Origin of the sequence: Enterococcus mundtii, assembly GCF_002813755.1 — a bacterium.
GTDB classification, from domain to species: Bacteria; Bacillota; Bacilli; order Lactobacillales; family Enterococcaceae; genus Enterococcus_B; species Enterococcus_B mundtii.
The window spans coordinates 781,486-838,630 of record NZ_CP018061.1 but is presented as its reverse complement, the minus strand read 5'-3'; the positions used below and the strand labels follow the sequence as shown (position 1 = coordinate 838,630).

The window sequence follows — 57,145 nt, the reverse complement described above, 5'->3', positions numbered from 1 at the left end:
TTTATTGATCACCTGTTGACTTAAGAAAGTTGACTTATTGTCACGCCACCATCTATCAGCAATCATTTTTCCTTTCTTCAAAGCTTCTTTTCGATCCATACGTTCTCCTTTCCTTCGAATCTAATAGGTTTATCAAAACCATTAAACTTGCGAAAATACTTCCTCCCACTACGCTGTAGTGTGCTACTAGTACGAGTAAACCTAAGATGACTCCGATAAAAAGTGTGTCTGTCTTTTTCATAGTCTTATCTCCATTTCATATTTATAAGGCGATTAAGCCTATTTTGATACTGCAGTTCTTGATATTGTTTCAACTCACGTTTAGCAGTATCAAGCTGCCTAGCGCTTAACACGCTTTTTTTATCATGGACAAGGTACTGCAAGTCTTGAATAGATTTTGCAATTGACTTCTTAATCAATTCCTCCTGCTTAAACGTGTAGTGACCAGCAGTCGCTATCATTTTCTTTTGACACATTTTCCTAGGCATGTTCACGTCTCACCTCAACCTACTTTCAAAAGTATTTGCCTATTCCAGTAATTCTTCTGCAAATTCTAGCTTTTCAATTAATTTCTTGCCTTCTTCCAACTGATCAATGGTTAATTGGATTTTTTCACTAGCTAGGCAAAAAACAGCATCATCCTCGGTTATGACAGTTGAACCCAAATCTCTTGCAGCATTTAGATACATCTCTGCGCCTTCCATCGTTGTTTCCCACTATTGCCATTTTTGCTCTAACTTTTTATTAATTTTCATTTAACTTCCTCCTACATTTCCAATTCTGTTTGAATCTGATTGATACGTTCTTTTGTCACAGAAGACGGCTCCCAGCTATTGATAAAGTTCAATACTTTTCGAAAATCCTTATCTTTAATTCGTCCACGATTCGGAACATTAAATAATTGTTTGATACTTGACCCCAGATCCTGAAAAAGCATGCTCTTGGCATCTTGCCCAAAATGTTGATCCTTACAGATTTGATAAACTTTTTTTTGAACCGCTCGATCGATTGTCCCTTTATCTTCCGTGTTGATCAGTTTATTTACTTCAATGTCTACTAAACGTTCCTCAATTTCATCAACACGTTGATTTGTTGCTTCGTTTCCTGCTAAAGCTAATTGAATTAATTCACGAGGGGTTGTTGGGATTTTGATTTGTTGCTTTGGATTGAAATAGTTTTCTTCCAATTCATCAAACATATCCCACGCTCGATCCGTGCCTAACATTTTCGAATGACGACTCGCACCTCGTTTTGTGTAGAGAATAAGTTGATTTACTCGACTTCCGACGATACCGATATTTTCGGTGTCGTTCTTAAACGCTCTTAAATCATCACCTTCTAACCTGAAATAATGTTTACCTTCAATAAATTTATTTCGATTGTTTTGGAAATTATCACGAATGTTTTTCGGTGTCGCTTCATAGAATTCCGCTAATTGCTCCGTAGTTAATAAGCGTTGATTGTAAAATTCAATAATTTGCATTTGATTCATGCTGTTGCCTCCTAAACTTGTCTTTTTCGCTTAAACTTATTCTTGTCTCGCCAAACTAGAAAATTATCGAACGTTTTAATGTTTATAATTGGCAAACCATACGTAACTAACCGATAGCCCTCCTTGAAATCATCATGTTCCTTAAACTCTTTCAAGAGCTTTTGAAATAAAGGTTTGTGGAATTGATAGCCAAAGTAGATAATCGCTTCATCTTTGGCCATCCATGCCTGAGGAACTTCAATAGTCTTTGCAACTGTAATTTGGATATTACTCACCTGCTTCCCCTCCAACTATCTAATTTTATAAATATCAATAATAGCTAAAAGAATCTCATGTGCTTTTTTGCTTTGATTCTTTCCATTAAGATAATCAATTAAATCTTGTCTTGGAACATTAAACAATGTAGCCAAGCTCGCTAGTGAAATACCTTTTTCTTTAAAATGATCACGGATCTTTTGACGACTTACTGTTGTATCTGGCACTATGACTCTCTCCTTCCCTGAAATTTTTGTAAGCTAGTTCAAAAGATTTTGGCAAAGTTATTGACACCATGCACAAAGTTTCGTACTATATAAACATAAAGAAATAAGCACATAAATATCCTTTTATCTGCGGTCGGTCGCCAAACTTACGCTTGATAAGAAGTGTCTTTAATTTGCTTTTTTTCTATCAAACTAACTTACAAGATGAAGTATATTACAAAACTTTGTGCATGTAAAGTGTTTTGTGCATAGTTTTGTTTATATAACATCCTTGTGATCAAGGAGTGTTTATAATGACTTTATTTGAAAGGATTTCTGAACTTGCTAAAAAACGGGGAAAAAGTTTAAAAGAAGTTGCAGAAGATCTAGGATTAAGTAGAAACGCAATTTATCAATGGAGAACTAGTAGTCCTAAGGCAGACACCTTACAAAAAGTAGCAAAATATTTTAATGTTACTACAGATTACCTTTTAGATGGTACCGATACCCCTCTTGGCTTATCAGAGGAGTCTAAAGGCCTAACTGTAGAAGAAGCGCTAGCTTCTGTAATGAGTAGCGATGGAAAACCACTCACTGATAATGATAGGCGAATTTTAACCGGAATTATCGAAGCATATATTGAAAATAAGAATGATGCTAAGTAGGTGTGATAAATGGATGCGAAGATAAATGATATTATTTCACAGTTAAATGTTTCTGTAGTTTATGTGGAAAAAGCAGAGCAAATGGATGCTGATGGTCATTACCTTGCGGCCATCAACACCATAGTCCTTGATTCATCGTTGTCGGAAAGAAAAGAAAAAGTTACTCTCTTGCATGAACTAGGACACGCAGCTAAACATATGAAGAATTACGAATTATATAATTTAACCTTTTCTTTAAGATCAAAAATGGAGCAAGAGGCGGAAGAATTTATGATAAAGCAAATGATCGAAACCCGTTTGCATGATCCCGATTTTTCACCGGAAGCATTCAATACCATTAATTTTTTAGAAAGCTACGATTTGGATATCAGATACGAAACGATTGTAAAAAAATTTATGACTCAGCATATAAATGAAGAACAATTGAGTTATTCAATTGTTCTTCATTAAAGAACATAAGCTTGTATTTATAATACGTATAATTTTAAGCGCTTTAATTCTTATATTTCATATAACATACAAATAAATACATGTTTTATTTAAAAATAATATTTGTGTGTTTGAGGAGGTGGTTTAATTGAACTAAGAGATTGACCTTAAATAAAATATATTTTAGGAGGATGTTAATACATGAATGGTTATAGAAAATACAAAAAAATTTTCAGTGGGCTATCTATAGTAGTTTTTGTCATATATCTTTATTTTGGTTTTTATTTTGGAGATTGGATAGATTTAGGGTCACTTTTTATACTAACTTTATCATTAGGCTCCTTATTTTTAGGAACTAGAAGTAACAACTTTTACGATAAATGGGAGCAGTTACATGGAGAAGCTAAGAAAGATTTGGATGAATTGAACAAGCAAGCAACATCAAACAAACAAAACAAAAACATTATCAAGTGCCCCACTTGCCAATCACGAGAGATAGAGTTTATGCAGAACAATAAAAAAGGTTTTTCTGTAGGAAAAGCAATTGGTGGGGCCGCGCTTACAGGTGGGGTAGGTACATTGGCAGGATTTGCTGGAAAAAAAGGTAAAAATGAGTGGTTCTGTACTAATTGTCATACAACGTTTGAAACAAAATAAAAAAACACGCCCTACCGACCAAAGCGAGAGCGTGCTCAAACAAAATAAACAATAGGCTTTTTCATTATGCCTATTTTATCATGAAATAGGAGTGAAAGTCATGTGGATGGAAGAATTACCGAATGGAAAGTACAAGTATTTTGAAAGGTATAAAGATCCGTACACGGAAAAACTTAAACGTGTATCTATCACTCTAACATCAAAATCCAATCAAGCAAAAAAACAAGCTATGATTGAATTACAAGAAAAAATTAATGTTAAGATCAGCAAACCAAATGAACAGAAAGTAACCCTAGCAAATCTATATGATGAATGGATTCAAATTTATAGACAAAAAGTAAAAGAACAAACTTACCTAACAAATGTTAGCTTATACAAAGCAGTTGAACTAAGAATGGATACATCTGTTTTAGTTAACAACCTTACTTCAAGCTATCTACAAAATTTTTTAAATGATTTCTATTATAAGGAAAACTATTCTTATTCATATACTGATGCTATTAGATCACTATTTAGCAATATGTATGAATATGCTAAACAAGTAGGTTTTGTAAAATATAATATAGTTAAAGATGTAAAGATAGAACGTAAAAAAGCCACTATTGAAGAACATGAAAGAGTAACTCAAAAATATTTAGAACCTGATGAACTCGAATTAGTAATAGATGAATTAAGAAATTTAAAATATAGTTCATGCGCTTCGCAATATGCTGAAATCGCTGAGGTTTTGTCTAAAACAGGTATGCGATACGGTGAGCTTGCTGCTCTCAAGATTGAAGATTATGACGGTAATGCACTTGATGTTAACAAAACACTCTTCTACAACTACGCACGAGCGCAAGATGGATTGACAACGAGTCCTAAGAATGTCTTCTCAAACAGAAAAATTCCAATAAGCAATGAAACAAAAGTAATTATTGAAAAATGGATTAACCAAAACAAATTAAACAAAACAATTAATTCAAAATATAATGACATGGGCTTTATTTTGGCAGCTCCAAATGGAGATGCAGTGCCACCTTTTAGCATGAATAGAGTCTTACGAAGACTGTCTGCAAGGCTAAAAGAACAAGGTAAATTAAACAAAAGACTATCAACACATATTTTTCGTCACACTCATATTTCCTTACTAGCAGAAATGGGAATAAATCAAAAAGCAATTATGTCACGAGTAGGTCAAGTTAATCCCTTAACTACTTTAAAGATATACACACATGTTACCAAAAAGGTAGAACAAGATTTAATAGATAAACTTAATGCAAAAGAAAAAGAGCAAGGTTAATCCTTGCCCCTTCAATGCCCCTTATAAAAAAACAAAACGATTTGTTTTCAAAAAACCTTTATAAATCAACTTTATCGTTCAACATCAACATTATGGAAGACATGTTGGACATCTTCTAGATCTTCTAATACATCGATCATTTTTTCGAATTGTTCCAAGTCTTCGCCAGTCAACGTCACTTCATTTTGAGGGATCATTTGGATCTCCGCAATTGAAAAGTCAGTGATGCCTTTTTCTTTTAGTGCTTCTTGGATACTGTGGAAATCTGGCACTTCTCCGTAAACGATGATTTGGCCATCTTCTTCCATGACATCACGCACATCAATGTCCTTTTCCATCAAGTATTCTAAGATCTCATCTGCATCTTCACCGGCAAAACCAAAAATCGCGGTATTGTCGAACATATAAGATACTGCCCCAGAAACGCCCATATTTCCGCCGTTTTTACCGAACGCTGCACGCACATCAGCGGCTGTTCGGTTGACGTTGTTGGTCAATGTGTCTACGATCACCATTGAGCCATTTGGTCCAAATCCTTCATAGCGCAATTCAGAGTATGTTTCATCCCCTGAACCTTTTGCTTTTTCGATTGCTCGGTCGATGATATGTTTTGGTACATTGTAAGTTTTAGCGCGTTCAATGACGAAACGTAGTTTTTGGTTAGCGTGTGGGTCAGGGTCACCTGATTTTGCTGCTGCATAGATTTCAATTCCGAACTTCGCATAAACTCGGCTGTTATTTGCATCTTTAGCTGTTTTTTTAGCTACGATATTGGCCCATTTACGTCCCATAGTTTCACTTCGCTTTCTGATTTGATATAAGATAGATTCTTTTTGATTCGTGCGGGAACACACAAAACGTCCTGTTTCATTATACTTGTGAATCAGGTTTATGTGAAGCTTTTTTTCTCTTCGATCGTTTCGATAAAGACTGGTTTTCGCCCAAATACTTGTTCCGCTACCTCGCCACCTAAGCGATAGATTTGATCACTGCGAACGAGTAGTTTTGCCACTTGCGCTTCTTTTTTGCCGATTTTCGCAAAAAGGGCTAAGGTTTTTTTATTTTTGAGACATGCTCTACCTGCTGTTGTAAAGCCCAACACATGGATGTATTCTTGCATCTGTTGCTCTCTCATCTCTTCTTTTTGGATATTTAATAACACGTAGCATGACAAGCGCTGGATCCTCGTCCACGTATAGCGTTTTGTTTTGACTTGTTCGACAAACTCGTAAAATGTATTAGCTGTCTTTGCCGCTTCTAACATCCTGATCTCTAAACCTTCCGTCATCTGGTAGATTTTTTGCAACGAGTCAACGGTGGAAGAAAGAAGACGGTATTTTAGCAAGGGCCAATAGGATGTCCAAGTTTGCAAACTTGCTATTTTTAAAAACGTCTCTGTCTCTGATGGAACTGTTGCAGAAATCGATCGACTTTCAGTTAGTGCTTTACGAATCGCTGTGGCACTGGCTATTGTTTCTTCTGATAAGTCTTCATCATGATAGCCAGCCCCTTTACGGTTGATCGGAACTAATTCCATTGGATGTTCATACGTAGCATTTTCTTTTGCATAGCTCAACCCTAGAATATGATTGGGTGAAGAAAAGTCAAGTGAGATTTCTGGGTAGACATGTTTGAATACCTGTGTCATCTTTTGCGGATAACTCATTGTCTGATCAGGTAATTCTTGAAAAGCTTTGGTGATTTGATCCTGATGGTGCAAAACAAATTGACCGAATGCTTGATAATCGAAGGTCGCTTCATCTTCTGTTCCAAAACATAAATAGTCACAGTTTAATTTTTGCAACAGTTGAACTGCTCCTTTGGCAAAATAATCAGCAGATTGTACTGCCCACTCGATTGGTAATTCAACTACGAGATCCACTCCGTTTTGCAAGGCTACTTCTGCACGTTGCCACTTATCTAAAATCGCCGGTTCACCTCGCTGCAAAAAATTGCCACTCATCACCGCAATCACTACATCGGCACCGGTTCGTTCCCGTGCTTGTTGGACATGGTAAAGATGACCATTGTGAAAGGGATTATATTCAACAATGATGCCACATACTTTCATTCGCTTTTCTCCTTTCGCCTAGTAAAAAAGAAGAGACTAAGCTTTTTGATCCAGCCGTCTCTCCTTTTTATTGTTTGCTACAGTTCGTCAATTTCGCCTTCTTCTTTCTGGGCGACAAAAAACCAACGTCTGGATTCTTCGTTAGGTGTTTCGTCTGTAAAATCAGCGAATACTTCTACTTTAGCAAATCCGCTATTCTCTAACATCCGCAAGTAGTTTTCTAGTGGATACGTACGTTCTTGATGTAATTCATCCTCACGTGTGAACGTACCGTCTTTTTCTTGTGATTCGACAAAGAATGTCAAATAATGTTCAATGCTATGTTTTTCTTTCCCCGTATAACTGTCCCAAAGAAAGGCAAAATCGTCTCCTTGGTAATGATAACTATACTCCGGAAATACTTGATCGATTTGATAAACGGAATGGACATCAAACAAGAAACGGCCGTTTTCTTCCAATGCCTGATAGACTTCATCGAATACTTGTTGTACTTCTTGATCGTTTTGCATATAGCACAAAGAATCTGAGAAACAAGTGATGGCTTGGTATTGCCCACTCTCTGATAGATCTAACATATTCCCTTCAACAAATTGTACCGTTGCTTCTTCTTCATAGGCACGTTGACTGGCGATCATCAGCATTTCTTCTGATAGATCCAAACCAGTTACATTGTAGCCGTCTTTGGCAAAAGCCACAGCTAATGCTCCTGTACCACAAGCTAGTTCAAGGATGTTTTTAGTTGTTTCAGGCAAATGGCGTTTAGAAAATGCGAGCCATTGTTCATAAAGCCCGTCATCCATGACTTCATCGTAAATAAAGGCAAATGTTTCGTAGGCCATGCTAATCCAACCATTCAGTCAAATCGACAAGTGGCGCATCCGACCATAACTTCTCTAAATTATAAAAACCACGTTCTGGGGCATGGAATACATGGATGATCAAATCACCTAGATCGATCAGAATCCATTTGCCGCCTTCTTTTCCTTCTACGCGTTTTACTTCGTATTTGCTTTCTTCTTCTTTTTCAATGATTTCTTCCACGATGGCATTGATCTGACGTTCACTGTTTGCTGAACAGATCATAAAGTAGTCAGCTAATAGCGACACTTTACGGACGTCTAAAGCTAAAATATCTTCTGCACGTTTTGAATCTGCTGCTTGGACAGCGATTTTTAATTGTTCTTTACTATCGATGATGATTTCCTCCTAATGGGTCAGCTATTTTGCCACCCAATGATTATATGTTTCAATTGTTTTTGGATAAATTTTGCTTTCTTGCGCAATCAAATGTGCTAATGTATGTTTGGTTTCGAATGCAACTGCTTCATCTAAATCGATCATGGCAATCTCACGGGCTTCTTTGACACCTGGAAAAGAACGTCCTGGTTCGATATAGTCAGCCACATAGATGACTTTATCGAGTAAGGACATCTCAGCAGCTCCTGTCGTATGGAGACGGATTGCTTGTAAGATCTCCTCATCAGTGATGCCTAATTCTCGTTCAACAAATGATGCACCGACTAATCCGTGCCAAATTGCATTTCCATAAGCTAATAATTCTGGGTCAAGTTGCTCACGTTCGATGAATAAGATAAACTCATCGTCTGGTCGTTCTTTCGCATAATCATGTGTCAATGCGGCGATACTCGCTTTTTCTGGCGAGCAACCATACCTTTCAGCAAGTGCAACAGCTGTTTGTTCTACACCCAAGACATGTTTGAAGCGTTGTTCACTCATTCTCATTTGGACTTTTTGCATCAAAATTTCTCGAGTATAGGCCGTATAATCTGTACTATAATTCATGTTGATACAATCCTTCTTTCTGAATATAATCCAAGACTTTATCTGGGATCAAATAACGGACGGAACAACCTTGTTGAATTTTTTGACGAATCTTTGTCGAACTTAGATCAATCTCAGGGACATCGACCCAGATCACAGGATACGGGGTTTCCACTTGATACCCACGTCGATGGATACCGACAAAGTGGACCATTGTCAATAACTCGTCGATTTTGTACCACTTTGGTAAATATTCGACCATATCACCGCCGATGATAAAATAGTAGTCCGTATCAGGATTATTTTGAGTCAAAGCCTTCATCGTGTCATACGTATAGCTTTTGCCGCCTCGTTCGATTTCAATCGTTTCAATCGTTAGAAAAGGATTGTCTTCGATCGCAAGTTCCAGCATGTTTAAGCGATGTTCTGCCGGTATAGTTGGCTTTTCATCCACATGAGGTGGTTGATAGGAAGGCATTAAACAGACATGGTCTAGTCCTAAATTCTGTCCTGCTTGTTCTGCCATCACTAGATGGGCTAGATGCACAGGATTGAAAGTTCCGCCCAAGATCCCCACCTGTTTTCTTTTCTCATAAAGATGGGGCATTTCTTTTGGAAATACTTGAGGTCGAACAAAGGATTTCGCTTGCGATTTCATCTTCGTCACTCCTTAGATTGCATGTACTTCTTTAGATATCCGTTGGTATTTCTCTTTAGATGATGCTTTGTATAAAACAAGCACGCGTCCGATGATCTGAACCACTTCACATGCGATGGCTTGTTCTAATACTTGTGCCACATCTTCCGCGATTTCATCTGTATTTTGCAACAATGATACTTTGATCAATTCTCTTTTTTCAAGTGCTTCTTCGATTTGGACGATCATCGCTTCATTGATCCCACCTTTACCGATTTGGAAAATCGGTTGTAGATGGTGTGCCTGACTACGTAAAAATCGTTTTTGCTTTCCTCTTAAACTCATGTTTTTCCTTCTTTCTTAAATCAGTGCTTTTCTTCTTAACACATGTACCCCTTTTGGCGCCCAGCCTGCGATGACTGCTGGTTCCGTTACCGTGATCCAGCCTAGTCCTGCAAAGACGATATCTGTCTTTTCTTTTACAGAAAACTCAAAGCGAACAAGTTCAGGGAATTCACTGACTTCATTCGGACGTGGTGGTTGCAATAAGCCGCCTACATGTTTTTCATAAAAAGCATCGGCTTTTTCTAATTTTGTCCGATGTAAATTGACATCATTTGATACATAAGCAATAAATGAACCTCGTTTGCCACTGATAAAGTCGAATCGAGCTAATCCTCCAAGGAAAAGCGTTTGACCTTCATTCAGCTGATACACCTTAGGCTTGATTTCCTTTGTCGGTGCGATGATACGTAAGTCTTTTTTGCCTAAATAGTGGGCCATTTGATGACGATGGATAATTCCTGGTGTATCGATCAAAAATTGGCCATCATCCAATGGGATCTCGATTTTGTCTAACGTTGTTCCTGGGAACTGCGAAGTCGTGATCACTTCTTGGACACCTGCCGTATTTTTGATGATCTGATTGATCAATGTCGATTTTCCGACATTCGTCACACCAACGATATATACATCTCGACCCTCACGATATTTTTCGATTTTCTCTAGAAGTGTTGTCATTTCAGGTGCTTTTTTTGCGCTTGTCAACAACACCTCAACAGGTCTTAGCCCTGCTTCATGGGCACGCTCATTCATCCATTGGATCATTTTTGATTTTTTCAATGATTTAGGTAAAATATCGACTTTATTTCCTACCAAAAGAACAGGATTATTGCCGACAAAACGATGTAAACCAGGAATCAGTGAGCCGTTGAAATCAAAGATATCAACCACATTGACGATCAATGCGTCTTTTTGTCCTAATTCATTTAGTAATCGCAAGAAATCATCATCTGTCAATGATACATCTTGGATCTCATTATAATGTCTCAAACGGAAACAACGTTGACAATAAACATCCCCTGTTGCTAACCCTTTTTCGAGTGCTGCTTTTGGTGTATAGCCTAATTCATCAGGATATTCTGTTTGGATCATCACGCCACAACCGATACATTGCAATTCTTCGTTCATTCAATGCCACCTCGCCAATCCATATCTGGATGTTTCTTTACTAAATAACTCATGATCTTACGTTCCCAGAACCGATTGAATTTCGTCTTCCAACTATCAGTTTCAATGATTGGTTTAACTAAGACACTACGGATACCGGCACTATTCGCGCCACGAATATCGGTCATGATCTGATCACCGATCATGATGATCTCTTCATCTGCCAGATCCAACATTTTTTTTGCTTTATTGATTCCCACTGGCAAAGGCTTCAACGCTCTTGCAACATAAAGTAGCTCAAATTTTTTAACTGCACGAGCTACGCGTTCTGAGTTGTTGTTAGAAACAACGACTACTGGTATGCCCGCATTTCTCATTTCTAAAATCCAAGTGAACAATTCTTCCGTTCCATCTGGATTATTCCAAGCAATCAGTGTATTATCAAGGTCCGTCAAGACGGCTTTGATCCCTAGTTTTTTCAGTTGTGCAGGGGTAATTTTATAGACGGCTTCTACCATCCATGTAGGTTTATAATTTGAAAACATGTTGTCTCCTCATCTGCAAAAAATGAAGGAGCACGATATGTACTCCTCAACCCCATATTATACTGTAAAATCTAAAAAAAAACTACCTCTATACATTAAACCTTTTAATGGAGGGAATAACAGAAGAAACCAACTCCAAAAAATAAGCAACCAGCTCATAAAATAGATTCTTCTATTTCTGGAGTTGGTTGCTTATTACTGAAAGAGTTACTTTTGGAACATCATTCATACAATTTTAGAAAAACCTAAAGAACTGAAATCACTATCCATAGGTAATGTTGGAAAAAGAGCGCCATTCCTTATATCTTAATTTTTACTACAGTACTTTGGCCAAAAAATCGATGGTCCGAGGCTGGCTCGTCCGCTCCAGCACTTCACTAGGTGTCCCCTCTTCCACGATCTGTCCTTGATCCATAAAGATGATTCGATCACCCACTTCTTTCGCAAAGCCGATTTCATGAGTGACAATGACCATCGTCATCCCTTCTTGTGCCAATTGCAACATAACCGAGAGTACTTCACCCACCATTTCTGGATCAAGTGCCGAAGTGGGCTCATCGAACAACATGACGTCTGGTTGCATTGCCAACGCTCGGGCAATCGCTATCCGTTGCTGCTGTCCACCTGATAAAGAGTAAGGATAGGCGGTGGCTTTATCTGACAAGCCAACTTTTGCCAATAATTCCAAAGCGATCGCCTCGGCTTCTTTCTTAGGCATTTTTTTCACTTTGATTGGTGATAAGGTGATATTTTCTAATACTGTCATATTGGGAAATAGATTGAACTGTTGAAAAACCATGCCCATTTTTTCTCTTGTTTTAAAAATATCGTGTTGCTTGTGTGTGATATCCGTTCCCTCAAACTCCACCGTACCAGCTGTAGGGGATTCGAGTAGATTCAAACAACGGAGAAACGTACTTTTTCCTGAACCTGAAGGACCGATGATCACCACGACCTCCCCGGCGGAAATGGTCGTAGTAATTCCTTTCAATACTTCTGTTTCTGCAAATGATTTACTTAGCTGTTTGATCGATACTATTGATTTTTCCATACGACATTCTCTCCTAACGTTGATACCCTTTTCCGAGTTTTTTCTCCCAACTACTCAACAACCGCGATGTTACAAAGGTCATAACGAAGTATAACCCTGCGGCAATAAAATAAGGTTCCAATGGGATATAGGAGTTTGAGATAACGATTTGAGCAGATCCCATCAATTCATTGATACCGATCACTGTCAGTAAAGAAGAATCTTTGATCAACGTGACAAACTCATTTCCTAATGGTGGCAAAATATTTCTCAACGCTTGTGGGAAAATGACATAACGCATCGCCTGTACAGGACGTAAGCCTAGTGAATACGAAGCTTCTGTTTGTCCCATATCAACAGCCGCAATTCCTCCACGGATGATTTCAGCAACATACGCCCCAGAGTTCAGTGATAATACGATGATTCCTGGTATCAAACGCCCTAAGTCGATCGTTAAAATCCCCACGGACCAATCCACCGCTGGAAAGAAACGTTGCAATAAGATGAATCCGATCATGATCTGCAATAACATCGGTGTGCCTCTTAGTAATTCGATATAACTATTAGCTAACCAATTCAAAGGCTTGATCTTTGAGCGCTTCATCAGTGCCATGGCTAGGCCAATCATTGTACCAAAGATGACTGTCAAGATCGAAATGACGATCGTAACGACCGCGCCGGATAAAAAATACGGTAAGTACTTATCTAAAAACGAAAAATTCACACTGCGTCCCTCTATTCTGTCGCTGTTTGTTCAGCTAGTTCATGATTTTTTTTGATGAATTCATCGATTTTTCCCTCATCACTTAGTTTTTTGATAATTTTATTCAACTCTTCTTGTAATTCTGTACTTCCTTTTGGCAAGGCAATAGCAAAAGCTTCATCATCTGATTGTTCCAAAGGAATATCTGCAATCATCAAGTTGGGATTTTGAGCGATATATGCTTCGGCAATCGTTTGTTCAACGACCATGCCATCCAGCGAACCTTGATTGATCTCGATCACCATATTTGGTACTTTATCGATCGTGACTACTTTAGCTTCTTTGATTTGTTCGTTGATCACCGCTTCTTGGATCGAGCCTTTTTGCGCCCCTAAGCTTTTACCTGCCAAGCGATCAATGCTTGTTAACGTGTCTTCATCTTTTTTATTGATCACGAGAACTTGTGGCGGATTATAGTAATTATCGGTGAAATCAAATTGTTCTTTCCGTTCTGCGGTCGCTGAAATTGCTGAAATCGCTACATCGACTTTTCCTTCTTTTAAAGAGGCTAGCACTGTATTGAAACTCATATCTGAAAGCTCCAGTTTCACACCAAGTTCATCTGCAATGGCATTTGCTAAATCAATGTCTGATCCGACGATTTGATCTTTCCCATCGACGATCGTATGAAATTCAAACGGCGCATAATCAGCAGATGTTGCTACTTTCAATACACCACTTTCCTTGATTTCTGCCAATTGATCGTTTGATTCTGCTGCATCCCCATTACCACACGCTCCTAATGCGAATGTTGTAACTAAAAATAAAATAATTCCTGAAATCTTTTTCATTGTCTCGCCCCTTATTCATTTTGTTCTGTCATTATAGCATGAAAATTTCAAAAATAAACCATTTTTTGTATATTTATTTATTTTATTTCACTTTTATGCTTTAATAATGAATAATAACCACGAATTAAGAATATTTATTTTAATATTTCAAGGGAAGAAATGAAAAAAAGCTGAGAACCAAGTCTCAGCTTTTTTTATTTGATTTTCAGTCTATTTTACTTTGTTTTTCAAGGCCAAAAACCTCTGTACCAAGCTCATTAGTTCCGCTGATTTACGCTAAATCACACAATTAATATCGTATGTCATCTTGATTTGTTCAATTCTTGTAAACTATTGTTTTCTTTCTTGATTTTCAATTTTGATTACATTTTGCATTAGATAAGCAACTCCGTTAACTGTATCTGCAAATGAAATAGAATTCGCAAAAGAATTAACTGAGCGATATTTGTCCCATAGTTTTTCCAAATAATCGCTCCCTTTTATTTTTTCGATTTCCCTTTCATAATAAAAAGATAACGGTTTGTTGTCTCCACGTTTTGTAAATGTATTTCGGACACTTTTATATAGCTCTTTCATATCAATATTTTCTAGTTTTGGGATGGCAAATAGGTCGTAGTAATCTTTCAATCTCGAATTGTCTGTCCCAAAGCTAAATGTAGCACTCAGCTTTTCTGCAATAATCTGTTCTGTTGGATAAGCTGGAATCTCTACTTTTTTATCTTCAAACATCAATTGATGATGATGTATATCTACTTCAGGATAAATAGAATCTCCTGTTGTTACATCCAATTTAAATGGGACACGTATTTTTTCTAAATGAGCAATCAATTTAATTTGAAACCCAGGATAAAAATCAATTTCCCTTGTCTCTTTAATCTCTTGAACAGAGAAAACAATTCCCTCTTTCGTAGGTTTACTAGTTAATTCTTTAAAGATGTTCTCCAATTTTTCTTTAGTTAATTTACTATTTCTAAATGTCGTATCAATATCAATTGTTGTTCTTCTATCAATTCCATATTTTGAACCTAATAGAAAACCACCTTTCAAAATAAAGTCATTTTTATACTTCGATTCAGAGATTTGTTCAACTAAGCGATCCATCATAAAATGCCTTTGAACTAACTGTGCATTTAATCCTATACTTTTTGCAAGATTTCTTGTTTTTGCTGTAAATTGTGTAGGGGTCATATTTTCTCTCCATCAATACAAACTCTGCATATGATATTTCATTTCTTTTTCTACATGTAGTTTTGTCATATAATCTCTTAATTTACTTGGGTCTCTCATAGGATCTCTCATGTACTCTTTTAAAGCTTCTAATTTCATTTCGTATTCAATTTCATATCTCGGATTCCAAATATCACAAAGAGTTCGTTCCTTATCGTATATAATAATAGGATTTCCTTGAAAGGAAGTGCCCTCCACTTTCCCTAACTCGTATACTTCCTTCTTCACAAAATGAAATTGTAACTGTTGCTCTTTCGTAATTGAACGATTCACATTATAACCATGTGGAAAAGTCAAATGAATGAAGTTCGGCATGTTTGTAGAAAGTTGATATATATCTAATGTCGTTTCATGAGAAAATATTCCTCTGGAAAATCGTTGCTGAAGACAAAATAAATCATCGATTCCATGACCAGTCTCTACATAATAACCACGATCAACTTTCATTAAAATTCCTTGATTCACCAATCTTTGTACAGTAGTTGCTGAAATTCCTAATTTTCTAGCTTCCTTCATAGATAAATTTCCATCGCGAATACGCAACAACTCTTTCAGCTTATCTTTCATTTAATCCCCTCACTTACGTTACAAATACACTACATTAAACTTATCATAATAGTGTAATTGTAACAAGGCATTCTTTATGTGGGAAACAAATGGTCGATTACTGTGTAATGGATGTTTCGCGAATATCTGGATAATATAACTTCCTGAAAGCTATACCAAGACGATAAGATACGTTAGCAAGTTTATGCACACACCAAGAACGCCTTACACTATAACTATTCAGATGGCCTACTTAAATAGTTAAGTATCAATATCCAGCACTAAAAAGAGATACCTATGGTTTCAACAACTTTTAAAATTTCAAATCAAAAATCCTGATTCGGTACAGAAAAATATTTTTAATCAATTAAAAGAACAGGGAAAAGATGGTGCCCCCCTTCTTTCTGTTCAAATTATTCTGAAATTCCTCTACTTCAATAATCATTATGCAAGAAGCATCGTTTTTTAAGGCTATTCCTTTACTCAACTATTCCTCATTCCCTGACACAAAACTATATTCAATCTTATGTGAGTCAGATAAACGATTTCCACTTTCACCTACCCAAGAAAATTCTTTTCGATAATCCTTTCCGACTAATGTTGTCGTTTTCTTCTTCTGATTTACTTCGACTGTTACATGTTTGATTTCTTTAACAAACGTTTGAAAAAGTTCAGTCGTTTTTAATTCTTGTTCTTCGGTTGTAAAATCAGGTGTCAGCAAACTTTTGATTTCTTGTTCTTCACTGCTTGAGAGTTTCAGATTAGACGGGACTTGATCTAGGTTTTGTGCCAGTTGGATTTCTTTCATGATTTCTAAATTGCCCTCTTTAAGAGTATAACTACCTCTGTTTTGTATCGTCCCAGCATTCGTTAGTTGAACGATCTCGGCGTTTTCTAATTGATGATCATCCGATTTAGAACAGCCAGGCAAAAATAGCGTTACCGAAAGTAACACTCCATAAAAAAAGAACATTCGACAATTTGTCCAACACTACATCAACTCCTTTTAAACAAAGATATCATATACATTAAAAATAACAAAATTATGTTTTATAATACTGTTTTTACATGAATTCTGTATCGACAATAATCAATACTTTTCATTATTTATTGACACACAAGCAACCATCATTCTACTAGAGATTAAGCTATTTGTTCATACACAAAAAAACTATAGAGGAATCCCTCTACAGTTTTTCATTTACATAAGCGAAGCGTGCATATGACGCGTTACCTTTAATATTTACGAAAACGTTGGTAGCGTTGTTCGATCAATTCTTCAGTTGGTTTCTGACAGAGTTCAGTCAGTTTTTCGATCAATGCTTTTTGCATCATACGCGCAACTTTTTCTTTGCCTAAATGCTCTCCATTGAATGTTTCGGGAATCACTCGATCGATGACGTCTAACTCTAATAATTCACCAGCAGCGACTTTCATCAATTCAGCGGCTTCGGCTGCTCGGCTGCCGTCTTTCCAAAGAATCGAAGCAAAGCCTTCTGGTGATAAAACAGCATAGATCGTTTGTTCTAACATCCAGACTTCATCGGCTAAGGCTAAGGCTAAAGCCCCGCCACTACCGCCTTCACCAATAATGATACTGATGATCGGTACCTTCAAATCCGACATTTCTAATAGATTGCGGGCAATCGCTTCCCCTTCGCCACGTTCTTCTGCACCGATTCCACAATAGGCACCAGCAGTGTTGATCAACGTAATGACCGGACGGTTGAATTTTTCTGCTTGCTTCATTAAACGCAGTGCTTTACGATAACCTTCCGGATGAGGAGAACCAAAATTCCGGCGAATATTTTCTTGTAAGTCACGACCTTTTTGGATGCCAATGACGGTCACAGGTTTTCCGGCTAGTTTTGCCACACCTCCGACAATCGCTTCATCATCACCAAATAAGCGATCACCATGAAACTCTTGGAAGCCTTCAAAAATCGTTTCAAAAAAATCAAGACTTGTCCAACGATCTTTTGCTCGCGCCAGTTGGACGATATCATGAGCAGTTTTATTCATGGTTGATCCATCCTTTCTGCGTATGCAATTCTAGTAATTGATGGATCGTATCCTTGAGTTCTTTTCGTGGAACGATTTGATCCACAAAGCCATGTTCCAGTAAAAATTCTGCTTTTTGGAAATCTTCTGGTAGTTCTTGTTTGATCGTTTGTTCAATCACTCGGCGGCCAGCAAAGCCGATCAAACTTTGTGGTTCAGCTAAGATGATATCCCCTTCCATCGCAAAGCTGGCGGTAACACCACCTGTCGTCGGATCTGTTAAGACAGTCAAATAAAATAGCTGTTTATTGCCATGACGTTTGACCGCTGCGGAGATTTTGGCCATTTGCATGAGAGAGAAAATCCCTTCTTGCATCCGGGCGCCCCCTGAAGCAGTGAACAATACGACGGGTAATTTTTTACTCGCCGCACGTTCAAACAAGCGTGTGATCTTTTCCCCAACGATCGTGCCCATACTTCCCATGATAAAATTAGGGTCCATGACACCGATAGCAAAAGGAATACCTTTAATAGTCGCTTGACCAGTTAGAACTGCTTCATGTAAGCCAGTCTTTTCTTGCATCTTGCCAATCTTTTCTTGATAATCAGGAAAATCAAGGGGATCTTTCGTGACGAGATCCGTATCCCATTCCTCTAAACTTTTCTCATCAATGATCAACGCTAATCGCTGCCATGCGCCGATCCTAAAGTTATAACTACAGTGTGGACATACTTTTTCTTCCCCAATATCTTTCGTGTAGATGATATGTTTACAATTCGGGCATTTCGCCCACATATTGTCAGGGACCGATGGTGCATTCGTTGGCTTGATTTCTCGATTAGGATTGATTCGAATGTATTTTTTCTTTTTGAATAAAGCCATCTTATTCGTCTCCTATCTCCGTCTCGGGAATCCAGTTTGGTAAAAACTCTTCTTGTAAGAATGCGGTACTGTAATCACCAGCAATCACTGCAGGGTGACTGATCAGATCCATTTGGAATTCAGCATTCGTGATCACGCCATCTGTTACGATCTCGCTCAATGCCCGTTGCATTTTCATCAACGCATCGAAACGTGTATCGCCATGTACGATGACCTTAGCAATCATTGAATCATAATAAGGCGGAATCGTGTAACCAGAATAAACCGCGCTGTCGACCCTTAATCCCATACCACCAGCTGGCAGCAACAAATTCTTGATTTTACCTGGTGAAGGCGCGAAATGAAATGCTGGATTTTCTGCATTGATCCGGCATTCGATCGCATGCCCTTGGAAAATGATATCTTCTTGTTGGATCTCTAGTGGTCGTCCGGCCGCAACCTCAATTTGTTTTTTGACAAGATCGATATTTGTGACCATTTCTGTTACTGGATGTTCAACTTGGATGCGGGTGTTCATTTCCATAAAATAAAAATCACCGGATTCATCCATTAAAAATTCGATCGTTCCTGCATTTTCATAGTTCACTGCCTTTGCTGCTCTAACAGCTGCTGCACCTAAGTGATTTCGTTTTTCTTCAGAGATCACAACAGATGGTGATTCTTCTAAGACTTTTTGATTATTTCGTTGTAAGGAACAATCACGTTCACCTAGATGCAGAACATGACCAAATTGATCACCTAATATTTGCACTTCAATATGTCTTGCGGGATAAATGATTTTTTCCAAATACATATCATCGTTACCAAAAGCAGCTGCTGCCTCTTGTTGGGCGGATGAAAAATGTTGTGGTAATTCTTCTTTTGACAAGACTTTGCGGATTCCTTTACCGCCACCACCAGCGGCGGCTTTGAGCATCACTGGATAGCCAATTTTTTCTGCCACTTCCAGTGCTTCTTCAACAGTCGATAGCACACCATCACTACCTGGGATCACAGGAACATCTGCTTGTTGCATCAACTGACGTGCGTTGATTTTATTTCCCATATCATCGATCGTTTTGCTTTTAGGTCCAATAAAGACGATATTACATTCTTCACACATCGAAGCAAATCGACTGTTCTCTGATAAGAATCCAAATCCAGGATGGATTGCTTCTGCTTTTGTAACGATGGCTGCACTTAGAACTGCTTGTACATTCAAATAGGAATCTGTTGCTCTTGCAGGACCGATGCAGACGGCTTCATCTGCTAATTGTGTGTGTAATGCCTCCGCATCCGCTTCAGAATAGACCGCAACGGTTTGGATTCCAAGCTCACGGCAGGCACGAATGATCCGTACGGCTATTTCGCCGCGATTTGCTATCAAGACTTTTGAAAACATAACTCACCTATCCAATCATAAAGGTTAATTCAGCTTCAGCAACTTTTTTGCCGTCCACTTTTGCAATTCCTTTGCCTATTCCTGCAGAAGACTTGATTTTAGTGATTTCCACTTCTAATATCAACGTATCTCCAGGAGTCACTTTTTTACGAAACTTCGCTTTATCTAATCCGCCAAAGTAAGCAGTTTTTCCTTTGAACTGTTCCAATGATAATAGAGCTACTGCTCCTGCTTGGGCCATCGCTTCTACGATCAAAACCCCAGGCATCACAGGTTCTTCTGGAAAATGTCCTTGGAAAAAAGGTTCATTGATCGTCACATTTTTTTTAGCAACGATCCGTTCGCCTTCGACGATTTCTTCCACTCGATCAATCAGCAACAGCGGATAGCGATGAGGGATGATTTCTTTGATTTCTTGTATATTCATAGGTCTGGTTCTCCTTGGCTTAATTTGGTTGGATGATAAAGAGTGGTTGTCCGTATTCTACGACTTCTTCATTGTCGATCAAGATCGCAACGATCTCACCATCGACATCACTGGTTACTTCGTTCATCAATTTCATTGCTTCGATGATACAGATCACTTCACCCTTAGAAACTTTGTCTCCTACTTTTTTGAATGCTGGCTTGTCAGGAGATGGTTGTAGATAGACGATTCCAACGATTGGTGATTTCACTTCAGTCCCATCAATTGTCGGCGCAACTGCTTCCGGTTGAACAGCATGGCTTTCTTCTTTTGGTAAAGCCGGTACAACTTGTTGAGGTTGTGGTTCAGAAGCACTCGTTGTTGGTACTGTTTGCCCCATTCCCCGACTCATTTCATTTTTATTCATATATAATTCAAATTGTCCGTCTTTCAAGTCAAATTCTGTTAAAGTTGACTGATCAAATTGACTGACTAATTCTTTGATTTCATTGATCTTCAACATTATTCCTCCCAGCGTTTCATACATAGTACAGCATTATGTCCACCAAATCCTAATGAATTACTCATGGCATAAGACAGTTCAGCTGGTTTACTTTCGTTGATCACAACGTTCAGATCGATTTCAGGATCTTGTTTTTCAACATTGATGTTTGGTGGAATAAACTGATGCTCTAACGCCATCAAAGTGGCAAGCGCCTCAATCCCACCTGCAGCACCTAATAAGTGTCCAGTCATTGATTTCGTACTGCTGACATAGGTTTCTTTGAAAGAGTCTCCTAAAGCGATTTGGATCGCTTTAGCTTCTGCTTGATCATTTGCTGGTGTACTTGTTCCGTGTGCGTTGATATAGCCCACTTCTTTTGCATCGATCCCGGCTTCTTCCATCGCCAATTTCATTGCTTTTGACGCACCAGAACCATCTGGTGTTGGAGCTGTCATATGGTAAGCATCACAATTTGAACCGTAACCCACGACTTCACCATAGATTTTTGCGCCACGAGCTTGTGCATGTTCCAGTGATTCAAGGACTAATACTCCTGCCCCTTCACCCATGACAAAACCATTACGGTCTTCATCAAATGGCATCGAACCACGTTCAGGATCTGTCGATGTTGACAAAGCAGTCAATGCCGCAAATCCGGCGATCCCCATTTCACAGATTGTTGCTTCTGTTCCACCTGCAAGGATGATATCGGAATAACCATGTTTGATGTTGCGGAATGCTTCACCAATCGCATTCGTTCCACTGGCACAAGCGGTCACGATCGACGTACAAATTCCTTTCGCCCCTACACGTAGCGCAATATTACCAGCTGCCATATTGGCGATCGACATTGGAACAAACATTGGTGATACACGATTTGCTCCTTTGTCGTGCATGCGGATGACTTGGCTTTCGATCGTTGGTAACCCACCGATCCCAGAGCCAACGATAACGCCAAAACGATCTTGGTTGATCGTTTCTTTTTCAATTCCACTCATTGTCAATGCTTCCATTGCAGCATAAATGCCGTAGATTGAAAACATATCCATACGTTTGCTATCTTTTTTTACAAAATATTTATCAAAAGGAAAGTCTTTTACTTCACCTGCTAAAGTGATTCCTGTGTCTGTTGCATCAAATTTTGTGATCGGTGCAATGCCATTTGTCCCAGCTTTTAAACTAGCTAAAAAACTATCTGCATCATTACCGATCGGTGAAGTGACTCCATAACCTGTAATTACTACTCGATTCATAAATTTTCCTCCCTATCCGTGCATGACCAATCCGCCGTCAACATTGATGACTTGACCTGTGATATACGAACTTTTCGCTAAGAACAATGCGGCTTCCGCAATATCTTCCACTTGGCCGAAACGTTGCATTGGAATTTGTTTTTCTGCTTGTTCTCTTACTTTTTCGGATAATACATCTGTCATATCTGTAGTGACAAACCCCGGAGCAATCACATTACATGTGATTCCTCGTGTGGCAACTTCTCTTGCCACAGATTTAGTGAAACCGACAACCCCTGCTTTACTTGCTGCATAATTGGCTTGACCCAAGTTACCGATCAATCCTGAAACACTTGAAAGATTGATGATCGCGCCTTCTCTTTTTTTCATCATTTTCTTTAGCACGTGCTGTGTCATATTGAAAGTTCCTGTTAGATTGATATCCAAACATTTTTTGAAATCATCTGCATCCATACGTAGGACAAGTTTATCATTCGTAACTCCCGCATTATTGACCAAAATATCGACAGAACCCAACTGCTGTTCTGCTTCTTTGATCATCTCTCCTGCTTTGTCATAATCGGAGATATCACCTGTGATCCCTACACATTCAACCCCATGCGCTTTGATCGCATTGATTTTTTCGGCTGGGATCTCTCCACGACCATTTAAAAAGATGTTTGCGCCTGCTTTGGCAAAGGCTAAAGCGATCGCTTCACCGATTCCTCGTGTACTGCCTGTAATAAATACATTTTTTCCAGTTACGTCCATAACTTGCCTCCTATGACAATCGATTGATTGTTTCTTCAAATGTTTGTTGATTCTCCACACGTGCAACGGCGATCGACTTGTCGATTTTTTTCATAAAGCCACTTAATACTTTACCGGGCCCGACTTCGACCACTTGATCGATCCCTAAATCTTTAAGTTTTTCGATACTTTCGTAAAAACGAACGGGTTTCATCACTTGTTGTTCAAGTAAACCTGAAATTCTTTCTTTCGTCATGATCTCTGTCGTGGTGTTGCTGATCACAGGTATTTCAGGTTCTGAAAAAACGATCTTGCTTAGTTCCTCCGCTAATTGTCTAGCAGCAGGTTCTAAGATTGCTGTATGGAAAGGGCCACTTACATTGAGTGGAATCATTCGTTTGATCCCTTGTTCTTGTAATAGTGCCACCGCTTGATCCACTGCTTTTTCTTCCCCTCCGATGACGATTTGCTGAGGTGTATTGTAATTTGCGGGGGAAACGATCCCCGTTTCTTCCGCCTGCTTACAACAGCTCTCGATGACATCCACCGGTGCGTTCATCACAGCTACCATTTTTCCACTACCGGTAGGTGCAGCGTCTGTCATAAACGTGCCTCTTTTTTCGACCAATGCTACCGCTTCTCTAAAGGAAAGCGCGCCACTGGCTACTAAAGCAGAATACTCACCTAAACTAAGCCCTAAAACGGCTTGAGGAGTGATCCCACGTTCTTTTAGCAAACGATAGCACGCAATGCTGACAGTTAAAATAGCTGGCTGCGTATAGATTGTTTGATCCAAACGTTCATTTGTTGAAAAACAAAGCTCCGCCATATCATAGCCCAAGATCTGACTAGCTTCATCAAAAGTCTGTTTCACAATGGGTTCATGGTAGAGGTCTTGACCCATTCCTTGGTATTGTGCACCTTGTCCGCTAAATAAAAATGCTGTTTTCATCATAGTCTCCAATTTATATTCAGGATAGATAGCTTTTTGTTTCATTTAAAAAAAGGCTAAGACATTCCTTTTTCGGAAAATGTCCCAGCCCCCAACCTAATCTTGATGATTATGCAGTTTGTTTTTCAACATAAGTGACTAAATCTTGAACTGTTTTGATGCCGTCTTCTGTTTCGATTTTCACATCAAATTCATCTTCGATTTCGTTGATGATTTGGAATAAATCCAAGCTATCTGCTTCAAGGTCTTCTTGGATGTTTGTCGTTAATTTGATTTCTTCTGCGTCTTTCCCTAATTCTTCCGCAATGATTTCTTGAATTTTTTCGAATACCATATTATAATTCCTCCGATATTGTTTCTTTATTTTATATTTTTTATTTTTATCAGTTTATAGTTCCATGAGGATACTTCCCCATGTCAATCCTCCACCATAACCTGTAAATACCACTTTTTGTTGTTGACCTAAGGTAATTTTTCCGCTTTCTATCGCTTCATCTAAAAGAATCGGGATGCTTGCTGCGGAAGTATTGCCATATTTATCCATGTTCGTTAGAAATTGCTCCTGGGGAATTTTTACTTTGCGAGCAATCTTTTCGATAATTCGTAAGTTTGCCTGATGCAAAAGCAGATAATCAACAGGTGTGTCTTGAATGAGTTCCTTGATGTTCATCGCAACGTCTCTTACAGCAAAGTCAAAAATATCCCGTCCAACCATTTTTAAATAGTAAGAACCTTCTGAATCTTTCGTGTATAAAGGCGATCGATTTGGTAGATAGCCAGAAGTAAGGGATTGCGCACGCGAACCATCTGCCGCTAGCGATTCTCTCACTAATTTTTGATTTGAGCCAGCTTCTAACAAAACCCCACCAGCACCATCACCAAACAAGACAGCGGTTGAACGATCCGTCCAATCGATCAGTTTAGATAATGTTTCGCCACCAATTACTAAACCTTTCATTGAGCCACAGCGAATCAGTTTCTCTGCAACACTCAAAGCATAAACAAACCCTGAACATGCGGCGCTGATATCAAATGCGATTGCTTTGGTTGCGCCGATCCTTCCTTGAACTAAAGTTGCTACAGAAGGCGATGTATAATCAGGCGACATCGTAGCAACGATAATAAAATCGAGTTCCTTTGGATCGAGTGTTTTTTTCTTTAGTAATTTTTCGGCAACGAGGTAACACAAATCGGAAGTCTCCTGCTCGGTCACACAATGTCTCTCTTTGATTCCTGTACGGGTTGAAATCCATTCATCCGAAGTGTCCATCATTTTTGAGAGATCATCGTTTGTGATGATTTTTTCCGGTAAGAAACTTGCCGTTGCTGTGATCGTTCCAAATTGTTCCATTAAACTTCCTCACTTGTAATCTCGCAAGAAATCATGCAAGTTTTTCAATGCAGACAGCAAAGCTTGTTGTTCGTCGGTAGCCATACCATCCATAATGTTTTTGACCATTTCACGATGGAAATGCTGATGCACGCGGTAAAGTAACTTACCTTTTTTGGTCAACCCCAGCTTCACCACTCGTCGGTCGTCTTCACTACGGATACGCTCAACGTAGCCTTTCCTAACTAACTTGTTGATAGCAGTGGTCAAGGTCCCAACAGTAATCGACAGTTCTTTGGCTACTTCTGAAGTTGTCTTTTTCTTGTACATACCGATTGCCTCGATCGTATGCATCTCTGTAATCGACAGATCTTTGAATTGTGACTTTTTTAATTCGGATTCTTCGATCGTCAAAATATCATTGAAGACACTAACGAGATAATCATTTACTGTATTAAAATCAGGTTCCATGTTCCACCATCCACTAAAATTAGTTTGATTATCAAATCTTTTGATGTTCAAACTATATCTTAACTTTTTTCAAAATGCAACCTTTTAACTAGATTTTTTTGCATTATTAATTTTTTTTAATTTTAAACTTATGACAAAATGCTTTAATATCAACCTTTTAACCTCTAAAAATTAAAATAAAAGAACAAAAAAATATTTTGATTATCAAAGTATCTCTCTAATTTATTTATAAAATATAATCCCTTTTATTGTTCATTTTTTTAAATCTGTTATAATCTTTTTAGTTCAAATTCAATTAGGGGAGCGCTTATGCACTTAAAAGAGAAAGTAAAAAACCTACCTTTATTACCTGGTGTTTACTTGATGAAAAATAGCGATGGAAAAATCATTTATGTGGGTAAAGCTAAAAATTTAAAAAATCGCGTAAGTACGTACTTTCATCAAAATAAACAACACTCGAAAAAAGTCTTGCGCTTGGTTCGTTCGATTGCAGATTTTGAGATCGTTGTCGTTGATACTGAACTAGATGCCTTATTATTAGAGTGTCAATTGATCCAACACTATCGCCCTATCTACAATCGTCGGATGAATTATTTTGACAACTATAACTATTTACATATTCAATCCGATGGTCTTTTTCTCACGAATATTCCTACCGCAAGAACTTACGGACCTTTTCGCCTTTATAAAAAAATGCCTAGTATCCTTCGAATCATCGAAGAAAACTATCAAATGCCTTGGCTTTCTGAAATCAGTCATTTGGCGTTACAAGTCCAACTTCCTGAAATGAAGGCACTGAGCTTTGAACAAAAAAAGAAAGAGATCCAAGGTCTATTGCAAGGAAGAAACAAAAAATTGTTAGGCTATTTAAAAAAACGACAATTGCATTTTATTGAACAGCTTAATTTTGAGAAGGCAGCTATTCTACAACGGGATATCGAATTGATCACGTACTTTACTGGTCGGATACAAGAACAAAAAAAATTTTTACGAACACCGAGAATCACATTGAGCATGCCGTTAGCTAGCGATGAGACCAAGATCAAGCATTTCTTGGTTTCGTACGGTCAAGTGGCTGACACAACGATCACAGCCCCTGGACAAGCACCTCATTTCTATTATGAAAAAGACAATAGGTTGTCACTCAAGCGACAACTGTCTCAAGAAGAAATCGATCCTGTTCAAATCTTGATCAGCTACCAACGTAAACTGACAAAAGACGAACAGGAAACAAAAAAAGAGTCTGGAATCCAACCGATTGGTTGAATCCCAGGCTCTTTTAGCTAGCTCGAAATCTTATTGAATCAAATCATAGATCTCCATCGCAACGATATCGATATTGTCGAATTCGTATTGTTGATGTGTGTCTGTTTCAGTTAGTTCAAATGTTTCTGTCGCTTTATCATAAGTTACGGTGCATTTTTCTACGCCCTCTTTTTCAAAGCGACGAACTTGCAGCTCATTGTCTGCTGATTCGACCATAGCCTCCAGTCGTTTAATGATTGCGACTAATTGTGAATGTGCCATCGGAGGTCCTCCTTTTCTTAGTTCTGTTATATTGTATCAAAAGCATCGTCGACTTGCATTGATTTTCTCCAAAAAAACTAGTTTTTTAGGATTTTTTTTTCGGCTGTCTACCATCTTCCCACCAAAGCTTGATCAATGCTTGCGTTCCATCGTTCTCGAAACCCTTTTCTGCTAACTGTTCATATAGCTTTCGGGCTTCTTTGGTCGCTGGTAAGTCCAACCCTACTTTTTCTGCTTCGGCTAAAGCAATCTTCAAATCTTTGATAAAATGTTTGACAAAAAATCCTGGTGTATAATTCTCTTGTAAAATACGAGGTGCATAATTACTCAATGACCAATTTGCCGCACTACCGCCTGAAAGCGTCGCAATCACTTTTTCTAAGTCTAAGTCAGCTTTCTGTGCATAAACGAGCATCTCTGTCATGCCAGTCATTGTTCCGGCAATCATGATCTGGTTTGCCATTTTTGTGTGTTGTCCTTTTCCAGCTGAACCATGTAACGTAAATGTTGTTCCAAACTCACGAAATAGTGGTAATACTTGCTCGTAGACATTCTCTTTTCCACCCACCATGATCGTTAAGGTGCCATTTTTTGCACCTAGATCGCCTCCTGAGACAGGGGCATCCAAGGCTTCTGCTCCAAGCTCTTGTGCGCTTGTTGCAATTTTTTCAGCAAGTGTTGGCGTACTTGTCGTCAAATCTATGACTGTTTTCCCCTTAACGCCTGCTTGGAAAATGCCTTTCTTACCATAATAGATTTCTTCCACATCTTGAGGATAGCCAACCATTGTAAAGATGACTTGGCTCATCTCAGCTACTTCTTGTGGACTATCTGCCCATACTGCCCCTTCTTCCATAAGTGGCGCAGCTTTTGTTTTCGTACGATTATAAACAGTCAGTTCATGGCCAGCTTTTTGTAAATGACGAACAATCGCGCTTCCCATAACTCCTGTGCCGATAAAACCAATTTTCATCTTTTGCCCTCCTAAACGATAAAATCCTTGTTTCTATGCTAGTATACGCTAGAAACAAGGATTTTTTTAGGATTATTCACTGTTTTTTTATTTTTTGAAAGAATTTAATTTAATTTTAATCCGCTCAATGGATGCTTCTTCTTCTTTTTTACGCATCTCTTCTTTGTAATACACAAGCATATCTTCATAAAATTCGATCATTGATTGACCAAAATGAGTAGCAGAGATCTCGTAAAGTTTCTTTTCAAACACTTCTGGATTTTTTTCAACTTTGCTTTCAATATAATCAATAAGTGCAGGTGCAAAGTCTTCATCTCGTTCAAATGTTCGGCCAAGGGAAGCATGATCAAATAAACGATTCAAATAATCATTTCCTTCAACTACACATGGTGTACCAGCTGCCATTGCTTCTGTATACGTCAATCCTTGTGTTTCCGATGTCGAAGCACACACAAAATAATCAGCCGCCCGATAATAGAATGCGACGTCATTGTTATCGACTTCTCCAGTAAATTGAACCACATCAGCTAAATCCAGCGACGTGATCAGTTCTTTTAGTTGCTCAACATAAGGCCCATTTCCGACTATGATTAGTCGTGCATCTGGATAGTGTTTGATGACTTCTGGAAACCCTTGGATCAACGCTTGGATATTTTTTTCATAAGAGATTCGACTTAAAGATAAAATCATCAAGCCGTTTTCTTTTACTCCTAATGAGGTACGTAATTCATTGATTTGTTCTTGTGTGATTTCTGGACGTTTAAATTTTTCGATATCGATCCCTGTTGGTATCACTCGTAATGGCGCTGTCACTCCATAGCTTCGCAATGTCTCGATCACACGCTCACTTGGGCAAACCACACCTGTCGTATGGTTCACAAATAGACGAGATAAGTATTTGACATGGGATTGTCGAATCACTTTCCCTTTTGCAATATAATGCAGGTAATCTTCATACATCGTGTGATACGTATGAATCGATGGGATTTTTAATTTTTTTGCGACCATCTTGCCAAGAACCCCCGCTCCAAACTCAGTGTGAGTATGGATAAGATCTAACTCTAATTCTTTTGCCACTAAATAGGCGTACCACATTCCTCGTACCACTACTCGACGTTCTTTGAATGATACAAAAGGAACACTTGGCATACGAATCACATCTTTTTCTAACTTGTCTGCATTGGGATCTGTTGTCGTAAATATATATACGTCATGTCCCATTTTTTCGAGTTCTTCTTTTAATGTCTTGATCGATGTAGCTACACCACTTACCTGTGGAAAATAGGTATCGGTAAAAAAGCCGATTTTCATCTTTTTTCGCCTCCAAACTACCTTTATTTTGATTCTTGCATTTGTTCATCTGAAGAATCGGATGCCTTTAGCACTTGTTGATAAACGGATTGAAGTTGTTGACCAATTCTTTTGATACTTCGTTCTTCAGCCGTTTGATAGCCAGATTCAACTAAACTAGGTACTTCATGTTGAATGATTTTTTGAATGAGTTTTGAAAACTCTTCATTGTTTCGCCCCATATAACAATTTTTTTGGTCTTCTAGCCAGCCATCATAGACTGGAATATCACGTACTAACACATTTTGTTTACTTGCTAAAGCTTCCAGTACCACAATACCTTCCGTTTCTTCATAAGAAGGGAAAAAGAACAGATCTGCTCCTGAGTAAGCTCCTTCGATGATTTCTCCTCGAATATAGCCTGGAAAAATGACATTATCGGGATGATCTTCTTTCACGATTTTTCGGATATTACTTGGGATCGAGTACATCGGCACATGACCAAACCAGATGAATGTATATTCTGGTAATTGTTTGGCTATTTCAACAAAATCAATGATTCCTTTTCTTTCAAAGAACAGTCCTACACAAATAATCACTTTTTGATCAGGTGAAAGATTGAAGTACTCCCTGAATTTTTGTTCTTTGACAGGGTCTGGTTGGTATTTTTCCAAATCGATCCCATTGGAAATCGATTGAATAGGTAAATCGATGCCATAACTTTGTAACAATTTTTTTGAATATGGAGTTGGTGTAATCAAGTAATCTGCCTTTTCATACAACCCGACTAAATATTTTTTTACAAATGGTGCTAATTGATTCGAACCGATAAAGGAATTACGAAAATCCTCCTCCGTTGAATGCGCATGATAAATAATTTTTTTACCGTTTCTACGCGCTTTGTTGACCATGTTGTGACTATTGATACCATATGTATTGATGTGCAAAATATCATAGTCTTCTTTACTATCTAAAGTATAGGAGATCCCTACATCTTTAAGCGCACGCTTTTGGTGATCAAGTGCACGACCAATGCCGGACTTAGAAAGTATCTTCTCACTTTCAAAATATAATAATACCTTCATCTACGTTCCCCCTCACTCTTATATTATAACACAGCGTGAAAGCTGTCACTCAACCTTAAGTCCGATTTTTTCCCAACAAACTTGTAAGTTGGAACGGAATTTTATTTATTATTGCAAGAAGACAAAAAAACAGGCACAGCAAAATACTGTGCCTGTTCTGAAAATCAAGCTAGATATTCATTGACAAGTTCTACGACTTCTTCCATTGTATCGCACTCATTTAGGGCACGATCCGCTAGTTCCGCCATTTTGCTTGTATCTAAACGTTTCATCAAGCTACGTGTTTTTAAGATCGATGTTGCACTCATTGAGAACTCATCTAATCCCATACCTACTAGTAAAGGAACAGCCATTTGATCGCCGGCCATTTCTCCACACATACCAGCCCATTTACCTTCAGCATGTGCTGCATCAATGACGTTTTTGATCAAACGTAGAATTGATGGGTTGTATGGTTGGTACAAGTATGAAACACGTTCGTTCATACGGTCAGCTGCCATTGTGTATTGGATCAAGTCGTTTGTTCCTACTGAGAAGAAGTCTACTTCTTTAGCAAATTTATCCGCAATAACGGCTGCAGCTGGAATCTCGATCATGATCCCTACTTGGATCGAATCAGAGACTTCAATGCCTTCATTTACTAATTTTTGTTTTTCTTCTTCAAAGATTGCTTTTGCACCACGGAATTCTTTTAGTGTAGCAACCATTGGGAACATGATACGCAAGTTTCCATGTACAGAGGCACGTAATAACGCACGCATTTGCGTACGGAACATATCGTCCCCTTGTTCTGACAAGCTGATACGTAATGCACGGTATCCTAAGAAAGGATTCATTTCATGCGGCAATTGCAAGTATGGTAATTCTTTATCTCCACCGATATCCATTGTACGAACAACGACAGGTTTTCCTTCCATTCCTTCCAATACTGCTTTGTAAGCAACGTATTGGTCTTCTTCAGTAGGAAAGTCTGGTGAATCCATATAAAGGAATTCAGTACGATAAAGTCCAACTGCTTCACCACCATTGTTGTGTACACCAACTAAATCTTTAGGTGTACCAATGTTGGCTGCTAATTCAAAGTGTTTGCCATCGGCAGTCACTGTCTCAGCATGTTTCAGTTTTTCCCATTCTGCTTTTTGTGCAGCATAATCTGCACCGATTTTTTCAAATTCGGCTTTTTGTTCTGCTGTTGGCTCAATGACTACATCGCCTTCGATCCCATTAACAGCTAACATTACGCCTTCTTTTACCTTCGCAGTGATTTCTTTTGTTCCAACGATTGCTGGAATTTCAAGAGAACGAGCCATGATTGCAGAATGCGATGTACGTCCACCGATATCTGTTACAAAAGCTTTTACGAAGTTACGATCTAATTGAGCAGTGTCACTTGGCGTCAAATCATGCGCCACGACAACAACTTCTTCATTGATCATTGAAGGGTTTGGTAAAGTCACACCTAGAAGATGTGCTAAAATACGTTTTGCAACGTCACGAATATCTGCTGCACGTTCTTGCATGTAAGCATTATCTTCCATTGCTTCGAACATACCGATATACATATCCGTTACTTCTTTAAGAGCTGATTCAGCATTTACACTGTTATCTTTGATGTTTTGTTTGATTTGACCTATCATTTCAGGATCTGAAAGAACCATTAAATGTGCGTCAAATACTTGCGCTTCTGCTTCACCTAAGCTTTGCGCTGCTTTTTCACGAATTTGTTGTAATTCTTCAGTTGATTTTGCTAAAGCATCATCTAAGCGAGCTTCTTCAGCTGAAGTATCCTCAACTGTCGTCTTACTGAATGATAAATCCGGTTGAACTAGCAGGTAAGCTTTTGCAACGGCTACTCCGTCACTAGCGGCGATCCCTTTTAGCATTTCAACCATTATTCAGATAAGCCTTCTTTCTTCATTGTTTCAACGATAGCTGCCATAGCGTCAGCTTCGTCAGCACCTTCAGCAGTGATAGTAACGTCAGAACCTTGACCTACACCTAAAGACATAACGCCCATGATAGATTTTAAGTTTACTGATTTACCTTTATACTCTAAGTTTACATCAGAGTTAAATTTGCTTGCTGTTTGTACTAATAGTGTAGCTGGACGTGCGTGGATCCCAGTTTCTGCTACTACGTGAAATTCTTTCTTTTCCATATTAATCGGTCTCCTTTAAGTGAGTGTTGTTTTTATGTGAGGGTTTTCTTTTTTAGCAATCCATGATAGAACTAATCAGATGAACCCTTTCATCTGTAAAGATTACCATTTTTTTTCCTTAGATACAACAGTTTTCATTTAAATTGAGAGAAAATCCAGTAAACTATTCTGTAGAACTGTTTCATGTGTAGTTACGATTATTCCTGTTTTAATAAATTCCATGTTTTTTTATATCTAATAAACCGTCTCGCCCCTCAGTGATTGTCGAGTGGTTGAACCATTCATGAGATTTTAGCTATATTCCCCTACAGATTCGACGACAACTTGAGACTCGTACCCAAATGTTTTGTCACATTGCCTGAACAAAAGAATCAATTGCTTGCGTCTATTCAAAAAATTAGTATAATAAAATTAAATGGTCAGTAATGGTCAACAAGGCATGACTTTTATAAGGTTTGTTAATCGAGTGTTATTCTTTTACCCAAAGATAGGCGCGATGTAAAATAGACTTAATGACCAATGTTTGAAAGGACGTGAATGTTTTATGCTTTGTCAAAACTGTGGAAAAAATGAAGCAACGATTCACTTGTATGCGACTGTCAATGGCCAACGTACACAACTTGACTATTGTCAGAGCTGTTACCAAAAAATCAAAAATCAGCAAAATGGAGGTCTAACAAGTATGGCCCAAAATGATCCATTTGGCTTTGGGAGTTTGGACGATCTGTTTCGTTCGATGTCTCGTCAAATGCAACAACAAGGAAATTATGAACAAACTCCCCCTACTCAATTTGGTGGGAACAACAACTTCAATGGTGGACAACCACCACAAGGACCCGCTTCAGATGGTCTTTTAGGCGAATACGGTATCAATATCACAGAAGAAGCGCGCCAAGGTGAAATCGATCCAGTCATCGGTCGAGATGATGAAATCAAGCGCGTGATCGAAATCTTGAATCGCCGTACAAAGAACAACCCTGTATTGATCGGGGAACCAGGTGTCGGTAAAACGGCTGTGGTTGAAGGACTCGCTCAAAAAATCGTTGATGGCGATGTTCCACAAAAATTACTAGATAAAGAAGTAATTCGTTTAGATGTTGTTTCACTTGTCCAAGGCACAGGAATCAGAGGACAATTTGAAGAACGGATGCAAAAACTGATTGAAGAAATCAGACAAGCAGAAAATGTCATTTTATTTATAGATGAAGTTCATGAAATCGTTGGGGCTGGTTCAGCTGGTGATGGTAACATGGATGCCGGAAATATATTAAAACCCGCGTTAGCTCGTGGCGAATTACAAATGGTTGGGGCAACAACATTGAATGAATACCGAATCATTGAAAAAGATGCTGCGTTAGAGCGCCGGATGCAACCTGTTCGTGTCGATGAACCTTCTGTAGATGAAACAATCAGTATTTTACAAGGATTGCAAAAGCGCTATGAAGACTACCATCACGTCAAATATACAGATGCTGCGATCGAAGCTGCGGCTAGATTGTCCAATCGTTATATCCAAGATCGCTTTTTACCGGATAAAGCCATTGATTTACTGGATGAAACAGGATCTAAGAAAAACTTGACGATCCAAATCGTTGATCCAAAAATGATCGAAAAGAAATTAGAAGAAGCGGAAGAACAAAAGTTGTTGGCTTCTAAAGAAGAAGATTTCGAAAAAGCAGCTTATTATCGCGATCAAATCAATAAATTGAAAAAAATGCAAGAACGTCAACTTTCAGAAGAAGAAATCCCAGTGATCTCTGAGAAAGACATGGAAAAAATCGTTGAACAGCGTACAGGCATCCCTGTTGGTGAATTAAAAGAAAAAGAACAAACCCAATTGAAAAACTTAGCAGACGACTTGAAAAAACATGTGATTGGGCAAGATAATGCGGTTGATCGGGTAGCCAAAGCCATTCGTCGTAATCGAGTTGGCTTAAGTAAGAAAAACCGTCCAATTGGTTCTTTCTTATTTGTTGGTCCTACTGGTGTTGGTAAGACAGAATTAGCGAAGCAACTAGCCTACGAATTATTTGGATCTGAAGAGTCAATGATTCGTTTCGATATGTCAGAATACATGGAAAAACACAGTGTCGCAAAATTGATTGGTTCTCCTCCAGGCTATGTCGGCTATGAAGAAGCTGGTCAATTGACTGAAAAAGTACGTAGAAATCCGTATAGTTTGGTTTTGCTTGATGAAGTAGAAAAAGCACATCCAGATGTCTTACACATGTTCCTACAAATCTTAGATGATGGACGTTTAACCGATGCGCAAGGTCGTACAGTCAGCTTCAAAGATACAATCATCATCATGACAAGTAATGCAGGAACTGGAAAAGTAGAAGCCAATGTTGGCTTTGGTGCTGCTCGTGAAGGTGTGACTCGTTCTGTCTTGAATCAATTGAATAACTATTTCACACCAGAATTCTTGAATCGTTTTGATGGAATCATCGAGTTCAGTGCTTTATCAAAAGAAAACTTGATGACGATCGTTACTCTCATGCTTGATGATGTCAACCAATTGTTGGCGGCTCAACAATTACATGTGGACGTTCCTACGAATGTCAAAGAAAAGCTGGTTGATCTTGGTTACGATCCAGCAATGGGTGCCCGACCATTACGTCGGACGATCCAAGAACAAATTGAAGACGGCATTGCCGAATTCTATCTTGATCATCCAACGATCTCAGATCTTAAAGCAAAATTAGATAAAGACGACAAAATCGTCATTACGTCTAAACCTGAACGTTTAGTCAAAGAAGCAAACAACGAATCGACAGAGTAATTCCATATTGGAATGGTAGTAAAAATCGAGCGGAGAGTTTGCCACTCTCCGCTTTTGTTTTTATTTTTGGAAAAGAAAGTAACGATTTTTTCTCTTCCATTCAAATTTAAGAAGACAAAATGCTGTTCATTTTACTAAAAAAAAATTATAATTAATGTAAGTTATTTCTTAAATACATAAGAGAGGTGAGCGCCATGAAACTAGTTAATGTAACAAACAGCCATTCACGATTAGTTTTGAATCAGTTGGAAAATACAGATGCACATATGGTCAAGGTGTATACCGCAGGAAATACAACCGTTATTTATACAGAAGCTCCTGAGCACAACGAAATCGTTCTGATGAATGAAAATCGCAATATCCAACCAAAGGAAATTGAAGAAATCCAACACTACTTCTTAAAAAAAATCCATGACGCTGAGTACCATCCTGAAGACATCCAAGTGATCGAGTTACCGGGATTAGTAGAAATCTCTATTCCAAAAAGAAATTTAGATGCACCAATTGCTATGTAGATATAAAAACTAAATCATGAATCAAAAGGGTTTTGTCGACGGCACTTGGCATTCCCTTTTTTTCTTTTTCCTATTTCCAACTTCCCTCCCCTTTACAGGTCGATCCGCTTGGATGATCGAGCGGATTTCTTTGACGATCCGTTCATTTTTTTCCCAGTTCTCAATATCCAACATTTGACATACTCGACGCATTTTTGCTTTTTTTCTTTCAATACGCTGTTTTTTTTCGATTTCTGTTTCCATTTGTTCCCTACTTTCTTTGCTTATTTTATATATACATACGCAAAAATATTCTAATCTATTTTTTTATTTGATTATAATTGATTTTTTCAAAATAACCAAAAAAACGTTAAAATCCAAAACAAACACACGACAATTCACTGAAAACATGAATCGCCGTGTGTTTGTTTTTTTTATATGCTAAATGAATATTTTTAAGCTTTATGTTAAAAATAAAGCAACTGACAAGTAACGAGAATCACTGATTACATCAAACTTTTTAATTTTACGTTTGGATACTTGTCAGCAAACCAACGCTCTGCAAACTGGTTCTCAAATAAGAATAGCGGTTGATCAAAGCGATCTCTCGCTAAGATATTACGACTCGAACTCATTTTCTCATCCAGATCTTCTGGCTCGATCCAACGAGCAATCTTGTTACCCATTGGCGACATGATCACTTCTGCATTGTACTCATTCAACATCCGATATTGGAAAACTTCAAATTGCAATTGTCCAACAGCCCCGATGATGTATTCTTCAGTCACATAGGTTTTATATAATTGGATGGCACCTTCTTGTACCAATTGATTGATTCCTTTGTGGAATGATTTTTGTTTCATCACATTTTTAGCCGTTACTTTCATGAAAAGCTCAGGCGTAAATGAAGGTAATTCTTCATAAGCTACTTTTAGTTTTCCTTCATATAATGTGTCGCCGATTTGATAATTTCCGGTATCATATACACCAATGATATCTCCTGCTACAGCATTTTCAACGTTTTCTCTGGCATCTGCCATAAACTGCGTGACATTACTCAATTTCAATTTTTTGTTCGTCCGTTCCAATGAAACGTCCATTCCACGTTCAAAAGTCCCTGAGCAAATCCGTACAAATGCAATACGATCTCGGTGAGCTGGATTCATATTGGCTTGGATCTTAAAGACGAAACCAGAAAACTCTTGTTCATACGGGCTGACTACTTGATCTTCACGGGTTTTGTGTCCGTAAGGAGATGGCGCCAAATCAACGAATGTTTCTAAAAACGTCTGAACACCGAAATTAGTCAAAGCTGAACCAAAAAATACTGGCGTCTGCTCTCCTCGTGCAATTTTTTCTTCATTAAAGGAATCCCCGGCTTCTTTTAACAGCTCTACTTCTTCTAATACTTGCTCGTACAATGAATTATTTCTTAGGGGATGATTTTCTGGCAAGTGGCCCTCTTCATCTAATTGAGCTAAGCGTTCATCTTGATAATTCTCAGGGCGATAGAATTCTACTCGGTTATGATGGATATCGTATAATCCTTCCAATCCTTTACCCATACCAATTGGCCAATTCATTGGGCAAGATTCGATATCTAATAACTCTTCTAATTCTTCTAATAGATCAAGCGGTTCTCGACCATCTCGGTCCAACTTATTGATGAAAGTGAAAATAGGGATACCTCTTCTTTTAACTACTTGGAAAAGTTTTTTGGTTTGTGCCTCGATCCCTTTTGCACTATCTATGACCATGACTGCACTATCGACAGCCATCAACGTACGATACGTATCTTCTGAGAAATCTTCATGCCCAGGTGTGTCTAGAATATTGACTCTTTTACCGTGATAATCAAATTGCATCACGGAACTAGTAACAGAAATCCCACGTTGTTTTTCGATTTCCATCCAGTCAGATTTTGCAAAATTACCTGTTTTCTTCCCTTTGACCGTTCCTGCTTGGCGAATCGCACCACCGAATAAAAGCAGTTGTTCGGTGATCGTTGTTTTCCCCGCATCCGGATGGGAAATGATCGCAAATGTGCGTCGATTGTCCACTTGCTGTTTTAATTCTGGATTGTTCATAAATTTACTCCATTCTTCATTTGTCTATTGCTTCATAAAAGAGAACCCCTTCGACTATTCGATAGTTCCTCTATCCTTTTCTTCAACTCAAATAGTATAGCATGGATCTTCAATTTGAAAAAGTAAGCGAAACAGTTTTACTTTTTCTTTTCATTCGATATCTCCAAAAAAAGAACAGATACATCACTTCATACAGCAAGTGATATATCCGCTCTTTGTTTCGTTAAAAGATCATCGAAGGTGCTTTATCTTCGCGGTTCGTCATCTTCAAAATCTTTTTTGAAATAGCGACGTTCTTCTTCAGGTTCAGCTTCTATTTCTTCTGGATCATGGAAGATCACACGAATTTTAAGTACTCTTGAACCTTCCATTTCTTCAGAAATCAAGGTAATATTTTCAACATCAAATGAAAGTTTTTCTCCTTCATCGGGAATCATACCTAAAGCTGTGATCAAATAGCCGGCCATCGTATCCACATCACTCATGTGAAGATTACTTTCAAACGCCTCATTAAATTCATCGATCAACATGCGACCTTGGATGATATACTCATAGTCACCGACTTGTTCGTAGAGATTTTCTACTTCGTCTGACTCATCATCGATTTCTCCAACGATTTCTTCAAGTAAGTCTTCTAATGTCGCTAAACCTACGACTCCCCCATATTCGTCTAACAGGATCGCCATTTGATTTTGTGTTTTTTTCATTTCATATAATAGATCATCAATAAAAATCGTTTCTGGAACAAAAAGTGGTTCCTGAATGATTTTTTTGATTTCTAAGTGTTCAAACCCAAATTTATGGGCAGCTTTTAATAAATTTTTCGTATGAAGAATTCCAACAACTTTATCTTTGTCTTCATTATAAACAGGAATTCTTGAGTAATTCTCCGATAGTACTTCGTTGACATTTTCTTCAATGGAGTCATTAATGTCGATCATAAAAGCATCTGTTCGAGGAACCATTACTTCCCTTGCAACTTTTGTGTCTAAGGAAAAGACACCTTGAAGCATTTCCAACTCTTCGTTGTTCAATACCCCTTCGTTTTCAAGCATATACCGCATTTCGTCGCGGGTCATCTTTGAATCTTCATCATCAAAAGTCATTGGTGTTATCCGTGCCAACAAGCTGGTAGATGCAGACAATAGCCACACGAAAGGTTTCGCTACGACACCAATCATTCGGATCATACCTGAGGTAAAATTCGCTACCTCTTCTGATTTATTCAAAGCGATCCTTTTCGGGTATAATTCTCCAAAAACAATCGAAACATAGGTCAAAATAGCCAGTACGATAATATTTGCAATACTTCTTGCTGCGGCACCGCCACCTAATAGTGGGGCTAATCTTACGGATAAAGTATTAGCTAAAGATGCACCAGATAAAATATTGACCAAAGTGATTCCTACTTGGATAGTTGATAGGAAGTTATTTGGGTTCTGCAATATTTTTAAAAGCTTTTTAGATTTAACATCTCCTTCTTCCGCTTTTTGTTCGATCCGATTTTTATTGATCGATACAACTGCAATTTCGGAAGCTGCTAAAAAAGCATTGATCAATGTCAAAATGATCAATAATAAAATTTGCGCTAACAGCGACTGACTCTCAGGGTCAGCATTCATAATCGCATTCTCTCCTTATTCATTTATATTTTTATTTTTTTAAAGAAAAAAACGTGGCTAAAGGTAGCCACGTTAAAATGGTATCATAAAGCGATTTTCTTTGCAATAAAAATAGCCATTCGATCATTAAGATTCAAGAGTCGTCGCTATTTTTTTCTTGTTCTCGTTTTGTTTATCTTCTTTTACGATCTTGACAACATAAGAAATGATTGTTTTACAGATCGCATAAAAAGGTACACCCAGAAAAATCCCAAGTAATCCGGCAATGTTTCCTGCAACAAGTAGAACGATAATGATCGTTAGTGGATGGATCTTCAATGATTTACCAATGACATTCGGATAAATGATATTTCCGTCTAGTTGCTGAACGATCAAAACGACCACACAACACAGCAATGCTTTGAATGGATCATTGAATACTGTCACTAAAAAGGCAGGAGCTAAACCTAAATATGGGCCTAAATAAGGAATGAGGTTGGTCAAACCAGCAATTACTCCGAAAAGGAAGGCGTAATCTACGCCTAATGCAAAATAACCTAGAAAGGTGAATGTACCAACGAATAAGCATTCAATTGCTTGGCCACTAATATAATTAGCTAACGTTTTATTCAACTGTCCTAACAATTCAACGATTTGCTCTCTTCGTTTTTCTGGGAAGAAACGTTTGATGTTTGGTACAAGTTTTTCGCCATCTTTCAACATGTAAAACAAGATGAACGGCGCGGTAATAATAACGATGGTCGCTGAAGCAATCGTTCCAACGATCGAACCTAAGCTATTAGACAAGCCACTCAGAAATTGTTGGATGATCGTGCCATATGAAATATCCAATTGCTCAAAATATTTATTGATATCGACATCTTTGAATACGGACCATTGCGCAACTTCTGCTAACCAAGTCTCTACTTGGCGAATAAAGTTCGGCGTGTTAGAGGCCAAGGAAGATATTTGTTGGACTAAACTTGGGATAACACTTAACAAGATCCAGACCAGAGCGGCAACTAACAATAACAGTACAATTGCTACTGCCCAGATCCGTTTTATTTTTGTTTTCATCAATAATCCAACGATTGGATTCAAAATATAATACAAAAAACCAGCAATCAAAACTGGTGCAAATAATGTGGAGAAGAATGTCCCGATTGGTTGGAAGACAAAGCTGATTTTCGAGGAGACTAAGATCAATGTTGCTAAAATCAACAATTCGAATGACCAGAACATCAACTTTGATTGTTTTAACTTATCGAACAAATAATTCACTTCTTTCCTTTTTTTATGATAGTATATAACATTCTTTTGAAAAAATCTGTTATTTTTGATTTTATTTTATGCACTTTCCATTCCGATCACTTTACAGTATACTACTGAAAAGAAAGGTGGCTGTTTGATGAAAGTAGTTCATACAAAAGATACGATGAGTCCGATCTATCTCGATGCTGTACGTATCAGAAACCAAGTCTTCGTTGTCGAGCAAGGTGTTCCCTTTGAGAGAGAAATCGATCAGGATGAGGCACATTGTATCCATTTCGTCCTTTATACAGATGCACAGGAGGCGCAAGGTACTGTTCGTTTACTGCCACTCGAAAATGGCCAGATAAAAGTCCAACGTATGGCGATCCTTGCTGAATACCGTCAACAAGGTTTGGGGCAAGTCTTGCTAAGAGAAGCAGAGGCTTTTGCTAAAAACCAAGGCTTTGATACGATAAAATTAGGCGCTCAACTGACCGCTATTCCTTTTTACGAGAAGCTTGATTATCAAGCCTACGGTGAAGTCTTCGAAGATGCGGGCATCCAACATCTCAACATGAAAAAAAACTTGTGAAGCATCCAAGTAAAAACAGTAAGCAAGATGAAGATTCCTTCACTTACTTACTGTTTTCGTTTACTTTTGCGACAATTGCTTGTAACGGTCATACCAAATATCAATATAGCCTTCTGAGAATGGGCCATCTCCATTATTGATCCAGTCAACCAAAATCTTCACGTTCTCTTTTAAAATGAAGTCAATATCACTTGGATAATTCATCATTTGACTATGCATTTCATATTCATCGACATCTAACAAGCGCTTCTCGCCATCAGGAAAAACCTTGATATCTAAGTCATAATCAATATATTTTAATGCTTCATCATCTAATAAAAAAGGTGAAGCCAGATTACAATAATAGGAAACCCCCTTTTCTCTGATCATTGCTATTACATTGAACCAGTATTTTTTGTGAAAGTATACAATCGCTGGTTCTCGCGTCACCCAACGTCGTCCATCAGACTCTGTTACAAGAGTATGATCATTGACACCGATCATTGAATGTTCGCTTGTTTTCAATACCATGGTATCGCGCCACGTTCGATGCAATTTGCCGTCGTGTTTATAACTTTGGATCGTTACAAACTCTCCTTCTTTTGGAACTCCCATCGCAATCCTTCCTTAGCAACATTTTGTGCTTTGTGTTGGGGTGTTCATTACACCGACATCATAATTATTATAGCAATAAAAATCATCTTTGCCTAGAAAGGATTACTATTGTTTCGATTTTTATCCAACTGCTGGATGAGCTTCATTTGCACTTTTGGGAAAACTACTTGTTCAAATGCTTCTGGTATCAGCCACTGCGTCTGTTTGCCAGTCTCAGATAGGTCTTTTTCAGTCTTAGGCAACCGACCATAAAACAATAAAACATGCCATTTCAAATGACTGAAGATATGCGTCACTTCCCCTAAGTGACGTTTTTGCCATACGACTTTGTCCGCATGAGCAAAAGGCAATACTGAAGCACCATCTTCAGCGACTAAAACCTCATCGAATAAACTGATTTCGTTCTTAGGTTGCCAGTCTGTTTCTAGTTTTTCGTATACCTCTTTCGTTACTTCTACCATCGGAAATGTCCACATATCAGCCAGTAATTTTTGTTGATCTCGTTGTTCAAAATAAAAAGCACTTTCTGCGTTTTCAATCGCGGCACAAACATAATAAACATCTCGAGGCTTTGCTTTTTTTGTTTTGACAGGATAGGCGGTTTGGATCCCTTTTTCTTTTGCTAAACAAAAAGCTTGGATCGGGCATTCCTCACATTTAGGCGAGGTCGGCGTGCAGATTGCTGAGCCAAGATCCATCAATGCTTGATTGAACTCACCCGGATGCTCTTCGTCAATGATTTTCCGCATGGCTTGATCAAATACTTTGCGACTTGATGCTTTCGCAATATCTTCTTCAATACAGAACAGCCGACTAACCACACGCATGACATTTCCATCGATCGCTGGTTCAGGTACCCCAAAAGCAATACTTGCGATTGCCCCTGTCGTATAAGGACCGATCCCTTTTAATGTACTGATTTCTTCCGGTGTTTGTGGCATCTTTCCGTCAAAATCTTCCATGATTTGTTTTGCAGCAGCTTGAATATTTCTGGCCCTCGAGTAGTAACCTAAGCCTTCCCAAGCTTTCAACAGTTTTTCTTCAGGTGCTTGCGCCAACGCTTCGATGGTTGGGAACCACTCCATAAAGCGATAAAAATAATCAATGACTGTATCGACTCTGGTTTGTTGCAACATGATTTCTGATATCCAAATACGATAAGGGTCTTGATTATAACGCCAAGGGAGATTTCTCTTTTCAAGCTCATACCATTCAATAAAACGTTCTTGAAATTCTTTTGTTTTTTCTAAGGACCAGTTTTCCCATTCTCTACTCACTTGCTTCTTCTTCCTTTTCTAAAATAAAGCGCTGGATCATCTCAAAATCAAAGCCTTTTTGATAGAGACTCTGCTTTACTTTCATCTTTCTCTTCTGAGGTTCAAAGCGACTATTCTTACGCCAGATTTTCTCCCCTTGTTGTACTAAAAGCTCGTATTCAGCTTCTGGATCGGTTTCTTGGGGTAATGTTTGCATCGCTTCTTGGATCACATCATTGGTAAATCCTTTTGTCATCAACTTCTGTTGGATATTCCGTAATAGATCCTTTTGACTTTTGGCACGATTTTTTTCATAAGTCTTTTCTGCTGTTTGTCGCGCATTTTCTACTTGCTCGTCAAATGGATACTGGCTTAAAGACTGCTCGATCACTTCTGGTGATAGCCCTTTTTGTTGCATTTGTTGTGCCAATTTTTTTGGTCCTTTGTCACTCAAACGCATATTCGTACGGACGTAACTTTCACCAAATGTCAGATCGTCAATCAGGCCTAATTCTTTTAATTTTTCAACGATTTTATGACGGTCTTCTTGTCCTATTTCTTTGTCTTTTAAATAGATCCGAATTTCTTTTTCCGTTCTTAGTTGATAACTCAAATAATTCAATGCTTGCTGTAAGCCAAAATCATAACCTGTACTCTTTTTGATTTCAGCTAATTTATCTTCTGTCAATTCTTGTCCTTTTAATAAACGATAGCGTACTAAAATATCTTCTGATACTTGTAGTGTTTCGCCATCTGATAGATCAATCTGATAAAAAGGCCCCTTGCCTTTACTGATTCTTGCAATAGAAAGCAAACTATCCCTCCTCGAACATATATTCCTATCATAACATAGAAAATCCCCAACTTTCGCTATAATATGTTAGAATATAGCCACATAATGATAAAAAGGGAGATACCTATGCCAGAAGCAATTGTTAAAAACGGCCAAACGATCACATTAAAAATCAAACGTTTAGGGATCAACGGAGAAGGAATCGGCTACTTTAAACGCATGATCGTCTTTGTTCCGTATGCCCTTCCTAAAGAAGAAGTCCTAGTGAAGATCACCAAAGCGACCCCTCGCTATGCCGAAGGACAGCTCGTTAAAGTCAAAAAAACAAGTAGTGACCGTGTGACTGCTCCATGTCCAGTCTACTATGAATGTGGTGGTTGCCAATTGCAACATTTAGCGTACCATGCACAACTCGATTTCAAAAAAGATTTGCTTTTGCAAGCTTTAGAAAAATTCAAACCCGCCGGTTATCGTGAGTATCCACTTTTACCGACGATTGGAATGGATGATCCTTGGCGTTATCGGAACAAAGCACAATTTCAATTGAGGAAAAATAAACAGACAGACAAAATCGAAGCTGGACTCTATCAAGCCAATTCTCATGACTTAGTAGCGATCACTGATTGTTTAGTGCAAGAGCCAGCGACACAAAAAGTGATGAATACAGTCGTCGATTTATTGAATAAATATGATTTACCGATTTATGATGAACGTGCGGATAGCGGGATTTTCCGCACGATCATGGTCCGAGTGGGTATACAGACAGGTGAGCTACAAGTTGTTTTTATCACTAGGAGTCAAAAATTCCCACAAAAAAATGCCCTGATTCGCGAGATCAATCAACAACTCCCTGAAGTCGTTTCGATCATGCAAAACGTGCAGCCTTTAAAAACCTCCCTTGTGATGGGTGACGAAACAAAACACCTTTGGGGAAAAGAAGCCATTGAGGAACGAATCAATGAAGTAACTTTTGATCTTTCACCTCGTGCCTTTTTCCAGTTGAATCCTCAACAAACAGAAGTCTTATACGGCGAAGGAATCAAAGCTTTAGCCATTCAACCAGAAGAAACGATCGTAGATGCTTATTGTGGTGTTGGGACAATTGGTTTAAGTGTGGCAAACAAAGCAAAAGAAGTACGCGGAATGGATACCATCCCCCAAGCCATTGCAGATGCACAGAAAAACGCACAACGTTTAGGATATGAGAATACTCGTTATGAAGTGGGAACGGCGGAAGAGCTCTTACCAAAGTGGTTGAATGAAGGCTTTCGTCCAGATGGGATCATCGTTGATCCGCCACGTACTGGTTTGGATGAGCAGTTGATCCAAGCAATTTTAAAAAATCCATCGCAAAAATTAGTTTATATTTCTTGCAATGTTTCGACTTTAGCAAGAGACCTCGTCCAATTAGCGAAAGTATTTCACGTCGAGTATCTACAGTCTGTCGACATGTTCCCTCAAACAGCACGCTGTGAAGTCGTCGTGAAATTAACAAAAAAATAATTCAATAGCGCCAGCCAGAATCCTTAAAAAAAATAAGCATTTCTCTCTGCTTAATAGTCAAAACTATTTCAGAGGTCAATGCTTATTTTTTATCCGATTATTTCTGATCAAACCTTATTTCATTTGTTTTTTTCGTTTCAATAAAGTAAAAAGTGTTTGAACTTGCCCTTTGAAAGACATGACATCATCAAAAATATCTTCGCCATCATTCAGCATTTTTACTGTTATCCAGCCTAATGATTCGGTGATCGTACTAGCGACTGTTGCGTTGATCGCTGCACCAGCCACTGTACCTACTGCCGGAATGATCTTAATGATATTCCCTACTGCACTTCTACCTAAACTAACAACGATCAACTCTTTTGAGACGCTTTTACCTAATGATTCAGACCATGATTGTCCAAATAACTTGTGGAGACGTCCCATCATCGTTAGCTGAACAGGTACAAGTAAAAAAGCATCTGAAAAAGGGATCGGTGAACAACCGATGATCGCCGCTGTCAAAGAGGCCGCATGAATCGTTGCATGGCATTTTCTACGTAAGGGTTCGTCTACCCCTTTTAAGAATTCTTCAAACAGACGGTCGAACTGTGTTTTACTCTTTGCTAATGTTTGTTCCGCTTTGCTTTTTGACGAATCAAAATTTCGTAAAATAGCTGCGGATGTTTTTTGAGGAAGTCTTTTCATTGTTTCAGCAAAAAAGGAAGCAAATTCTTTTTGTTCCTCAGGCGTTTGCTCCAATGTTTCTTCTACTTTTATTTCTTCGTTTTCGATTACAGTATCTTCAATCGATTCTTTGTTTTTCTTTTTTTTTCGTAAAAATTTTTTCATTTGATTTCCTCCGTAACCCTACCCTTTTGGTGTCCTTATCTCTATCATACAATACAACCTGAAGTTCGCCAAAAAATGGGATCATTATCGAACCTCGCTCTTTTTATTTTAGATGGTTCGAACATACAAATAAACACCCATGAAGTGAAAATGAGAGTCACTTCATGGGTGTTCTTTTATATGATCAGTTAAAAAGGTTTCTCTTCAAGGTTTGTCTATTGAACATTGACATCAATTACTTGATAGAACGCATTTGTTGTATCTGAAATATTCCAAACAGCTAAAATCACGTTGTAGCCTTTTCTATCTTGAGGAACAGTAATTGTTTGATTTACTGTTTTTGGTGGAACTGTTGCTTTATCATCGATTTTTGTGATCAATTCAAAATCGCTGAATTTCAAAGGTTGATTTTGGTTCCAACCTGGTTTTGTAATATAGTAATCCCAAGTACTTGTACGATGTTGTGCAGTTAAGTTCCAAGTGATATTCAAAGGACCAGTATTAATTACACTTTTATGCCAACGATTTGCTGTCTGTTCATCTAATGGTTCAAACCCGCTAACACCTGCACTTGCGATTTTTCCATCGATAAATGTATTTTTAGGCGCTTCAATACTTTGTGGTTCCCATTGTGCGCGTCCAACGTTTTGATTCAAATTACCTGCAGCTGCTGTACCGAAATAGGCACGACTCCCTGGAGATGTTACATAACCATGTGCATAACCAGATGTACCAAAGCCAAACAAACCTAACATAACAATTCCTACGAACATCATAACACTAAACTTTTTCATAACTGAACCTCCTATATTTGATAGGTTCATTGTAAACGCTTTCTAAAATAAAAACAAACGTTATGCTTTTATAACTTTATTTTAGTTGAAATGATTTCAAAAAAAAGATTTAAAGATTGATTTAATAGGGTTTCATTGACACTAAAGATAGTTAATCACCTAAATGATTTTATTATACACTTAATATTTTCTTAATGTTTCGTTATGCATATTGTTTTTTCAATAAAAAGAAGAGAGCTTATTTTAGGCTCTCTTCTTTTACATATCTATATCAATAATAACTTAAATATCATTTTTTAATACAAGTTATTAATATTTTTTTACAATTTATCATTTTATTTATGGAGTAATATGAAAAATACAGGTTATTTAGTTACAAGTTTCCACGGACCATACGGACCAGATTCACTTGGAATATCATTTTGCGTCCAGTATTTCGCTTCATAGATCAGCCCTTCATATGTAACACGCTCTCCACCTAAGTAAACTGTTGCAGGGTCCCAAGCGGGTAGAGTAGATTCTGATTCTTCAAGCGTAGTAAAAGTATAAGTTGCTGCATCCGAAACATTTCCAGAACGGTCTTCTGCAATCACTTCAACTGTGTAAGTCGTATTGCTCTTCAAGTTTTCAAAGGTATGAGACACAGCCATCGTTGTCGCTGATACTGTTTCGCCTGCACCAGTTAATTTAAGATTATAACGAGCAATGCGGTCATTATCCGTTGACGCTGTCCAATTGATACGCGCACGCTGTGTCGTAATGAAATCTGAACCTACATTTGTCGGTGTTGATGGGTTTTGTGTATCTTCAGGCATTTCAGAACCATCTGTAAAACTTTGACCGACAGTTAAGAATTCATATTGGTTTTTCACTTGCCCTTGTCCGCCGTCCACTTTTGCATCACGGTTCATAGACCAATATGATACCATACCGATTTTGCGTTCTTTGGCATGTTGTACAACCAAGTTGAACATATCTGTTGTAAAGTAAGGATGTTGTTCATTTTCAAAACCTACAGAAGGAGTCGTACCTAATTTTGCATAAGCTTGCTCATCCGTTAATGTTTTACCAGCGTATTGTTTGTAGTGATTTTTCAATTGGACCATTGTATTGTCTACCGCATCTAATGAACCTTGCGCATAGTCCGTCACACTTGATCCATAACACATCGTCATGATATTCACGTTAGTTAAGTCAACACCCGCTTCTAAATAAGCTTGCAAGACAGATAATCCTGTTGAGATCAATCCTGTAGGCATAACTGGTAATGTCAACGTCACATCAACCCCAGTTGCATCTTGTAATCGTTTTACTGCTTTCGCATTTGCTAAATTTTCGTGGTACCCCATAGCAGCCGCTTCTACGTCAAAGTCAATACGTGTAAAACCATAACCTTGGATTACTTCCATGTAAGCATCATAAAGCATATCTTCATCTTGCGTTACTTCCCAGAAGGCACCAGAATTTAATCCGCCAAATGACACAGCTGCATCTCCGCCTACTTCTCTTAACTCACGGATCGATTGCTTGATTCCTTCATATTGCCATTGGTCACTATCACTTTCACTTAAACCATTGAAACTTCCCCAAGCCCAATCAAGTTTACCATTTTTGATTCCTCTAGCTTGCATAAACCCTAGATTAAAGAAACGTTGACCTGTTTCTCTAGTAATTGCTGCCATATTCAAGGCACCTTTATTTGACAGCACTTCATCTGAAGTATACGCCGTGATATCTACAAATGGTGCTACGACTTGTTCTGGCCACTCGATCCCTTGACCTACACCAAAATCAGGTGTTGCGCGAACTGTTTGCTCTGTTGCCGCTCCTTGCTCTTCATTTAAAAACAACGGTGCAACCAATAAGCTACACAAAGCCGCTCCAGCTAATAATCTTTTTATACTTTTTTTCTTCATTTTTTTAAACTCTCCCCATTCAACTAATTCATTTCCCTTGTTCGTAATCGATTACAAATTTTATAATATCAGATAACTCAAAATAATATAACAAAAACAAATAAAAAATTAAGGTTATTTAATCGTTTTATCTCCGTTTTATAGTTAAATAAAAAAGTAAAAACGAAAATGTTCGGTATTGCAACAACGTTTTAAAATCAACTTAAAATAGCTTTAAACAACGATTTAATCACCCCGTTACTAATTTATTCTGGTCAATATGTACGCTATATTAACATTTTTTAAAATAACTTAAAAAATTACAAGTCATAAATAGGTGATGTTATAAATAATTATGTTAAACTGTCTAAAGAAAGGAGTTTTTTTTATGGTATACACTATCAATCGATTAAAAGATTATCGTTTGTGGGTTTGCATTATCGGAATCGTTGCTCTAGGATTTTTATCTGGCATTCTTAGCGGCAATCCAGGAAGATATTATTACTCGTTACAACTCCCAGCTTTTGCACCACCTAGTTGGATTTTTGGTCCTATGTGGACGGTCCTCTATATTTTAATAGGCATTTCTTTGTACTTTATTCTAAATACACAAAATCAAAAACACCGCTCTAAACTACTATGGCTCTTTACTATTCAATTCATCTTCAACCTTTTATGGTCAGCTTTATTCTTCAACCTTGGAAATACTTTGATTTCAGCAATCGATATCACTTTATTAATGATTTTCTTAACAGCTTTGGTCTATCATTTATGGCTGCACAATCGCACAGCAATGTGGTTGACGATCCCTTACTATTTATGGGTGTTTTTTGCATCTATCTTGAATTACGCGATTTTTATTTTGAATTAATAAAGCCTATCTAGCAAAATGTTGAATTGGCTCCCGTCAAGTAGACAGTGAAAAAAACAAACTGCATGAAATTAGGAATCGAGTGTCTCGATTCCTATTTTCATGCAGTTTGTTTTCTAAACCCCTTCCGAGAAAGCGCATTTAAAGATTCCGAATAGCGGTAGTTATTATAGTACCGCATATATTTACTTACAGATTTCTTTTCCTCTTCAAAGCTCTGATAGCTTTCTTGATGAAACTTTCTCTCTTTAAATGTTTCCCAACAAAGTTTGAATCGGTTGATTATCCAGACAACACCCCATTCGAGAAATACTTTTGTTGAACATATATTTTTTTCAAGTTTCTTATAGTCATAAGACATGTATTGAAATCCGCGATCACTATGAGGGAATGGTCGTACACCAGAGTTCTTATACGTTGCTTTTTTATCGTATTCCCGACAAGTAAATTATTGTCTGAATGACCTAATTCCCAAGAGATAATCGAACGATCATAGAGATCGACGAATGCACTTAAATAGGCTTTTTCCCATCTCCATCGTGCAATTTGATTACGTCTGTACACCATTTTCGATTGGATCCATCAACACAACTTGACGAAGAGCCCATTTTAGCTAATCACTTCTGTCATATTTATTTTTTATTGATCAACAGTTCGAACTTATTATGTAATTACTTAACAATTCATCGCTTTTTACTATTCAATACACGCTTCCATTCAAGTGATACTTCAAGAACACAGCGAGACCTATACTCCTTATGCATCAGTTAATAAAAACGGTGTCCTTCTAACGTTTATAGGTGGCATTATAAGCTGATTTTGCGTTACTGTTCTAAATGTCATCCAAGGCTTATTTGCATCGGATCCACCCAACTCCAAATATGTAGGCAACGGAAACCCTAAATTTGAACTAAACGTCATACCACCGATTCCTACTGAACGATCTCGGGAATTCCCAACTAAATGACCGATTGGCACACGTCTGTTTGTAAACCAGACTGAATTAGCTAAATAAGAATTAGTCACATCCCAATAGACCCAACCACCCCAATTTGAACTCGTTGATCGAATAGCTATTGGATCATTTGAATCAATGAATCCCGTTTTCCCAGTTGTGCTTTCAATAATAATCGGCGTTCCACCTCGATAACCAGGCCTTGTATAATGACCGAATATTGCGTAGTCATAGCTCGCCCACGCTTCAAATGTCACAGGATTTCGATGAGGTAAATTCTTGTCTCTTAAACGATATGGCGTATTATAGCGAAGTCGATTCCCATTTGTACTTACAGGATGTGAATTATCCGCTTCCGCATTGACATTTATCGTAAAAAAAGCTCCTCCTAAAATGAACATACCAATTAATAAAACAATTTTTTTCATCTGCAATTCCTCCTTGCGATTTTATTTTTTTGTGATAGCTATCTCACACATCCATCATAGCAACGAAATAACAAAAAAGTAATATCTTTATTTATAATATGAATGTTTTATAATTTTTATATAACCTCATTTTAACCTATTTAGATTTTTTTTAATTTAGAAAAACTTAAAAAAGTTATTAAATAGGGTTTTAATATAATTTCATTTAAAGATAAATAATAATTATCAATAAACATTTGTTTTAGATTAAAAAATAATTAAAATGAATAATAACCAAAAAATATAAATAGTCCGATTTTTATAGCCTTTACTTTAGAAACAACTGATGATTTGGAGATTCAAATATAATGTCTAAAAATTCGGATTTCTTTTCCCTGTTTACACTTTTTTAAAGTTAGAGGAAATTTCTTTATTCACTTTATTCGATAATACCGACCTCAACTATATAAAATTGGGTGTAACAGACTTATTATTAGCATAAAAAAAGCTACGTGAGCAATTCACGTAGTTTTTTTATTAACTATTAATTGGTATTTTATCCAACCTGTTTCCAAGGACCGTACAATCCAGATTCGCTTGGCTTGTTGTTTTGTGTCCAATATTGCGCTTCATAAACGATCCCATTATACGTCACTCGATTTCCTTGTACATAAACTTTATTCGCTTCCCACGCGGCGATCTCATCGCCACCTTCTGGCGTTCCTGAAATCAATTCCCAAGGACCATACAAACCTGACTCACTTGGAATACTGTTTTGTGTCCAATATTTGGCACGGTATAATGCACCTTTATAAGAAACAACATCACCACTTAGGTAAACTTTTGTCGCCTCCCATGCAGGAGCTTCTCCTGGTTCGCCCGGCTCCCCTGGATCTACTACATTCGCTAAAGTTGTGAATGCAACTTTTGCCGTATCCGAAATATTTCCAGAACGATCTTCTGCATTGATTTCTACCGTATATTCTGTATCATCTTTTAAGTTTGTAAACGCGTATGAAAGAGAAGTAGTCGTAACATTGATCGTTTGTCCATTCCCTACTAATCTCAAGTTATATTTTGCCACACGGTCATTGTCAGTCGCCGCCGTCCAGTTGATATGCGCACTATTTTTTGTGATGTTCCCAACAGAAAGATTTGTCGGAACAGATGGTTTTTCTTTATCTTCCGGAGTTTCGCTTCCGCCGCCCTCATTACCTTCAGCAAATGCTTCACTCACTTTCAAGAATTCAAATTGGTTCTTTATTTGCCCTTGTCCACCATCTGTTTTTGCATCACGGTTCATCGACCAATAAGAAACCATTCCTATTTTACGTTCTCTTGCATGTTCGACAACTTGATTGAACATTTCTGTCGTGAAGTATGGATGTTGTTCGTTCTCAAAACCAATCGAAGGAGTTGTACCTAATTTTGCATAAGCTTCTTCATCAGTCAAAGTGATACCAGCATATTGGCGATAATGATTCTTCAATTGGACCATTGTATTGTCGACCGCATCTAATGATCCTTGTGCATAATCAGTGACACTCGGACCATAACACATCGTCATAATATTGACATTGGTCAAATCGACACCCGCTTCTAAATAAGCTTGCAATACGGCTAGTCCAGTCGAAATCAAACCAGTCGGCATAACAGGTAATGTTAATGTTACTTGCACTCCTGTAGTATCTTGTAGTCGTTTGACTGCTTTCGCATTGAGTAAGTTTTCTGTATAGCCCATCGCCCCTGCTTCCACGTCAAAATCTACACGAGTAAAGCCATATCCTTGAACCACTTCCATATAAGCATCATAAAGCATATCTTCATCATGGCTGACTTCCCAGAAAGCACCTGTGTTCAATCCACCAAATGAAACAGCAGCATCTCCACCGACCGCTCTTAATTCACGGATTGTTTTTTTAATGCCTTCATATTGCCATTGATCACTGTCGTTCTCACTCAATCCGGCAAATCCGCCCCACGCCCAATCGATCTTACCATCTTTGATTCCTTTTGCTTGCATAAATCCTAAATTAAAGAATTTTTGCCCTGTTTCCTTTGCGATCGCCGCTAGATTCAACGCGCCATTATTCGATAACTCTGTACCTGACGTATAAGCCGTCATATCGACAAATGGTGCAACGACTTGTTCTGGCCATTCAATACCTTGACCTACACCAAAATCAGGTGTTGTTTTGATTGTTTGTTCTGTTGCTGCACTTTGTTGTTCATTCAAAAACAACGGTGCTACTAGCAGACTGCATAATGCAGCACCAGCCAATAATTTCTTTAGACGAACATTTCTTTTCATTAGTATGTATATCCCCCATCAACAATTTTATTTCGTGCTATGTATTTCCCTCTTGCACAACGATATCATAACAAATAAAAACTAAAAATATAACATTTTTAAATAAGAATTAGTGTTTTTTAATTTTGAGTATAAAAATCAAAATATAAAAGATTACTCGATTTTGATTGAAATAGCGTAAAACATCTAATAAACAAATGTTTTTAAGACATTTCTGCAATCAAAAAAAATCCACCAATGATTCCAAAATGTTTTTTTGTTATAAGAAAAACATTTAAAACAAACGAAAAATAACTAAATAAAAAATAAAATAAAACAAAAAATATCGAAAATAAAGGATATATCCTTCATTTTCGATATCTACTTGTTTTATTTATTGGATAAATCATATGAACAAAACTCGTTAATAGCCATTGCCTGTCCAAGTTTCTGTGCTTTGATCATTTTGCTGACCGCCGTATGGGTCATAATATTGTTGCTGGTTATACTGATTCGGGTCGTAGTATTGAGAGGTGTCTTCTGAGTAGACCGACTGCTGACCATACCCATCAGTGCCATATTGATTGTACGTATCTTGTGAATACTCAGATGTCTCACTGGTCGTGGTATTAGCAGTGGAATCTCCATCACCATTTTCTGAGTCATCATAAAACATCATATAGGCATTATCATTTTTTAAGTTAGGCAACGTATCACTTGGTTTGATCTCTAATTGTTTTTTCAATTGGTTTTGGATCGATAATAAGTCATTTTGACCTAGTATTTGGTAGTACACATCATTGATCGTCGTGTCTTTTCCTTTTAGTTGGTCTTGCTTGATCGTTTGGAAAGCAGAGGTATAATTTGTTGCAATATCTAGCATGTCATCCCAATCCAAATCAGTAGTCACATTGTTGCCTGCCGCATCTAAAAGTTTTCGATAGTTACTTACGCCATCAAGACTGACTACTTTATTGACGATTTTCGTCACAACTTCTCGTTGACGTGCTTGTCGACCAATGTCACCTTCAGGATCTTCATGACGCATTCTTGCATACGCCAACCCTTTTTCACCATCAACTGTTTGTTTTCCTTCTGGAACATGGACGCCATCTAAAGTAAAGTCGATTTTATTGTCGATCTCGATCCCACCTACTGCATCGATCAAGTCTTTCATACCATCCAAATTGATCGTGACATAGTGGTCAATAGGGATATCAAGTAATTGTTCGATTGAATCCATCGCCATCTCTACACCACCAAATGCATAGGCATGGTTCAACTTATCGACCGTCCCATATCCGACGATATTCGTATAGATATCTCGGTCCAAACTAATGATCGTTGATTTCTTTTGTTGTGGATTGACGGTCACGACCATCATCGTATCGGATCTCCCTTGTTCTGTTCGTCCAAGGCCTCCTGTATCTAATCCTAATAATAATACTGAAAAGGGTTCTTGATCATCAATGCTTACTCGATCGTCACGTTTTGCTGATACACGATCAGATTGTTTTGAAATCCGATTGACTGTTTGGCTCGCTTCACCCATAAACTTGATTCCATAAGCTGAAACTCCGCCGATGAGAAGTACGATTATTCCCAATAAAGTCAATATCACTTTTTGCCACCGCTTCATACTACACCTCTATCATACATATTCTTGATTATTCTCTCATACACCCAATCATTCAGCAATCCAACTACTTAATCCTAATAAAACTTTAAAAAATAGTGTTTATCTTCGTGATTTATATGTATTTTTTGTAAAATTCTTAATTATCATACCATAGGGCGCATAAACAGAAAAGAAAGAAAGCGATTCTTTTTATACGTTTTATTGGATTTTTATGATTTTTTGTTCAATATATTAAAAAAACTGTTTTTTTCTGCTTTGGCTATGCCTTCCTAACTAAGCTTTTCTAGCAAAAAAAACGGAGAAATCCGAAAATGAAACAACTTTTTCCGTTTTCTCCGTCTTTTTTTATTGGTTGTACATGATTGTTCAAGTAAATGTTGTTACAACATTCTAGTAGCTCTCCATATGCGAGAGATCGAAGCATTTTTAGTCATTGCCCCACCCACATTTTTTGATAAAGAGATCAAAGTGAAATTAGAAAGTGATTATCCACTAAGTATCGAATTATTATATGTAAAAGTTTTACAAGACCAATTACGTTTGTATTTGAATGTCCTTTTCACAAATGAATTATTGCTAAATCCTGACTTGATTATTCGTACAACTGAAGCCCCCACCAAAATAATCAGTTATGAAGATGAAATTCCTTATATTACCATCCGCAATGACCTTTCCGCTTCAGAAAATAAGTACTTAGTCCAAAAAATCAAAGAAATGATGTATGGTGATAAGCAAAAATAACTAATTTTTCTTGTAAAACCATTTTTTCCAGAAAGAGAAAATAAAAAAACAAAAAGAAGATACGGCAAGCCGTATCTTCTTTTTTCGTCAACATGATCTTATAATTTAGATACTTCAGCAGCTTGAGGACCGCGCGCACCTTCAACGATAGAAAATTCTACTTCTTGGCCTTCTTCTAAGCTTTTGAAGCCATCGCCTTGGATTGCTGAGAAATGTACGAATACATCGTCTCCACCGTCTACTGTAATAAACCCAAATCCTTTTTCATTGTTGAACCATTTTACTGTACCGTGTTCCATAAATATATAGCCTCCAAAAAAGTTCTTGCAAGTAACCCTTGCACAAACATTATACCGAATTTAGAAAACGCTCGCAAGCATTGCCCCGTTAATTTTCTAAATTGCCTGGCAAATGGAAGAAAGCTATTTTATCCTGCGAAATGCTTGTTAACTTCATCCCAATTCACAACATTCCAGAAAGCTTCAATGTAGTCAGGACGTACATTTTTGTATTTCAAGTAGTAAGCATGTTCCCATACATCTAAACCTAGAACAGGTTTCTTGCCTTCCATCAATGGTGAATCTTGGTTGGCAGTAGAAGTGATGGCAAGTTTGCCATCTTCAAGTACTAACCAAGCCCAGCCAGAACCGAAACGTCCTGCTGCTGCTTTTTTGAATTCTTCTTTGAATGTTGCAAAATCGCCGAATGTTTCATTAATTGCGTCTTTGATTGCTCCTGTTGGTTCGCCACCAGCATTTGGTGCCATGATTTTCCAGAAGAATGAATGGTTCGCATGTCCACCACCATTATTACGTACAGCAGTTTGAATGTCAGATGGAATAGCATCCATGTCTGAAACCAATTCTTCTATTGTTTTTCCACCTAGTTCAGGATATTTTTCGATCGCTGCATTTAAGTTTGTCACATAAGTATTGTGATGTTTGTCATGATGCAAATGCATCGTTTCTTCGTCAATATATGGTTCTAATGCATCAAAT

65 protein-coding genes (2 of these 65 running past the window's edge) are annotated in these 57,145 nt (G+C 37.9%); 11 read left to right on the top strand and 54 right to left on the bottom strand.

Annotation, left to right across the window (positions count from 1 at the left end; translation table 11 throughout):
- The 6 genes from EM4838_RS17035 to EM4838_RS04080 all read right to left on the bottom strand — a co-directional run.
- A protein-coding gene (locus EM4838_RS17035) for a hypothetical protein (RefSeq protein WP_257790705.1) crosses the window boundary here: on the bottom strand, positions 1-99 show its 5' portion. It extends 27 nt beyond the left edge of the window; only the first 99 of its 126 coding nucleotides appear in the window; the start codon lies at positions 97-99; the stop codon falls past the left edge of the window.
- 146 nt (positions 100-245) lie between these two features.
- On the bottom strand, positions 246-488 hold the full coding sequence (locus EM4838_RS04095; RefSeq protein ID WP_233433766.1) for a hypothetical protein: 243 nt from the start codon (positions 486-488) through the stop codon (positions 246-248).
- Between the two features lie 39 nt (positions 489-527).
- Positions 528-704, bottom strand: a complete 177-nt coding sequence (locus EM4838_RS16450; RefSeq protein WP_157811369.1) for a hypothetical protein — start codon at positions 702-704, stop codon at positions 528-530.
- Between the two features lie 62 nt (positions 705-766).
- Complete coding sequence (locus EM4838_RS04090) at positions 767-1,492, bottom strand: ORF6N domain-containing protein (protein WP_071866016.1); 726 nt, start codon at positions 1,490-1,492, stop codon at positions 767-769.
- 11 nt (positions 1,493-1,503) lie between these two features.
- Positions 1,504-1,758 (bottom strand): hypothetical protein, encoded by a 255-nt coding sequence (locus EM4838_RS04085; protein WP_071866078.1) that lies wholly within the window; start codon positions 1,756-1,758, stop codon positions 1,504-1,506.
- A 24-nt stretch (positions 1,759-1,782) separates the two neighbouring features.
- Positions 1,783-1,974 carry a helix-turn-helix domain-containing protein gene (locus EM4838_RS04080; RefSeq protein ID WP_071866015.1) on the bottom strand — a complete coding sequence of 64 codons (192 nt, stop codon included), beginning with the start codon at positions 1,972-1,974 and terminating at the stop codon, positions 1,783-1,785.
- A gap of 293 nt (positions 1,975-2,267) precedes the next feature.
- Here EM4838_RS04080 and EM4838_RS04075 point away from each other — a divergent pair, with 293 nt between their 5' ends.
- The 4 genes from EM4838_RS04075 to EM4838_RS04060 all read left to right on the top strand — a co-directional run bounded on the left by EM4838_RS04075 (position 2,268) and on the right by EM4838_RS04060 (position 4,986).
- The gene (locus tag EM4838_RS04075; protein ID WP_071866014.1) at positions 2,268-2,618 is read left to right on the top strand and encodes a helix-turn-helix domain-containing protein; all 351 of its coding nucleotides are present in this window, start codon (positions 2,268-2,270) and stop codon (positions 2,616-2,618) included.
- A 9-nt stretch (positions 2,619-2,627) separates the two neighbouring features.
- Positions 2,628-3,068, top strand: coding sequence for an ImmA/IrrE family metallo-endopeptidase (locus EM4838_RS04070; RefSeq protein WP_071866013.1), 441 nt, complete (start codon positions 2,628-2,630; stop codon positions 3,066-3,068).
- Between the two features lie 180 nt (positions 3,069-3,248).
- A complete protein-coding gene (locus EM4838_RS04065; RefSeq protein ID WP_081367398.1) occupies positions 3,249-3,704 on the top strand; it encodes a hypothetical protein in 456 nt (151 codons plus the stop codon).
- 100 nt (positions 3,705-3,804) lie between these two features.
- A complete protein-coding gene (locus EM4838_RS04060; RefSeq protein ID WP_071866012.1) occupies positions 3,805-4,986 on the top strand; it encodes a tyrosine-type recombinase/integrase in 1,182 nt (393 codons plus the stop codon).
- Between the two features lie 71 nt (positions 4,987-5,057).
- Here EM4838_RS04060 and EM4838_RS04055 read toward each other — a convergent pair whose 3' ends face one another.
- The 26 genes from EM4838_RS04055 to fabT all read right to left on the bottom strand — a co-directional run bounded on the left by EM4838_RS04055 (position 5,058) and on the right by fabT (position 25,738).
- Positions 5,058-5,777 (bottom strand): YebC/PmpR family DNA-binding transcriptional regulator, encoded by a 720-nt coding sequence (locus EM4838_RS04055; protein ID WP_071866076.1) that lies wholly within the window; start codon positions 5,775-5,777, stop codon positions 5,058-5,060.
- A 98-nt stretch (positions 5,778-5,875) separates the two neighbouring features.
- Positions 5,876-7,057: a nucleotidyltransferase gene (locus EM4838_RS04050; RefSeq protein WP_071866011.1), complete on the bottom strand. Its 1,182-nt coding sequence runs from the start codon at positions 7,055-7,057 to the stop codon at positions 5,876-5,878.
- Positions 7,058-7,134: 77 nt separating this feature from the next.
- Positions 7,135-7,896 carry a class I SAM-dependent DNA methyltransferase gene (locus tag EM4838_RS04045; protein ID WP_066025699.1) on the bottom strand — a complete coding sequence of 254 codons (762 nt, stop codon included), beginning with the start codon at positions 7,894-7,896 and terminating at the stop codon, positions 7,135-7,137.
- Position 7,897: 1 nt separating this feature from the next.
- Positions 7,898-8,251: a ribosome silencing factor gene (gene rsfS, locus EM4838_RS04040; RefSeq protein WP_034688417.1), complete on the bottom strand. Its 354-nt coding sequence runs from the start codon at positions 8,249-8,251 to the stop codon at positions 7,898-7,900.
- 24 nt (positions 8,252-8,275) lie between these two features.
- Positions 8,276-8,860 (bottom strand): bis(5'-nucleosyl)-tetraphosphatase (symmetrical) YqeK, encoded by a 585-nt coding sequence (yqeK, locus tag EM4838_RS04035; protein WP_023519420.1) that lies wholly within the window; start codon positions 8,858-8,860, stop codon positions 8,276-8,278.
- On the bottom strand, positions 8,850-9,497 hold the full coding sequence (locus tag EM4838_RS04030; RefSeq protein ID WP_010735862.1) for a nicotinate-nucleotide adenylyltransferase: 648 nt from the start codon (positions 9,495-9,497) through the stop codon (positions 8,850-8,852). Before EM4838_RS04030 ends, yqeK begins: the two co-directional genes overlap by 11 nt.
- 12 nt (positions 9,498-9,509) lie before the next feature.
- Entirely contained in the window at positions 9,510-9,821 is a 312-nt protein-coding gene (gene yhbY / locus EM4838_RS04025; RefSeq protein ID WP_019724120.1) for a ribosome assembly RNA-binding protein YhbY, read from the bottom strand.
- Positions 9,822-9,836: 15 nt separating this feature from the next.
- Positions 9,837-10,946 carry a ribosome biogenesis GTPase YqeH gene (yqeH, locus tag EM4838_RS04020; protein WP_071866009.1) on the bottom strand — a complete coding sequence of 370 codons (1,110 nt, stop codon included), beginning with the start codon at positions 10,944-10,946 and terminating at the stop codon, positions 9,837-9,839.
- Complete coding sequence (locus tag EM4838_RS04015) at positions 10,943-11,470, bottom strand: YqeG family HAD IIIA-type phosphatase (protein WP_010735865.1); 528 nt, start codon at positions 11,468-11,470, stop codon at positions 10,943-10,945. The genes yqeH and EM4838_RS04015 overlap by 4 nt, the downstream gene beginning before the upstream one ends.
- 316 nt (positions 11,471-11,786) lie before the next feature.
- Positions 11,787-12,521 carry an amino acid ABC transporter ATP-binding protein gene (locus EM4838_RS04010; RefSeq protein ID WP_071866008.1) on the bottom strand — a complete coding sequence of 245 codons (735 nt, stop codon included), beginning with the start codon at positions 12,519-12,521 and terminating at the stop codon, positions 11,787-11,789.
- Between the two features lie 13 nt (positions 12,522-12,534).
- The gene (locus tag EM4838_RS04005) at positions 12,535-13,224 is read right to left on the bottom strand and encodes an amino acid ABC transporter permease (protein ID WP_071866007.1); all 690 of its coding nucleotides are present in this window, start codon (positions 13,222-13,224) and stop codon (positions 12,535-12,537) included.
- A gap of 11 nt (positions 13,225-13,235) precedes the next feature.
- Positions 13,236-14,054 (bottom strand): transporter substrate-binding domain-containing protein, encoded by an 819-nt coding sequence (locus EM4838_RS04000; protein ID WP_071866006.1) that lies wholly within the window; start codon positions 14,052-14,054, stop codon positions 13,236-13,238.
- Between the two features lie 330 nt (positions 14,055-14,384).
- Positions 14,385-15,242, bottom strand: a complete 858-nt coding sequence (locus EM4838_RS03995; protein ID WP_071866005.1) for a nucleotidyl transferase AbiEii/AbiGii toxin family protein — start codon at positions 15,240-15,242, stop codon at positions 14,385-14,387.
- A gap of 12 nt (positions 15,243-15,254) precedes the next feature.
- Entirely contained in the window at positions 15,255-15,848 is a 594-nt protein-coding gene (locus EM4838_RS03990; protein WP_071866004.1) for a type IV toxin-antitoxin system AbiEi family antitoxin domain-containing protein, read from the bottom strand.
- Between the two features lie 466 nt (positions 15,849-16,314).
- Entirely contained in the window at positions 16,315-16,800 is a 486-nt protein-coding gene (locus tag EM4838_RS03985; protein ID WP_071866003.1) for a hypothetical protein, read from the bottom strand.
- Between the two features lie 263 nt (positions 16,801-17,063).
- Positions 17,064-17,849, bottom strand: coding sequence for an acetyl-CoA carboxylase carboxyl transferase subunit alpha (locus EM4838_RS03980; RefSeq protein WP_071866002.1), 786 nt, complete (start codon positions 17,847-17,849; stop codon positions 17,064-17,066).
- Positions 17,842-18,711, bottom strand: coding sequence for an acetyl-CoA carboxylase, carboxyltransferase subunit beta (gene accD / locus EM4838_RS03975; RefSeq protein ID WP_071866001.1), 870 nt, complete (start codon positions 18,709-18,711; stop codon positions 17,842-17,844). Before accD ends, EM4838_RS03980 begins: the two co-directional genes overlap by 8 nt.
- 1 nt (position 18,712) lies before the next feature.
- Positions 18,713-20,092, bottom strand: coding sequence for an acetyl-CoA carboxylase biotin carboxylase subunit (locus EM4838_RS03970; protein ID WP_071866000.1), 1,380 nt, complete (start codon positions 20,090-20,092; stop codon positions 18,713-18,715).
- Positions 20,093-20,099: 7 nt separating this feature from the next.
- Positions 20,100-20,519: a 3-hydroxyacyl-ACP dehydratase FabZ gene (fabZ, locus tag EM4838_RS03965; RefSeq protein ID WP_010735872.1), complete on the bottom strand. Its 420-nt coding sequence runs from the start codon at positions 20,517-20,519 to the stop codon at positions 20,100-20,102.
- Positions 20,520-20,538: 19 nt separating this feature from the next.
- Entirely contained in the window at positions 20,539-21,018 is a 480-nt protein-coding gene (gene accB, locus EM4838_RS03960; protein ID WP_307725284.1) for an acetyl-CoA carboxylase biotin carboxyl carrier protein, read from the bottom strand.
- A gap of 2 nt (positions 21,019-21,020) precedes the next feature.
- Positions 21,021-22,256, bottom strand: coding sequence for a beta-ketoacyl-ACP synthase II (gene fabF, locus EM4838_RS03955; protein WP_010735874.1), 1,236 nt, complete (start codon positions 22,254-22,256; stop codon positions 21,021-21,023).
- A 12-nt stretch (positions 22,257-22,268) separates the two neighbouring features.
- A complete protein-coding gene (gene fabG, locus EM4838_RS03950; protein ID WP_071865998.1) occupies positions 22,269-23,006 on the bottom strand; it encodes a 3-oxoacyl-[acyl-carrier-protein] reductase in 738 nt (245 codons plus the stop codon).
- 10 nt (positions 23,007-23,016) lie between these two features.
- The gene (fabD, locus tag EM4838_RS03945) at positions 23,017-23,937 is read right to left on the bottom strand and encodes an ACP S-malonyltransferase (protein ID WP_071866075.1); all 921 of its coding nucleotides are present in this window, start codon (positions 23,935-23,937) and stop codon (positions 23,017-23,019) included.
- Positions 23,938-24,046: 109 nt separating this feature from the next.
- Positions 24,047-24,271: an acyl carrier protein gene (locus tag EM4838_RS03940; RefSeq protein WP_034688440.1), complete on the bottom strand. Its 225-nt coding sequence runs from the start codon at positions 24,269-24,271 to the stop codon at positions 24,047-24,049.
- A 54-nt stretch (positions 24,272-24,325) separates the two neighbouring features.
- Positions 24,326-25,288: a beta-ketoacyl-ACP synthase III gene (locus tag EM4838_RS03935; RefSeq protein ID WP_071865997.1), complete on the bottom strand. Its 963-nt coding sequence runs from the start codon at positions 25,286-25,288 to the stop codon at positions 24,326-24,328.
- 9 nt (positions 25,289-25,297) lie between these two features.
- A complete protein-coding gene (fabT, locus tag EM4838_RS03930; protein ID WP_010735879.1) occupies positions 25,298-25,738 on the bottom strand; it encodes a fatty acid biosynthesis transcriptional regulator FabT in 441 nt (146 codons plus the stop codon).
- Positions 25,739-26,047: 309 nt separating this feature from the next.
- Between fabT and EM4838_RS03925 the strand changes: the two genes are divergently transcribed.
- On the top strand, positions 26,048-27,004 hold the full coding sequence (locus tag EM4838_RS03925) for a GIY-YIG nuclease family protein (RefSeq protein ID WP_071865996.1): 957 nt from the start codon (positions 26,048-26,050) through the stop codon (positions 27,002-27,004).
- 30 nt (positions 27,005-27,034) lie between these two features.
- Here EM4838_RS03925 and EM4838_RS03920 read toward each other — a convergent pair whose 3' ends face one another.
- The 6 genes from EM4838_RS03920 to EM4838_RS03895 form a co-directional block, all read right to left on the bottom strand.
- On the bottom strand, positions 27,035-27,265 hold the full coding sequence (locus tag EM4838_RS03920) for a YkuJ family protein (protein WP_010735881.1): 231 nt from the start codon (positions 27,263-27,265) through the stop codon (positions 27,035-27,037).
- 85 nt (positions 27,266-27,350) lie between these two features.
- Positions 27,351-28,238 (bottom strand): NAD(P)-dependent oxidoreductase, encoded by an 888-nt coding sequence (locus EM4838_RS03915; protein ID WP_071865995.1) that lies wholly within the window; start codon positions 28,236-28,238, stop codon positions 27,351-27,353.
- 87 nt (positions 28,239-28,325) lie between these two features.
- The gene (locus EM4838_RS03910; protein WP_071865994.1) at positions 28,326-29,549 is read right to left on the bottom strand and encodes a glycosyltransferase family 4 protein; all 1,224 of its coding nucleotides are present in this window, start codon (positions 29,547-29,549) and stop codon (positions 28,326-28,328) included.
- Between the two features lie 23 nt (positions 29,550-29,572).
- A complete protein-coding gene (locus EM4838_RS03905; protein WP_071865993.1) occupies positions 29,573-30,613 on the bottom strand; it encodes an LTA glycolipid anchor biosynthesis glycosyltransferase, IagA/BgsA family in 1,041 nt (346 codons plus the stop codon).
- A 164-nt stretch (positions 30,614-30,777) separates the two neighbouring features.
- Positions 30,778-32,505 (bottom strand): phosphoenolpyruvate--protein phosphotransferase, encoded by a 1,728-nt coding sequence (gene ptsP / locus EM4838_RS03900; protein ID WP_019723966.1) that lies wholly within the window; start codon positions 32,503-32,505, stop codon positions 30,778-30,780.
- Entirely contained in the window at positions 32,505-32,771 is a 267-nt protein-coding gene (locus EM4838_RS03895) for a phosphocarrier protein HPr (protein WP_002287602.1), read from the bottom strand. Before EM4838_RS03895 ends, ptsP begins: the two co-directional genes overlap by 1 nt.
- A 544-nt stretch (positions 32,772-33,315) precedes the next feature.
- On the opposite strand from EM4838_RS03895, the gene EM4838_RS03890 reads away from it, so the two are divergent.
- Both EM4838_RS03890 and EM4838_RS03885 read left to right on the top strand, forming a co-directional pair.
- On the top strand, positions 33,316-35,553 hold the full coding sequence (locus EM4838_RS03890) for an ATP-dependent Clp protease ATP-binding subunit (RefSeq protein WP_071865992.1): 2,238 nt from the start codon (positions 33,316-33,318) through the stop codon (positions 35,551-35,553).
- A gap of 194 nt (positions 35,554-35,747) precedes the next feature.
- Positions 35,748-36,068, top strand: a complete 321-nt coding sequence (locus tag EM4838_RS03885; RefSeq protein WP_071865991.1) for a DUF1827 family protein — start codon at positions 35,748-35,750, stop codon at positions 36,066-36,068.
- A 21-nt stretch (positions 36,069-36,089) separates the two neighbouring features.
- On the opposite strand, the gene EM4838_RS03880 is transcribed toward EM4838_RS03885, so the two are convergent.
- From EM4838_RS03880 to EM4838_RS03865, 4 genes are all read right to left on the bottom strand, one after another.
- Positions 36,090-36,311, bottom strand: a complete 222-nt coding sequence (locus EM4838_RS03880) for a flagellar motor switch protein (protein WP_071865990.1) — start codon at positions 36,309-36,311, stop codon at positions 36,090-36,092.
- A 242-nt stretch (positions 36,312-36,553) separates the two neighbouring features.
- Positions 36,554-38,134 (bottom strand): peptide chain release factor 3, encoded by a 1,581-nt coding sequence (locus EM4838_RS03875; RefSeq protein WP_071865989.1) that lies wholly within the window; start codon positions 38,132-38,134, stop codon positions 36,554-36,556.
- 245 nt (positions 38,135-38,379) lie between these two features.
- Positions 38,380-39,756, bottom strand: a complete 1,377-nt coding sequence (locus EM4838_RS03870; protein ID WP_071865988.1) for a hemolysin family protein — start codon at positions 39,754-39,756, stop codon at positions 38,380-38,382.
- Between the two features lie 126 nt (positions 39,757-39,882).
- Positions 39,883-41,007, bottom strand: coding sequence for an AI-2E family transporter (locus EM4838_RS03865; RefSeq protein WP_071865987.1), 1,125 nt, complete (start codon positions 41,005-41,007; stop codon positions 39,883-39,885).
- Between the two features lie 136 nt (positions 41,008-41,143).
- Between EM4838_RS03865 and EM4838_RS03860 the strand changes: the two genes are divergently transcribed.
- Entirely contained in the window at positions 41,144-41,578 is a 435-nt protein-coding gene (locus EM4838_RS03860; protein WP_019722746.1) for a GNAT family N-acetyltransferase, read from the top strand.
- A 60-nt stretch (positions 41,579-41,638) separates the two neighbouring features.
- On the opposite strand, the gene ntdP is transcribed toward EM4838_RS03860, so the two are convergent.
- From ntdP to recX, 3 genes are all read right to left on the bottom strand, one after another.
- Complete coding sequence (gene ntdP, locus EM4838_RS03855; protein WP_010735893.1) at positions 41,639-42,172, bottom strand: nucleoside tri-diphosphate phosphatase; 534 nt, start codon at positions 42,170-42,172, stop codon at positions 41,639-41,641.
- Between the two features lie 92 nt (positions 42,173-42,264).
- On the bottom strand, positions 42,265-43,449 hold the full coding sequence (gene mutY, locus EM4838_RS03850; protein WP_071865986.1) for an A/G-specific adenine glycosylase: 1,185 nt from the start codon (positions 43,447-43,449) through the stop codon (positions 42,265-42,267).
- Positions 43,442-44,242: a recombination regulator RecX gene (gene recX, locus EM4838_RS03845; RefSeq protein ID WP_071865985.1), complete on the bottom strand. Its 801-nt coding sequence runs from the start codon at positions 44,240-44,242 to the stop codon at positions 43,442-43,444. Before recX ends, mutY begins: the two co-directional genes overlap by 8 nt.
- Positions 44,243-44,347: 105 nt before the next feature.
- Between recX and rlmD the strand changes: the two genes are divergently transcribed.
- Positions 44,348-45,724 (top strand): 23S rRNA (uracil(1939)-C(5))-methyltransferase RlmD, encoded by a 1,377-nt coding sequence (gene rlmD, locus EM4838_RS03840; protein ID WP_071865984.1) that lies wholly within the window; start codon positions 44,348-44,350, stop codon positions 45,722-45,724.
- Between the two features lie 114 nt (positions 45,725-45,838).
- Here rlmD and EM4838_RS03835 read toward each other — a convergent pair whose 3' ends face one another.
- From EM4838_RS03835 to EM4838_RS03825, 3 genes are all read right to left on the bottom strand, one after another.
- On the bottom strand, positions 45,839-46,555 hold the full coding sequence (locus tag EM4838_RS03835) for a YcjF family protein (protein WP_071865983.1): 717 nt from the start codon (positions 46,553-46,555) through the stop codon (positions 45,839-45,841).
- A 215-nt stretch (positions 46,556-46,770) separates the two neighbouring features.
- A complete protein-coding gene (locus EM4838_RS03830) occupies positions 46,771-47,349 on the bottom strand; it encodes a lytic polysaccharide monooxygenase (protein WP_071865982.1) in 579 nt (192 codons plus the stop codon).
- 365 nt (positions 47,350-47,714) lie between these two features.
- The gene (locus tag EM4838_RS03825; RefSeq protein WP_071865981.1) at positions 47,715-49,265 is read right to left on the bottom strand and encodes a fibronectin type III domain-containing protein; all 1,551 of its coding nucleotides are present in this window, start codon (positions 49,263-49,265) and stop codon (positions 47,715-47,717) included.
- 367 nt (positions 49,266-49,632) lie between these two features.
- Here EM4838_RS03825 and EM4838_RS03820 point away from each other — a divergent pair, with 367 nt between their 5' ends.
- Complete coding sequence (locus EM4838_RS03820) at positions 49,633-50,115, top strand: TspO/MBR family protein (RefSeq protein WP_071865980.1); 483 nt, start codon at positions 49,633-49,635, stop codon at positions 50,113-50,115.
- 100 nt (positions 50,116-50,215) lie between these two features.
- On the opposite strand, the gene EM4838_RS17140 is transcribed toward EM4838_RS03820, so the two are convergent.
- The 4 genes from EM4838_RS17140 to EM4838_RS03800 form a co-directional block, all read right to left on the bottom strand.
- Positions 50,216-50,476, bottom strand: a complete 261-nt coding sequence (locus EM4838_RS17140) for an IS3 family transposase (RefSeq protein WP_071865979.1) — start codon at positions 50,474-50,476, stop codon at positions 50,216-50,218.
- A gap of 395 nt (positions 50,477-50,871) precedes the next feature.
- Positions 50,872-51,498, bottom strand: coding sequence for a hypothetical protein (locus tag EM4838_RS03810; protein ID WP_071865978.1), 627 nt, complete (start codon positions 51,496-51,498; stop codon positions 50,872-50,874).
- Positions 51,499-52,033: 535 nt separating this feature from the next.
- Entirely contained in the window at positions 52,034-53,788 is a 1,755-nt protein-coding gene (locus EM4838_RS03805; protein ID WP_071865977.1) for a carbohydrate-binding protein, read from the bottom strand.
- Between the two features lie 403 nt (positions 53,789-54,191).
- Entirely contained in the window at positions 54,192-55,406 is a 1,215-nt protein-coding gene (locus EM4838_RS03800; RefSeq protein ID WP_071865976.1) for an LCP family glycopolymer transferase, read from the bottom strand.
- A 405-nt stretch (positions 55,407-55,811) separates the two neighbouring features.
- Between EM4838_RS03800 and EM4838_RS03795 the strand changes: the two genes are divergently transcribed.
- On the top strand, positions 55,812-56,147 hold the full coding sequence (locus EM4838_RS03795; RefSeq protein ID WP_233433765.1) for a hypothetical protein: 336 nt from the start codon (positions 55,812-55,814) through the stop codon (positions 56,145-56,147).
- 98 nt (positions 56,148-56,245) lie between these two features.
- Here the strand turns inward: EM4838_RS03795 and EM4838_RS03790 are convergent, their stop codons facing one another.
- Positions 56,246-56,446 (bottom strand): cold-shock protein, encoded by a 201-nt coding sequence (locus EM4838_RS03790; protein WP_010735910.1) that lies wholly within the window; start codon positions 56,444-56,446, stop codon positions 56,246-56,248.
- A 128-nt stretch (positions 56,447-56,574) separates the two neighbouring features.
- On the bottom strand, positions 56,575-57,145 hold the 3' portion of the coding sequence (locus EM4838_RS03785; protein WP_071865975.1) for a superoxide dismutase. It continues 32 nt past the right edge of the window; 571 of the gene's 603 nt are visible here — the last part of the coding sequence; its start codon lies off the right edge, out of view; the stop codon is at positions 56,575-56,577.

What these genes read in the sequence shown, in the direction of transcription:
- EM4838_RS04015 (WP_010735865.1), bottom strand. Translation starts at nt 11,470, where the DNA reads ATGTTTTCAAATTATAAACCTACATGGATGGTAGAAGCCGTCTATAAA.
- EM4838_RS04070 (WP_071866013.1), top strand. Translation starts at nt 2,628, where the DNA reads ATGGATGCGAAGATAAATGATATTATTTCACAGTTAAATGTTTCTGTA.
- EM4838_RS04030 (WP_010735862.1), bottom strand. Translation starts at nt 9,497, where the DNA reads ATGAAATCGCAAGCGAAATCCTTTGTTCGACCTCAAGTATTTCCAAAA.
- EM4838_RS04045 (WP_066025699.1), bottom strand. Translation starts at nt 7,896, where the DNA reads ATGGCCTACGAAACATTTGCCTTTATTTACGATGAAGTCATGGATGAC.
- EM4838_RS03935 (WP_071865997.1), bottom strand. Translation starts at nt 25,288, where the DNA reads ATGGAACAATTTGGAACGATCACAGCAACGGCAAGTTTCTTACCGGAA.
- EM4838_RS03925 (WP_071865996.1), top strand. Translation starts at nt 26,048, where the DNA reads ATGCACTTAAAAGAGAAAGTAAAAAACCTACCTTTATTACCTGGTGTT.
- fabG (WP_071865998.1), bottom strand. Translation starts at nt 23,006, where the DNA reads ATGGACGTAACTGGAAAAAATGTATTTATTACAGGCAGTACACGAGGA.
- EM4838_RS04010 (WP_071866008.1), bottom strand. Translation starts at nt 12,521, where the DNA reads ATGGAAAAATCAATAGTATCGATCAAACAGCTAAGTAAATCATTTGCA.
- EM4838_RS03810 (WP_071865978.1), bottom strand. Translation starts at nt 51,498, where the DNA reads ATGAAAAAAATTGTTTTATTAATTGGTATGTTCATTTTAGGAGGAGCT.
- EM4838_RS03970 (WP_071866000.1), bottom strand. Translation starts at nt 20,092, where the DNA reads ATGTTTTCAAAAGTCTTGATAGCAAATCGCGGCGAAATAGCCGTACGG.
- EM4838_RS03820 (WP_071865980.1), top strand. Translation starts at nt 49,633, where the DNA reads ATGGTATACACTATCAATCGATTAAAAGATTATCGTTTGTGGGTTTGC.
- EM4838_RS04065 (WP_081367398.1), top strand. Translation starts at nt 3,249, where the DNA reads ATGAATGGTTATAGAAAATACAAAAAAATTTTCAGTGGGCTATCTATA.
- EM4838_RS03895 (WP_002287602.1), bottom strand. Translation starts at nt 32,771, where the DNA reads ATGGAAAAGAAAGAATTTCACGTAGTAGCAGAAACTGGGATCCACGCA.
- fabD (WP_071866075.1), bottom strand. Translation starts at nt 23,937, where the DNA reads ATGAAAACAGCATTTTTATTTAGCGGACAAGGTGCACAATACCAAGGA.
- EM4838_RS04050 (WP_071866011.1), bottom strand. Translation starts at nt 7,057, where the DNA reads ATGAAAGTATGTGGCATCATTGTTGAATATAATCCCTTTCACAATGGT.
- yhbY (WP_019724120.1), bottom strand. Translation starts at nt 9,821, where the DNA reads ATGAGTTTAAGAGGAAAGCAAAAACGATTTTTACGTAGTCAGGCACAC.
- EM4838_RS03875 (WP_071865989.1), bottom strand. Translation starts at nt 38,134, where the DNA reads ATGAACAATCCAGAATTAAAACAGCAAGTGGACAATCGACGCACATTT.
- EM4838_RS03995 (WP_071866005.1), bottom strand. Translation starts at nt 15,242, where the DNA reads ATGACCCCTACACAATTTACAGCAAAAACAAGAAATCTTGCAAAAAGT.
- yqeH (WP_071866009.1), bottom strand. Translation starts at nt 10,946, where the DNA reads ATGAACGAAGAATTGCAATGTATCGGTTGTGGCGTGATGATCCAAACA.
- accD (WP_071866001.1), bottom strand. Translation starts at nt 18,711, where the DNA reads ATGGCTTTATTCAAAAAGAAAAAATACATTCGAATCAATCCTAATCGA.
- EM4838_RS03885 (WP_071865991.1), top strand. Translation starts at nt 35,748, where the DNA reads ATGAAACTAGTTAATGTAACAAACAGCCATTCACGATTAGTTTTGAAT.
- EM4838_RS03825 (WP_071865981.1), bottom strand. Translation starts at nt 49,265, where the DNA reads ATGAAGAAAAAAAGTATAAAAAGATTATTAGCTGGAGCGGCTTTGTGT.
- EM4838_RS03800 (WP_071865976.1), bottom strand. Translation starts at nt 55,406, where the DNA reads ATGAAGCGGTGGCAAAAAGTGATATTGACTTTATTGGGAATAATCGTA.
- EM4838_RS03860 (WP_019722746.1), top strand. Translation starts at nt 41,144, where the DNA reads ATGAAAGTAGTTCATACAAAAGATACGATGAGTCCGATCTATCTCGAT.
- fabT (WP_010735879.1), bottom strand. Translation starts at nt 25,738, where the DNA reads ATGGAACCTGATTTTAATACAGTAAATGATTATCTCGTTAGTGTCTTC.
- EM4838_RS03830 (WP_071865982.1), bottom strand. Translation starts at nt 47,349, where the DNA reads ATGAAAAAGTTTAGTGTTATGATGTTCGTAGGAATTGTTATGTTAGGT.
- EM4838_RS03940 (WP_034688440.1), bottom strand. Translation starts at nt 24,271, where the DNA reads ATGGTATTCGAAAAAATTCAAGAAATCATTGCGGAAGAATTAGGGAAA.
- EM4838_RS17140 (WP_071865979.1), bottom strand. Translation starts at nt 50,476, where the DNA reads ATGTCTTATGACTATAAGAAACTTGAAAAAAATATATGTTCAACAAAA.
- EM4838_RS03985 (WP_071866003.1), bottom strand. Translation starts at nt 16,800, where the DNA reads ATGTTCTTTTTTTATGGAGTGTTACTTTCGGTAACGCTATTTTTGCCT.
- yqeK (WP_023519420.1), bottom strand. Translation starts at nt 8,860, where the DNA reads ATGAATTATAGTACAGATTATACGGCCTATACTCGAGAAATTTTGATG.
- EM4838_RS03910 (WP_071865994.1), bottom strand. Translation starts at nt 29,549, where the DNA reads ATGAAAATCGGCTTTTTTACCGATACCTATTTTCCACAGGTAAGTGGT.
- EM4838_RS04000 (WP_071866006.1), bottom strand. Translation starts at nt 14,054, where the DNA reads ATGAAAAAGATTTCAGGAATTATTTTATTTTTAGTTACAACATTCGCA.
- EM4838_RS03915 (WP_071865995.1), bottom strand. Translation starts at nt 28,238, where the DNA reads ATGAAAATTGGTTTTATCGGCACAGGAGTTATGGGAAGCGCGATTGTT.
- ntdP (WP_010735893.1), bottom strand. Translation starts at nt 42,172, where the DNA reads ATGGGAGTTCCAAAAGAAGGAGAGTTTGTAACGATCCAAAGTTATAAA.
- EM4838_RS04090 (WP_071866016.1), bottom strand. Translation starts at nt 1,492, where the DNA reads ATGAATCAAATGCAAATTATTGAATTTTACAATCAACGCTTATTAACT.
- EM4838_RS03990 (WP_071866004.1), bottom strand. Translation starts at nt 15,848, where the DNA reads ATGAAAGATAAGCTGAAAGAGTTGTTGCGTATTCGCGATGGAAATTTA.
- EM4838_RS16450 (WP_157811369.1), bottom strand. Translation starts at nt 704, where the DNA reads ATGGAAGGCGCAGAGATGTATCTAAATGCTGCAAGAGATTTGGGTTCA.
- EM4838_RS03880 (WP_071865990.1), bottom strand. Translation starts at nt 36,311, where the DNA reads ATGGAAACAGAAATCGAAAAAAAACAGCGTATTGAAAGAAAAAAAGCA.
- EM4838_RS03980 (WP_071866002.1), bottom strand. Translation starts at nt 17,849, where the DNA reads ATGAATAAAACTGCTCATGATATCGTCCAACTGGCGCGAGCAAAAGAT.
- EM4838_RS04095 (WP_233433766.1), bottom strand. Translation starts at nt 488, where the DNA reads ATGCCTAGGAAAATGTGTCAAAAGAAAATGATAGCGACTGCTGGTCAC.
- EM4838_RS03890 (WP_071865992.1), top strand. Translation starts at nt 33,316, where the DNA reads ATGCTTTGTCAAAACTGTGGAAAAAATGAAGCAACGATTCACTTGTAT.
- EM4838_RS03805 (WP_071865977.1), bottom strand. Translation starts at nt 53,788, where the DNA reads ATGAAAAGAAATGTTCGTCTAAAGAAATTATTGGCTGGTGCTGCATTA.
- EM4838_RS03905 (WP_071865993.1), bottom strand. Translation starts at nt 30,613, where the DNA reads ATGAAGGTATTATTATATTTTGAAAGTGAGAAGATACTTTCTAAGTCC.
- fabF (WP_010735874.1), bottom strand. Translation starts at nt 22,256, where the DNA reads ATGAATCGAGTAGTAATTACAGGTTATGGAGTCACTTCACCGATCGGT.
- EM4838_RS04075 (WP_071866014.1), top strand. Translation starts at nt 2,268, where the DNA reads ATGACTTTATTTGAAAGGATTTCTGAACTTGCTAAAAAACGGGGAAAA.
- EM4838_RS04055 (WP_071866076.1), bottom strand. Translation starts at nt 5,777, where the DNA reads ATGGGACGTAAATGGGCCAATATCGTAGCTAAAAAAACAGCTAAAGAT.
- rlmD (WP_071865984.1), top strand. Translation starts at nt 44,348, where the DNA reads ATGCCAGAAGCAATTGTTAAAAACGGCCAAACGATCACATTAAAAATC.
- fabZ (WP_010735872.1), bottom strand. Translation starts at nt 20,519, where the DNA reads ATGAATATACAAGAAATCAAAGAAATCATCCCTCATCGCTATCCGCTG.
- EM4838_RS04060 (WP_071866012.1), top strand. Translation starts at nt 3,805, where the DNA reads ATGTGGATGGAAGAATTACCGAATGGAAAGTACAAGTATTTTGAAAGG.
- EM4838_RS03790 (WP_010735910.1), bottom strand. Translation starts at nt 56,446, where the DNA reads ATGGAACACGGTACAGTAAAATGGTTCAACAATGAAAAAGGATTTGGG.
- EM4838_RS03835 (WP_071865983.1), bottom strand. Translation starts at nt 46,555, where the DNA reads ATGAAAAAATTTTTACGAAAAAAAAAGAAAAACAAAGAATCGATTGAA.
- EM4838_RS03920 (WP_010735881.1), bottom strand. Translation starts at nt 27,265, where the DNA reads ATGGCACATTCACAATTAGTCGCAATCATTAAACGACTGGAGGCTATG.
- EM4838_RS03870 (WP_071865988.1), bottom strand. Translation starts at nt 39,756, where the DNA reads ATGAATGCTGACCCTGAGAGTCAGTCGCTGTTAGCGCAAATTTTATTA.
- EM4838_RS03795 (WP_233433765.1), top strand. Translation starts at nt 55,812, where the DNA reads ATGCGAGAGATCGAAGCATTTTTAGTCATTGCCCCACCCACATTTTTT.
- ptsP (WP_019723966.1), bottom strand. Translation starts at nt 32,505, where the DNA reads ATGGTTGAAATGCTAAAAGGGATCGCCGCTAGTGACGGAGTAGCCGTT.